Raw genomic sequence first — 43,700 nt, 5'->3', positions numbered from 1 at the left:
TGCGAAGCAGGCAGCGCAACAGACCAACCTATAGGGGGTCAATTTTGGACGCCGATCCCCCGGCTTAGGGGGTCAATATTGCAGGCCGAATGACACTTGTTTTCGACATTTTGTTCGACGGCGCGGCCGCCATCGCCAAAAAAACACGAAGCGAAGCAATCCGGCCGGGCTGGTCGCCGGATTGCTTCGTCGCTTGGGGTCATTCACCGGATAGCGAACGGCCCGTCTGCGGCCCGAGCGATCGCTCCGCTCAGGACGCCAGAACAGTGGTTTCGTTCGACACCTGCTCGGCGGCGACGAGCAGCATATCGTCGGCGGCCGAGATGACCTGGTCGATCAGAACGTTGGTCGCCGAGATGTTGAGCCGGGTCTCGATCCACTGCCAGAGGCCGCGCACTTCCTCGGTCGACTTGCCGCTCGGTGCGAATTCGCTGACGGCGAGGCCTGAGGCGAGCGAGTCCTGGTGATCGTTGCGCATCCCGATCAGCGGGCGTGCGAGCACCTCGGTGAGATCGAGCGCGGCTTCCTCCGCGAGCGTATTGGCCGCGTTGTCGATGCGCTGGCCGCGGATCGGCGTCTGGTTCAGCACGAAGCTGTAGGGCCGCTTCCAGGCGCGCGCGACGCTGAGCGTCGAGACGGTTGCCTCGATGTCGGCGACGCTCGGGCGGGCCGGGATCAGGCAGAGGTCGGAATAGCGGATTGCGGCGGTGGTCACGGCGCTGAGGCCGGCCGCGGTGTCGACGATCGCGAGCTGGAGACCGCTGTCAGCCAGCATCTTCAGCCGCGGCGCGAAATCGGCGGCGTGATAGATCGGCTCGACGACGACATCGTCATTGTTGCGGCGGCGCTGCCAGTTGGACAGGGTGCCCTGCGGGTCGGTCTCGATCAGGCGGACGGTGAAGCCGGCCTGCGTGGCTGCCAGTGCGAGGCCGATGGCGAGCGTGCTCTTGCCACTGCCGCCCTTTTGGGTGGCCAGTACGATCGTGTGCATTGGAAGATGATTCCTTTGGAGTGCCTGGGTCTAGGGGTAACGCCACGCGAACGTGCATCGCTTCTTGATGCTGAGCTCTTCTCGCTCAGGACGTGCCCTGCCCGATCCAAAGGGGACCGCGGATGTCCGAATCAACAGGTACGATGATGGCAGAATCGGGAATGCCAGCTAATCCGTACCATTACTGGACCCGTAATCCTGCGTGTGATGTGCTCGTCGCCGTGAAAAAGAAGGGTGATCGGCATGGGCGGCAACTGGCGCGACCGGACGGCAACGAGCTTTGAATGCCAGAAGATGCCGGCGGTCTCGAGCCGCGGCATGGTGGTCAGCAACCATCCTCTGGCCTCCAGCGCCGGGGCCGAGATGCTGGCGGCCGGCGGCAACGCCATTGACGCTGCGATCGCCACGCTGTTCACGCTGACCGTGGTCGAGCCGATGATGGTCGGCATCATCGGCGGCGGCATGGCGCATATTCGCCTGGCGGATGGAAGTCACCGCTTCATCGACGGTCAGAGCACGGTGCCCGCGGCGGTCCGCGACACCAGCTACATCCCCAAACCAGGCTCGGCGCACGACGTATTCGACACCGTCGGCAACGAGAACCTCAACGGAGCGAAGGCCGTCGCCACGCCGGGCTCGCTGAAAGCCTGGTGCGAGACGCAGCAAAGGTTCGGCACCATGAGCCTCGCCGACGTCATGCAGCCCGCGATCAAGCACGCCGCGCGCGGCTATGCGGCGACGCCCTACCTTCATGAGTGCATCAGCGAGAGTGCCGCCGAGATGCGCAAGGACAAGCCGATCGCGGCGATCTACCTGCCGAACGGCGAGCCGCTCAGGATTGGCGAGCGCATGGTGCAGGCGGAATATGCCGAGACCTTGCGCTACATTGCCGACCACGGCGAGAGGGCCCTCTATGAAGGGCCGCTCGGCGACATCTTCGTCGATTACATGGAGAAGGCCGGCGGCTTCATCCGCCGCAACGATCTCACGGCTTACAAGACCGTCGAGCGGCAGCCGATCCGCGCCGACTATCGCGGCTGGACCATTTTTGGGCCGCCGCCGCCCGCGGCCTCCGGCGTGCACATCGCGCAGATGCTGAACATTCTGGAGGGCTACGATATCGGTGGCCTCGGCTTCGGGACATCAGAGACCATTCATTACCTTGCCGAGGTCCTCAAAATTGCCTTCGCCGATCGCGCCGCGGCGAGCGGCGATCCTGACTATGTCGGCGTGCCTGTCGAGAAGCTGACGTCGAAGGTCTATGCCGAGGAGCGCCGTGGTGCGATCGATCCGGCGCGGGCGCAGGCCTGGGGCGCTGGGGTCACGCAGCTTGAGAGCGCACACACCACGCACATGACCGCGGCGGATGCCTTCGGCAACGTGGTCGCGACCACACAGACCATCAACAACCTCTTTGGCGCCAAGATCATGATCCCGGGTCTCGGCACCATCGCCAACAATTACATGAACCTGTTCGATCCGCGTCCCGGCCATGCGCTGTCGCTGGCGCCCGGCAAGCGCGTGACCACTTCGATGTCGCCGATGATGGCGCTCCGCGACGGCAAGCTGCGTTACGCGCTGGGCTTGCCCGGTGGAAAGCGCATCTTCCCAAGCGCGATGCAGGCGCTGGTCAATCTGATCGACCACGGCATGAGCCTGCAGGAAGCGGTCGAAGCGCCGCGGGTCTGGACCGAAGGCAATGCGCTGGAGGTCGAGCAGGCCGTGCCGGAGGCCGTGCGAACGAAGCTCGCGGCGCTCGGCCACAAGGTTCAGCCGGTCGCAACCGTCGCCGGCGGCATGAACGGCATCGCCTTTCACGACGACGGTACCATGACCGGCGCTGCGTGCTGGCGCGCGGACGGCACGCCGGTGGGGATATCGGGTGGTCTCGCGAAGAGCGGGATCAGGTTCAGGTTGGGTTAGAGCCCCTGGAGGTTTGGCGCGAGCAGCTAGCTGCGGGCTCGCTGCAAGCTTGCGAGAGAGGGAGCGTACCTTCTGCGCGGCCCGGCTTACTTCCGCACGCAGATCACGCGCACGACGGCCGCTTTTGCGTCCGTCGATGTGCCGGTAGCGGTGACGGAGTTCGCCTTCAGGAAATCGCGCACGGTGTCCGCCGAGACCATCACCGCTTGTGACGCCGGCACTGCTGTCGCAGGGCCTGCCACCATCGCCGGCTTCAACAGCGCGACGCCGGCGAACTTGCCGTCGCCGTCGATGGCAGGGCCGCCGGAAAATCCAACAGCCGGCGGCGGTGACAGCGCGGAATCGCTGCCACCGACCAATGCCAGCGCGCTCTTGACGCTCGACACACCGGCGGCGCCGCCCTGGCTTTGGGGATCGGCGATGCCGACGATATCGACGCTCGTCTTCGTTGCGCCGTCTGTGAGGCTGAGCGGCTTCAGGCCGCGCGCGCCATAGATGTGCAGCAGCGCAAGATCGTGCTCCTTGTCCTCGGCGAGGCGGTCGGCATTGCCGTAGCCGCCGATGGTGATCGCAAGACAAGAGTCTGTCACGAGACGGTCCGTGACGATCGCGCCGTCATCGCTGACGACGATGCCGGTGCCGTATTCGACGGTCTTGCGCGGCGGTGGCCCGGCTTGTGGACCCGACGGAAATGCGTTGAATGCGCTCGACATCGCGATCACGACCGGTTCGACCGTGTTCTCGGTCGCCTGGTCGTACAGAATCGTCATGATGCGGACTTCGTCGCCTCTCGACGTGCCGCGCACGTAAAACTTCTTCAGGCCTTGCAAGCCTGACAGCACGAAGAAGTCGGGCTTCACCACGGTGTAGTCGATCTTGCGCCCGGCCGGCTCCTTCTTCTCGGCTTCCGCGAGTTTTGCGGTGGTCGGGTTCGCCTCCTTGCGGCGGCTGAGCAGCACCTGCACGGTTCCGGTCGGCGAGGTCCATTTCGAGCCGTTGGCGTCTGTAGACTGCTGCGGCACCAGCTTTGAGGGAATACCGAGCCGTGCGCCGCTCGTCGTCTCCGTTACGATTTTCCAGCCGACGCCCTCCTGCTTGCGTCGCGCGGTCTCGGCGAGCGCGGCGCGCTCCTGCGGATTGAGCACGCCGGTCGGCTTACCGCCCTTGGCCTTCTGGTACTCCTTGATGGCGTCGACCATGCGTGAGCTGACGTCGCCGGTGATGGCGCCGTTATATTCGCCGACCCAGGCGAGATCGGACTGAAGCGATAGCCGCTCGGCCTGCGCCATCCCATCCGCGGTTTCCGACGGCGTCTGCAGGGCGGGCGGCTTGATCGGAACGGTCTGGATCACTTTCGGCCTGGTGCCGGGGAGCTGCGGCGTCGTCATCTGGGCGCTGGCGCCTGTGGCGGACGCCAACATCAGTGTTGCCGCAAGCATCGATCTCATGACAAATCCAGCCAGCCCATTGAACGCGCTGCCATTGAAGCACATCTCGTTGGTCGCGAACAATGTTGCGGTGGTTCAGGTATTGCCCCTCATCCTGAGGAGCCGCGAAGCGGCGTCTCGAAGGATGAAGGCCAAGGCGCTAGAGGCGGGCCTGCATGGTTCGAGACGGCGCTCCGCGCCTCCTCACCATGAGGGTTGAGAGGAACGACGACGATGCTGAGCCCGGACGAACTCGAACGCTATGCCCGCCATATCGTGCTGCGCGATGTCGGCGGTCCCGGCCAGGCTGCGCTGAAGCGGGCCTCCGCGCTGGCAATCGGCGCCGGCGGGCTCGGCGCGCCGGCTCTGATGTATCTGGCTGCGGCCGGCATTGGCACGCTCGGCGTGGTCGATGACGACGTCGTGTCGCTGTCCAACCTGCAGCGTCAGGTCATCCATACGACACCCGATATCGGCCGGCACAAGGTCGAGAGCGCGGCCGAGCGGATCGCGGCGCTCAATCCGCATGTGCGGTTTGTTGGCCACGCGACCTGGCTCAATGCCGACAATGCGCTGAGCCTGATCGGCGACTACGATCTGGTGCTCGATGGCTCCGACAATTTCTCGACGCGCTATCTGGTCTCCGATGCCTGCTTTTTTGCGAAGAGGCCGCTGATCACTGCGGCGCTCGGCACCTTCGACGGCTCGCTCACCACCATCCGCGCGCACGAGACAAACGAGCAGGGCGTCTTCAACCCGACCTATCGCTGCCTGTTTCCGGAGGCGCCCCCCCCTGGCACCGTGCCGGCCTGCGCGGAGGCCGGCGTCATGGGCGCGCTTGCGGGCGTCATGGGCTCGATGATGGCGTTGGAGGCGATCCGCGAGATCGTCGGTTTTGGCGACGGCCTGGTCGGCCGCCTCCTGATGATCGATGCCCGTGCGATGCGCTTCGAGACATTGCGCTATGCGCGCGATCCGGCCAATCCGCTCAATGGCGACGGGCCTGTGATCACCGATCTCAGCGCCCATCGCACCTGATTGGGTTACTTGCTGGCCGGCTTCTCGCTGTCGAGATGTGCCATCTGCTCCGCCGCATAGCGCGTGCCGGCGGCTATGTTCGGCGGGAAGGCCTTTGCCAGCGCGGCAAGGTGAGCCGGCGTCAGCGTCACCCTGGTCGCGCCGAGCGCCTCGGTGAGACGGTTGCGGGTGCGGGCGCCGATCAGCGGCACGATCTCCTTGCTTTGCGCCGCGACCCAGGCAATCGCGAGTTGCGCCGGTGTCGCGCCGATCTCTTCGGCGACCGCCCGCAGCTGCTCCACCAGCGCCAGATTGGTATCGAGGTTCGATCCCTGGAAGCGCGGGCTCATCAGCCGGTAGTCCCTGCCGACCTTGCCGCTGTCCTTCGACCAATGGCCGCTGATCAGGCCGCGCGCCAGCACGCCATAGGCGGTGATGGCGATGCCGAGTTCACGGCAGGTTTTCAGGATGTCGCGTTCGATGCCGCGTTCGATCAGCGAATATTCGATCTGGAGATCGGCGATCGGATGCACGGCGTGTGCGCGGCGGATGGTGTCGGAGCCGACCTCGGACAGGCCGATGTGCCTGACATAGCCAGCCTTCACGAGATCGGCGAGGCCGCCAATCGTTTCTTCGATCGGTACATTGGGATCGAGACGCGCCGGGCGGTAGACGTCGATATAGTCGGTGCCGAGCCGTTGCAGCGAATAGGCCAGAAAATTCTTGGTCGCGGCCGGTCGTGTGTCTATTCCAACGAATTCACCGGCAGGGCCGCGCAGCGCGCCGAACTTCACGCTGATCTGCACCTTGTCCCGCGGGACATTCGCCAGCGCCTCGCGCACCAGCGTCTCGTTGTGGCCCATGGCGTAGAAATCGCCGGTGTCGAGCAGCGTGATGCCGGCATCGAGCGCGGCGTGAACCGTGGCGATGCTCTCGCCGCGGTCGGCGGGGCCGTAGACCTCGGACATGCCCATGCAACCGAGACCAAGGGCGGACACATTGGGGCCGGTCGAACCAAGTTTGCGTTGTTCCATGATGGCTCTCCTCGAAAAGGCGGCGCACGGCGCCGCGTGACGAGGTCTGATATGCGCTTGCCCGATTGCCGGGATAAGCTGGACAATGCGGAATAGCTTGTTCATCGTACCGAACAATGGCGAACCCCGACCTGCGCGATCTCGACGCCTTCGTGGCGGTCGCCCGCACCCGCAATTTCCGGCGCGCGGCGGTCGAAATTCGCGTGTCCGTTTCGAGCCTTAGCCAGCGGTTGCGGGATCTGGAGGAGCGCCTTGGCGTCCGCCTGATGAACCGCACCACCCGCAGTGTCGCGCTGACCGAGGCGGGCGAGTTGCTGCTGTCGCGGGTGGCTCCGGCGCTGCGGGACGTCGGGGATGCCCTGGATCAGGTCCGGGGCTTGCGCGAGCTCGCCTCTGGCCGCCTGCGCATCAACGCGCCGCCGCCGGCGGTCGATCTCGTGCTGACGCCGATGGTCGGGCCATTTCTCGCGGCCTATCCGCAGATCGACCTCGATGTCGTCTCCGAGAGTGGTTTCGTCGACATCGTCAGCGCAGGCTACGATGCCGGCGTGCGCTATGGCGAGCATCTCGCGCAGGACATGGTCGCGATCCCGCTGACTGGTCCGCAGCACTATGTCGTCGTCGCATCGCCCGACTACGTCGCGCGCCGTGGCCGGCCGAAGCATCCGAAGGATCTGCTGGATCATGATTGCATCCGCGCCCGCTACTCGAGCGGCGTGATGCATGATTGGGAGTTCGAGAAGGCTGGTCAGATCGTGAAGGTCGATCCGCCGGCAAAACTGATCTCGACCAACATGAGTCTTGCGATGCGTGCCGCGCTTGCCGGCGCCGGCATCTGGGCAAGCCTTGATGGCTATGTCGGTGACGCCGTGAAGTCCGGCGCGCTGGTGAGTCTCATGGAAGACTGGTGCGAGCCGTTCCCCGGCCCGTTCCTGTACTATCCCAGCCGGCGCCAGACACCGCCCGCGCTGCGCGCCTTCATCGATTTCGTCGCGGACTGGCGCAAGCGCGAGACGCGCAGACAGTAGACCCTCATGGTGAGGAGCGCGCTCTTGCGCGCGTCTCGAACCATGCAGGCCCGGATCTCGCCCGCGGCTATCCTTCGAGACGCGGGTTCCGCGCTCCTCAGGATGAGGGCGGAGAGCGTATCACGCAGTTGATTGGAACCTCAGAGCATGCTCGGCAGCACGCGATCCGGCGGCTTGTGCGCGTCGAGGAAGGTGCGGATATTGATGATCACCTTCTCGCCCATCTCGACGCGGCCTTCGATCGTGGCTGAGCCCATATGCGGCATCAGCGTCACCTTGCCGGCCTTCGCAAGCCGCACCAGCTTTGGATTGACCGCAGGCTCATGCTCGTAGACGTCGAGGCCGGCGCCGCCGATCTCGCCGCCTTCGATCAGCTTGATCAGCGTGTCTTCGTCGGTGACTCCACCGCGCGCGGTGTTGACGATGTAGGCGTCCTTCCGGATCAGCTTGAGCCGGCGCGCCGACAGCAGATGGTAGGTCGCCGGCGTGTGCGGACAGTTCACCGAGATGATGTCCATCCGCGCCAGCATCTGGTCGAGGCTTTCCCAATAGGTCGCGCCAAGCTCTTCGGCGATCTTCGGCGCCACGGGGCGGCGGTTGTGGTAGTGGATCTGCAGGCCAAACGCGCGGGCGCGTCGCGCGACAGCCTGGCCGATGCGGCCCATGCCGATGATGCCGAGGCGTTTGCCGCCGATGCGGTGGCCAAGCATCCAGGTCGGCGACCAGCCGGCCCAGGGCTTTCCCTCCGTCAGCACGGAGGCGCCTTCGATCATCCGGCGCGGCACCGCCAGGATCAGCGCCATGGTCATGTCGGCCGTGTCTTCAGTCAAAACCTTCGGCGTGTTGGTGACCGTGATGCCGTGGGCATGCGCAGCCTCGACGTCGATATTGTCGACGCCGTTGCCGAAATTGGCGATCAGGCGGAGCTTGCAGTCGGGCTGATTGACGATGTCGGCGCCGATGTGATCGGTGACCGTCGGAACCAGGATGTCGGCGGTGCGCGCGGCTTCGGCGAGCTGCTCGGCCGACATCGGCGTGTCGTCGAGATTGATGCGTGCGTCGAACAGCTCGCGCATCCGGGTCTCGATCGAGTCCGGCAGCTTGCGCGTCACCACGACGAGGGGCTTTTTCTTCACCGACATGTCCTGCCCTCATGAGGCGGTGCGGGCCGCCTCTGTCACCAAAGGCCGGCCGTTGAGGCCTCATTAACCCGGTTGTTCGACACTGCGTTTGCCGTGTCGTCCCCGGCGTTTCCTTCAAGCTTTCCCCCCACTTTCCGGCCGGAAAATCGGGGCAAACTGGTTGTTCAAGCGTCTGTCCTCTCTAGCAGAAGGCCGGGCCAAGACAAGAACCACGGGTTTGGCTTCGGGAACACGCGCGTGGGGCGGGAGAGGGTTTACGCGGCCGGTTTTGGAATTTGGGGTGAGGACCGGGCTTTAGGCCCAGGTCTTCGACAGGAGACGGGTTGATGGCGTTGGGGCGTTTTTGTTCGGTGATGGCGCTCGTTTGCACCTGGTTAAGCGCCTCGGTCAGCCCCGGGCATTCGGCCAAGGACGCCACGCCCCAGACGGCCAGCGGTTTGCCGGTGCCGCGCTATGTCAGCCTCAAATCGGATCACGTCAACGTCCGCGCCGGCCCGACCAAGGACAATGACGTGGCCTGGGTCTACACCCGTTCCGGTCTGCCGGTCGAAATCACCGCCGAGTTCGAGAACTGGCGCCGGGTGCGCGATTCCGAAGGCGCCGAGGGCTGGGTCTATCATTCGCTGCTGTCGGGCCGCCGCACTGCGGTGGTCACCATGAAGCACAAGGACGAGCTCGCGCCGATCTATGACCGCGCCGATCCTGACAGCGCGGTGGCAGCAAAACTTCAGGCTGGCGTTGTCACACAGGTGAAAAAGTGCACGACCAGCTGGTGCCACGTCGCCGGTAACGGTTTTGACGGCTGGATCCAGCAGGAACGCCTCTGGGGCGTCTACGCCGACGAGCAGGTGAACTGACGGCTTGAAACGACAATGGCCGGGACAAAGCCCGGCCATGACAACCGCAATTCGATTTCACGACGATCTCAGCGCTTCTTGCGCAGGCGCACCACCATGTCGATGCGCGCGATCTCGTAGCCCTCCGGCACCTCCGGCATCTTGGACAGCGCCAGATGCGGATCCTCGATATCGACCAGCTCGTGGCTGTTCTCGAGATAGTAGTGGTGATGCGTGGTGACGTTGGTGTCGAAATAGGTCTTGGTGCCGTCGACACTGACCTGACGCAGCAGGCCGGCATCTGTGAGCTGGTTCAGCGTGTTGTAGACGGTCGCGAGTGAGACCGGCACCTTGGCCAGCGTCGCTTCCTCGTAGAGCATTTCGGCCGTGAGATGGCGGGCGCCCTTGCCAAACAACAGCCAGCCGAGAGCCATGCGCTGGCGCGTCGGGCGAAGGCCGGCGGACTGCAGCATTTCGTTGACGTCATGCCAGGGGCAGCCGGTTAGGGCCGGCTGGCGGCCGGACAGAAGGGCCGCATGGGCGTCTTCGTCGTGAAGGATCGCGTTATTTTCGCTCATTTCCAGAATTCGGGCACGCGTGAACACTATCTATCCGTAATATATGGACAGATAGATGCAGATGCAAGTTTCTCGCAACTGGAGTGGTTCTAATCAGCAAAGGAACCGGACCAAGGCCCCGTCATTTTACCTTCATGAGACGGCTTTGCTACCCGAAATGGCCTGTGTTAGAGAGCGCGCGGTTCCGCTTAACCGATTTTGGCGCAGCCGGGCATTGAGGCCGGGTTCGCAAGTCCATCCGGGCTTCTCGACATTCGCGCCTGCTGACGACGGCAAAAGGCGTTGCTTTGCGAACGAAACGGGGCCCATTCTTGCCAGAAACGCCGCTCAATCGGGGTTCAAACTAGAGGCTTCCGCATGCTGAACAGGCGCAACGGTTACGAATACGAAGATTTGCTGGCATGTGCCCGCGGCGAGATGTTCGGCCCCGGCAATGCACAATTGCCGCTGCCGCCGATGCTCATGTTCGATCGCATCACGGAAATTAGCGACAATGGCGGTGAGTACGGCAAGGGTGTGGTACGCGCCGAGCTCGACGTGAAACCCGACCTCTGGTTCTTCGGCTGCCACTTCAAGAATGATCCCGTCATGCCCGGCTGCCTCGGTCTCGATGCGCTGTGGCAAATGGTCGGCTTCTATCTGGGCTGGTCCGGTGGCGAAGGCCGCGGCCGTGCGCTCGGCCTGAGCGAATTGAAGTTCGGCGGCCAGGTGCTGCCGGAGGCCCGCAAGGTTGTGTACAACATCGATATCAAGCGCGTGATGCGTTCAAAGCTGGTGCTCGGCATCGCCGACGGATGGCTTTCGGTCGATGACCAGATTATTTATCGCGCGAAGGATCTGAAGGTCGGTCTGTTCAAGCAGGGCACGAGCCTGAGCTAACGCGCATCACCAAGAAGATAACGATATAGGCGAGGCTGTCATGAGGCGGGTTGTGATCACCGGGATGGGTATCGTCTCGTCGATCGGAAACAACACCCAGGAAGTGCTTGCGAGCCTTCACGAGGCGAAGTCAGGCATTTCGCGGGCTGAGAAATATGCCGAGCTCGGCTTCCGTTCGCAGGTGCAAGGTGCACCGACGCTCGATCCTTCGACGGTTGTCGACCGGCGTGCAATGCGCTTCCTCGGCCAGGGTGCGGCGTGGAACCACGTTGCGATGGAGCAGGCGATCCAGGACTCCGGTCTGTCGCCTGACGAAGTCTCCAACGTCCGCACCGGCATCATCATGGGCTCCGGCGGCCCCTCCGCCCGCACTATCGTCGAATCCGCCGACATCACCCGTACCAAGGGACCGAAGCGCGTCGGTCCGTTTGCCGTGCCGAAGGCGATGTCGTCCACGGCCTCGGCAACGCTCGCGACCTGGTTCAAGATCAAGGGCGTGAACTATTCGATCTCCTCGGCCTGCGCGACGTCGAACCATTGCGTTGGCAACGCCTATGAGACCATCCAGATCGGCAAGCAGGACGTCGTCTTCGCCGGCGGCTGCGAGGAGCTCGAATGGTCGCTGTCGGTGCTGTTCGATGCCATGGGCGCGATGTCGTCGAAGTACAACGACACGCCCGCGACCGCCTCGCGTCCCTACGACATCAACCGCGACGGCTTCGTCATCGCCGGCGGTGCTGGCGTGCTGGTGCTGGAAGAGCTCGAGCATGCCAAGGCGCGCGGCGCCCGCATCTACGGCGAGATCGTCGGCTATGGCGCGACGTCGGACGGCTACGACATGGTCGCACCGTCGGGTGAAGGCGCCGAGCGCTGCATGCGCATGGCGATGTCGACGGTGAAGACCAAGGTCGACTACATCAATCCGCACGCGACCTCGACCCCGGCCGGCGATCCGCCGGAGATCGACGCGTTACGACGCGTGTTCGGCGTTGGCGAGAAGTGCCCGCCGATCTCGGCGACCAAGGCGCTGACCGGCCACTCGCTTGGCGCGACCGGCGTGCAGGAGGCGATCTATTCGCTGCTGATGATGAACAACGGCTTCATCTGCGAGAGCGCGCACATCCAGGAACTCGATCCTGTATTTGCCGACATGCCGATCGTGCGCAAGCGCATCGACAACGTTAAAATCGGCACCGTGCTGTCGAACTCCTTCGGCTTCGGCGGCACCAACGCCACGCTGGTGTTCAGCCGGCTGGATGTGTGACGTCCTTGTTGGCGCACTGTTGATTTTCTCGTCATGGCCGGGCTTGTCCCGGCCATCCACGTCTTGGCCTCATGCTTTGAAGGCCCTTGAAGCCCATGACGAAAGCGGAAGGTGATCGAGCAATGGAAGGTTTGATGAAAGGCAAGCGCGGTCTGATCATGGGCATCGCCAATGATCATTCGATCGCCTGGGGCATGGCGAAGACGCTGCATGCCCATGGCGCCGAGCTTGCTTTCACCTTCCAGGGCGAGGCTTTAGGCAAGCGCGTCAAGCCGCTGGCGGAATCGCTTGGTGTTGATCTGGTGCTGCCTTGCGACGTCGAGGACATTGCCAGCGTCGACGCCACGTTCGACGTCTTGCGCGACAAGTGGGGCAAGCTCGACTTCGTCATCCACGCGATCGGCTTTGCCGACAAGAACGAGCTGAAGGGCCGCTACGCCGACACCAGCCGCGAGAATTTTTCACGCACCATGATGATCTCCTGCTTCTCGTTCACGGAGGTCGCAAAACGCGCGGCCGAGCTGATGACGGAAGGCGGCAGCATGATCACGCTCACCTTCGGCGCTTCGGAGCGTGCGATGCCGAATTACAACGTGATGGGCGTGGCCAAGGCGGCGCTGGAAGCCTCGGTGCGCTATCTCGCCTCCGATTTCGGGCCGCGCGGCATCCGCGTCAACGCGATCTCCGCCGGCCCTATCCGTACGCTCGCAGGCTCCGGCATCGGCGAAGCGCGCGCGATGTTCGCGTTCATGCAAAAGCATTCGCCGCTCCGCCGCGGCGTTACCCTCGATGAGCTCGGCGGCTCGGCGCTGTATCTGCTGTCGGATCTCTCCGGCGGCGTGACCGGCGAAATCCACTATGTCGATTCCGGCTACAACACCGTCCTGATGCCGAGGCCGGACGATTTGAAGGCGGAATAGACGGATCCTGTAGGGTGGGCAAAGGAGCGTCAGCGACGTGCCCACCACCTCTCAATAATCGCGACCAGATGGTGGGCACGCTTCGCTTTGCCCACCCTACGAGAGCTGTTTTACCCCGCCGCAATTGTCTCCGCGCGCTGGAACGCCGGCCGCGCCATGCAGCGCGCGATGTAGGCGTCGAAGGCAGGGCGCGACGGCACCATCTTGAACAGGCGCACCGCGAAATTCAGCCCCGAGCCGATCGTGATGTCGGCGGCGGAAAATTCCTCGCCGAGAATCCATGGGCCTTTGGCGAGCGCCGCTTCCAGTACGTCGAAGACCTGCGTCGCGCTGCCCCAGGCCGCGGTGGAAGTCGGCACCTCGATCTTGGTGAAAATCTGGATGATCGCCGGCTCGATGCAGCCCGGCGAGAAGAACAGCCATTGCAGATAGCGCGCCCGGCGCGGATCTGTCACAGCTGGTGCGAGCTTCGTTTCGGGATAGCGGTCGGCGATATAGGCGCAGATCGCGGCAGCTTCGCCGAGCTCGGCATTGCCATCGGCAAGCGCCGGTACCTTGCCCATCGGATTGACCTTCAAAAAGTCCGGCGCCTTCTGCGCTCCGGTCGAAATGTCGGTCAGCACGCGCTCATAGAGCAGCCCGCTCTCTTCCATCAGCCAAAGCGTCGAGAACGAACGCGAGCGGGGCGACCAATAGAGTTTGATCATGGGAGCGGACCTTTGTTCTTCCACCGGTAGTACTTCATCACGAATCCGTTCGACGGTTCGACCTCTTCCTTCTCGAACACAAAACCTTCGCGCTCATACCAGCGCCAGGCCTTTTCGTTCTCGCGGACACAGCGCAGATACATTTCATCCGGCATGTGTGTGCGCGTGAAGGCGAGCAATTTCCGACCGAGCGATTGCCCTTGATAAGCGGGCCCGACGAAAAGCATATCGAGATAGAGCTTTGGCAGATGCAGCGCCAGCATCGCGGCGATCGTGCCATCGTCGTCGGCGACGAACAGGTTCCAGCCGTTCTCCATCTCGCGCCGGATGCGCGCACGCAGGTTTGCCAGCAGGAACTCGCTCGCCTCGCCGAGCCCGGTCGAGACCCAGCTCTCCATCCAGATCCGGCCGATCTCGTCATATTCGTCGGCGCGCGCGGGGCGGATGATCGGATCTGACATCGAGGCCTCAGGCCGGTTGGCTGCGAACGGCTTGCTTCGGGCGCGCCTTGCCGGCGGATAGGCACACCACTTCGGAGATCTGGAGCAGCTGCCGCGCCAGCGGACTGGTCTTGCGCCAGACCATGCCGATGGTGCGCGAGGGCTCGGGGTCGCGGAAGCGCGACAACGAGACCGAGGCCGATCGTGTCTCCACCGACACCGCCATTTCCGGAATCAGGGTGACGCCGATGCCGGCGCTGACCATCTGGACCAGCGTCGACAGCGAATTCGCATCCAGCATTTCGCGCGGCGGCGCCGATTGCATGTTGCAGAACGACAGCGCCTGGTCGCGGAAACAATGTCCCTCTTCAAGCAGCAACAGCCGCATCTCGCGCATCATCTCGCGCGAGGGCACTGGCGTTCCCGCATCCGTGCCCGGGCGAACCAGCAGGAACTTTTCTTCGAACAATGCGACCTCGGTGAGCGAGGGTTCGGACACCGGCAGCGCGACGATGGCGGTATCGAGCCGGCCCTCGACCAGTTCCTGGATCAGCCGCGGCGTCATCGTCTCGCGAACGCGAATGTCGAGCTCCGGATGCATGCGCGTCAGGTTCTTGGTGATCTTGGGCAAGAGATAAGGCGCGATCGTCGGGATCATGCCGATGCGCAGGCGGCCTGCAAAACGGTCCTGCGAGGCGCGGGCGAAATCGCCGAGCTCATCGACCGAGCGCAAGATGTCGCGGACGCGTTGTGCGAGCTCTTCGCCAAACCGGGTCAGCGTCACCTGCCGGGCACTGCGCTCCAGCAGCAGCCCACCAAGCGCTTCCTCCAGTTCCTTGATCTGCATCGACAGTGCCGGCTGCGAGATGGAACAGGACTCCGCGGCGCGGCCGAAATGACCATGGCGCGCCAACGCGTCGAAATATCGCAGCTGGCGCAGCGTCAAGTTGATCATCAGAAAATCTTATCGTAGCGATCATTAAAGTCAACTTCCCCTGATAGAACGCGAAGCTTAGAGTACTTCTACCTGGTCAAAAGGCGCGAGTTCGACGCCGCCAGAGGAGGTATCCATGGACGACTCTTCGAAGTGCCCGTTTTCGGGCGGAAAACGCGTGCCGGCGAACCGCGATTGGTGGCCGACCCAGCTCAGCATCGAGATGCTGCACAAGAATTCGGCCCTGTCCGACCCAATGGGCAAGGGCTTCGACTACGCCAAGGAATTCAGGACACTCGACCTCAACGCGGTCATCAAGGACCTGACCGCCCTGATGACGGATTCGCAGGAATGGTGGCCCGCCGACTTCGGTCACTATGGCGGCCTCATGATCCGCATGGCGTGGCACAGCGCGGGCACGTACCGCACCACGGATGGCCGCGGCGGCGCCGGCGCCGGTCAGCAGCGTTTCGCTCCGCTCAATAGCTGGCCCGATAACGCCAACCTCGACAAGGCGCGCCGGCTGCTCTGGCCGATCAAGCAGAAATACGGCCGCAAGATTTCCTGGGCCGACCTGATGGTGCTCGCCGGCAACGTCGCGCTGGAGTCGATGGGCTTCAAGACGTTTGGTTTTGCGGGCGGACGCGCCGACGTCTGGGAGCCGGAAGAGCTTTATTGGGGTCCGGAAGGCACGTGGCTCGGCGATGAGCGCTACAGCGGCGAACGCCAGCTGGCTGAGCCGCTCGGCGCCGTGCAGATGGGCCTCATCTACGTCAATCCGGAAGGTCCGAACGGCAAGCCGGATGCGCTCGCCGCGGCAAAGGACATCCGCGAGACGTTCGCCCGCATGGCGATGAACGACGAGGAAACCGTCGCGCTGATCGCTGGCGGCCATTCTTTCGGCAAGACCCATGGCGCGGGCGATCCGTCGCTGGTCGGTCCGGAGCCGGAAGCGGGCGCGCTGGAAGATCAGGGCCTCGGCTGGAAAAGCAAGCACGCGTCCGGTCACTCGGGTGATTCCATCACCAGCGGTCTCGAGGTGACCTGGACGACGACGCCGACGAAGTGGAGCAACAACTTCTTCGAGAACCTGTTCAACTACGAATGGGAGTTGACGAAGAGCCCGGGCGGCGCGAATCAGTGGACGGCCAAGGGTGCCGACGCGATCATTCCCGATCCCTTCGACAAGTCCAAGAAGCATCGGCCGACGATGCTGACGACTGACCTCTCGCTGCGCCTCGATCCGGCCTATGAGAAGATCTCACGTCGCTTCCTCGAAAACCCCGCTCAGTTCGCGGACGCCTTTGCCCGCGCCTGGTTCAAGCTCACCCATCGCGACATGGGCCCGATCCAGCGCTACCTCGGCCCGCTGGTGCCGAAGGAAACGCTGATCTGGCAGGATCCGATTCCGGCCGTGAATCACGAACTGGTCAGCGATCAGGACATCGCTGCGCTGAAGGCCAAGATCCTGGCTTCGGGTCTCTCGGTCTCCGAGTTGGTCTCGACCGCCTGGGCGTCGGCTTCGACGTTCCGCGGTTCGGACAAGCGTGGTGGCGCCAATGGCGCACGCATCCGTCTTGCCCCGCAGAAGGATTGGGAGGTGAACCAGCCGGCTCAGCTCTCGAAGGTTCTCGGCAAGCTCGAAACGATCCAGAAGGACTTCAACGCATCGTCCGGTGCGAAGAAGGTTTCGATCGCCGACCTGATTGTCCTTGGCGGTTCTGCCGCGGTCGAGAAGGCGGCGAAGGATGCCGGCGTCGACGTGAAGGTTGGCTTCACGCCGGGCCGCATGGATGCTTCGCAGGATCAGACCGACGCGGAGTCGTTCGCTCCGCTCGAGCCGCGGGCCGATGGCTTCCGCAACTACATCAGCAAGAAGCATCAGTACCTGCAGCAGGAGGAAGCCCTCGTCGATCGCGCGCAGCTTCTGAAGCTGAGCGGACCCGAACTGGCGGTGCTGGTCGGTGGCCTGCGTGTGCTGGGCGCCAACGCGAACGGTTTGAAGCACGGTGTCCTCACCGCCAAGGTGGGTACGCTGAGCAACGACTTCTTCGCGAACCTGCTCGACATGAGCACGCAGTGGACGCCGGCGGCTGACGGCAGCTACGAGGCCCGCGACCGCAAGACCAACGCGGTGAAATGGACCGGCACGCGCTCCGACCTGATCTTCGGCGCGCACTCGCAGCTCCGCGCCTTCGCCGAGGTCTATGCCTCGTCGGATGCCAAGCAGCAATTCGCTGAGGATTTTGCCAAGGCCTGGACCAAGGTGATGAACCTCGACCGGTACGACATCGCGGCGTGATCGCAAGGTTCAGCAAGCGACAAACAAAAAGGGCGGCCGAGAGGCCGCCCTTCGTGTTTCTGATGTGGCTAAGCGATTACTCGCCGGCCGCTTCGCGCGGGGCCTTCTCGCCGTCGCCGCCCTTGCCCTCGAGGTCTTCGCCGGTCTCCTGGTCGACAACCTTCATCGACAGGCGGGTCTTGCCGCGATCGTCGAAGCCGAGCAGCTTGACCTTGACCTTGTCGCCTTCCTTGACGACGTCGGAGGTCTTCTGCACGCGCGCCGAAGCGAGCTGGCTGATGTGGACGAGACCGTCCTTGGAGCCGAAGAAATTCACGAAGGCGCCGAATTCCATCACCTTGACGACGGTGCCCTCATAGATCTGACCGACTTCCGGATCGGACGCGATCGACTTGATCCACTTGATCGCAGCCTTCATCGCCTCGCCGTCCGAGGAGGCGACCTTGACGGTGCCGTCATCCTCGATGTTGACCTTGGCGCCGGTCTTCTCGACGATCTCGCGGATCACCTTGCCGCCGGTGCCGATCACTTCACGGATCTTGTCGGTGGCAATCTTGAAGGTCTCGATACGCGGCGCGTATTCGCCGAGCTCGGCGCGGGCGTTGGTGAGCGCCTTCGCCATCTCGCCGAGGATGTGGATACGTCCATCCTTGGCCTGGCCGAGTGCGACCTTCATGATCTCCTCGGTGATGCCCTCGATCTTGATGTCCATCTGGAGCGAGGTAATGCCCTGCTCGGTACCGGCGACCTTGAAGTCCATGTCGCCGAGGTGGTCCTCGTCACCGAGGATGTCCGAGAGAACCGCGAAGCGCTTGTCTTCGAGGATCAGGCCCATCGCGATGCCCGCGGTCGGCCGCTTCAACGGCACGCCGGCATCCATCAGCGCGAGCGAGGCGCCGCAGACCGAAGCCATCGACGAGGAGCCGTTGGATTCGGTGATCTCCGAGACCACGCGGATCGTGTACGGGAACTCGTGATGCGGCGGCAGCACCGGGTGGATCGCGCGCCAGGCAAGCTTGCCGTGGCCGATCTCGCGGCGCTTGGTGCCGCCGAGGCGGCCGGTCTCACCGACCGAGTAGGGAGGGAAGTTGTAGTGCAGCAGGAACGTCTCTTTGTACGTTCCCGACAGCGCGTCGATATACTGCTCGTCCTCGCCGGTGCCGAGCGTGGTGACGACCAGGCCCTGGGTCTCACCGCGCGTGAACAGCGCCGAGCCGTGGGCGCGGGGCAGCACGCCGACTTCGGCGATGATGTTGCGCACGGTCTTTGAGTCACGGCCGTCGATGCGCTTGCCGGTGTCGAGGATGTTCCAGCGAACGATCTTTGCCTCGAGCTCCTTGAACACGGCGCTGATGCGCAGCTTGTCGTATTTCGGCTCCTGCCCTTCGGGGAAGTAACGGGCGATCACCTTTTCCTTGACCTTGCCGACCGCGGCGTAGCGGTCCTGCTTGACCGGAATGGCGTAGGCGGCGCGCAGCTCCTGCTCGACGAGGCCGAGCATTTCCTTCTCGAGCGCCGAATTGTCGATGACGGTGACTTCGCGCGGCTCCTTGGCGGCCTTTTCGGCGAGCTCGATGATCGCCTTGATGACCGGCTGGAAGTGGCGGTGACCGAACATCACCGCGCCGAGCATGATGTCTTCGTTCAGTTCCTTGGCTTCCGATTCCACCATCAGCACGGCGTCGGCGGTGCCGGCGACGACCAGGTCGAGATGGGTGTCGACCATCTCGTCGAGCGTCGGGTTGAGGATGAACTCGTCATTGGCGAAGCCGACGCGGGCTGCGCCGATCGGGCCCTTGAAGGGCGCGCCGGACAGGGTCAGCGCAGCCGACGATGCCACCAGTGCGACGATATCGGGATCGTTCTCCATGTCGTGCGACAGCACGGTGACGATCACCTGGGTCTCGTTGCGCCAGCCATCGACGAACAGCGGACGGATCGGACGGTCGATCAGACGGGAGACCAGCGTCTCCTTTTCGGTCGGACGGCCCTCGCGCTTGAAGTAGCCGCCGGGGATGCGGCCAGCTGCGTAGGTCTTTTCCTGGTAGTCGACGGTCAGCGGCAGGAAGTCGACGCCTTCACGCGGCGACTTCGCCGCGACGACGGTGGCGAGCACCACGGTCTCGCCATAGGTGGCGAGGACGGCGCCGTCGGCCTGGCGTGCGATCTTGCCGGTTTCGAGCTTGAGAGGGCGTCCGCCCCAGTCGATCTCGACTGTATGCTTATTGAACATAGAAATTCTTCTTTCATGGGTTCTCGAAAGAAGGGACGGCTCGAAAAACAAAAACCATGTCAAGATTGCGGGACGCTGATCGAAACGGGCGATCAGCGTCCTGCGATCCTGCCATGGTTTTTGGATGTCGGATGGCGTCCATCCTTTCGGGTCATACGGGCGCCTTGCCCGTTGCGCCCAGCCGCCGGATTGCTGCTGGACTGTCAGTCGGCACGCGCGCGAACACCGAACCACGGTCTTCGCTCATCGTGCCCCCGGATGCGAAGCAGCTTTGGCCCGCACCGGACGTACGCGTGAGCCTCGATCAAAAACCTTAAACCAAGCGCTTTCGTTCGAAATCACGCGCAAAAACGCGCGCCGGTGGCGCGCGCAAGAACTCTTAACGACGAATGTTGTGCTTATCGAGCAGCGCCTTGTACCGCGCCTCGTCCCTCTTCTTCACATAGTCGAGGAGCGAACGGCGGGTCGAGACCAGCTTCAAGAGGCCACGACGCGAATGGTTGTCCTTCACGTGGGTCTTGAAATGGGCGGTGAGGTTGGTGATGCGTTCCGACAGGATCGCGACCTGAACCTCGGGCGATCCGGTGTCGCCGACCTTGTTGGCATTCGTCTTGATGACTTCCGCTTTGCGTTCTGCGGCAATCGACATCGTCAATTTCTCTCGTTGCGACCGGTTGAGGCAGTCAAGCCGGTCAGGTTGAACACACGCTTGGGGATGATTTCGCCATTGCCAACTTCAGCAAGCGCCAAAAGACGGCCTGCTACCGTGACATAGACTGTGCCGCTACTAGTGGGCGCATCCCGTCCGCGCAACAAAACGGCTTGGCCCCGATGGAGCCTTGCCGCATCAGCCCGAGTGACGGCCAGTGCCGGGATGTCGTCCAGCGCGGTCTCAACGGGCATCAGCGCGTCGGCGAGGCTTCCCTCACCGGACGCGGCTCTATCGCATAAAGCCTCCAGCTGATCCAGCGGAATCATGTCATTTTCGCCGAATGGGCCGACCAGGGTCCGCCGCAGAGCGCAGATATGGCCGAAAGTGCCGAGAATCCGGCCCATATCGCGGGCGAGGGCCCGGACATAGGTGCCCTTGCCGCACTCGGCCTCGAATACGGCCCGGTCGTTATCCGGTTGATCTACAAGGTTTAAATGGTGAATCTCGATCGGCCGGGGAGCCAGTTCCACGATCTCGCCGTCGCGGGCAAGGTCATAGGCGCGCTCGCCCTGGACCTTGATCGCCGAATAGCGCGGCGGAACCTGCTCAATCACACCGGTGAAACGGGGCAGCAGGGCTTCGATGGCCTCGCGGGTGGGGCGCTGGTCGGAGGTCGCGGTGGCCTGGCCTTCGATGTCGTCGGTGTCGCGTTCCTCGCCCCAGCACACGGTGAAACGGTAGCGCTTGCGGCCGTCCATGACGAAGGGAACCGTCTTGGTGGCTTCGCCAAGCGCGATCGGCAGGCCGCCGGAGGCGAGTGGGTCCAGCGTGCCGGCGTGGCCTGCGCGCTTCGCGTTGAACAGGCGTTTGAGCACGGCAACGGCCTGCGTCGAGGTCATGCCGATCGGCTTGTCGAGCACGACCCAGCCGTGCACGTCGCGCCGGTCGCGGCGCGGCTGATTGCCCTTCTGCTTGCCCGCGCGCGGATCGTTGTTGACGCGACGCGCCTCCTGATGCGGCTGAGCATTGCCGCCGGCATCTGCAAAATTATTTTGCTGCAGGTCGCGCGTATCGGCTTCTTCGCTGCCGATCGTGCCGTGAGCCGGGTCCATCATCATTGTTCTTCTTCCCGATCCGAATCCGGATCCTGTTCCAGGTCCTTCTGCACCGCAGGTGTTCGCAAAAGCTTCTCGATACGTTCCGCTTCGTCGAATCGCTCGTCGACGCGGAAGCGAAGGTCAGGTGCAAATTTCAGGTTAACGCGCCGCGCGACTTCGCCGCGCAGGAACTTCTTGTTACGATCGAGCGCAGCAATGACGAGCTCGGTGTCGCGGCCACCAAGCGGCATCACGTAAACTGTTGCGAGCTTCAGATCGGGCGACATCCGCACCTCCGGCACGGTGATGATGTGACCTTCGAGGTCCGCATCATGCACGCTGCCTTGCGCCAGAATCTCGGCTATCGCGTGGCGAACCTGCTCGCCGACGCGCAACTGACGCTGCGAGCCGCCGGGCGAGGAACTTTTCTTCTGATGGTGGCGGGGCATGGTTCGAAAATCACCTCGTCATGCCCGCGTTTGGGACACGGGCATTGTCGTTTGTCCTGTTGAAACGAATGCGACGCGATGGCCGGAAAAAATCCGGCCATCGCACTTCCGCAATTTCAGCTCAAAAAGATCCGGGCGCTTCGGTAAGATTTGGACTTACAGGGAGCGCTGGATCGTCTCCACGCGATAACACTCGATCACGTCACCGGCACGCATGTCGTGATAGTTCTCGAAGGCCATGCCGCATTCCTGACCGGACTGGACTTCCTTCACTTCGTCCTTGAAGCGCTTCAGCGTCGAGAGCTTGCCTTCGTGCACGACGACGTTGTCGCGGATCAGGCGCACATTGGCGCCGCGTTCCACGGTGCCGTCGGTGACGCGGCAGCCGGCAACCTTGCCGACCTTGGAGATGTTGAAGATCTCCAGGATCGAGGCATTGCCCAGCATGGTCTCGCGCAAGGTCGGCGCGAGCAGGCCGCTCATCGCCTTCTTCACGTCGTCCACGAGATCGTAGATGATGTTGTAGTAACGGATCTCGATGCCGTTGCGCTTGGCGGCCGCAGCGGCCTCCTTGTTGGCACGAACCGAGAAGCCGATAATCGCGGCGTTGAAGCCTTCCGCGAGCGTCACGTCGGATTCCGAGATGCCGCCGACACCGGCATGCAGGATGCGGGCAGCGACTTCGTCGGTGCCGAGCTTTTCCAGCGAGCCGAGGATCGCTTCCAGCGAGCCCTGCACGTCAGCCTTGATGATCAGCGGGAATTCCTTGCGGCCCGCCGTCTTCAACTGCGACATCATCTGCTCGAGCGAGCCGCGCATGCCGGAGATCGAGGCAGCCGCGTTCTCGCGCTTCTGGTGCGCGCGATAGCTGGTGATCTGGCGGGCGCGGGCTTCGTTCTCGACGACCGCGAGACGGTCGCCGGCTTCCGGCGGACCGTTGAAGCCGAGCACCTCGACCGGTACCGACGGACCTGCTTCCTGCACCGTTTCGCCCTGATCGGAGATCAGCGCGCGAACGCGGCCCATTTCGGCGCCGGCGACGATGATGTCACCGACCCGGAGCGTGCCGCGCTGGACCAGCACGGTCGCAACGGGGCCTCGACCGCGATCGAGCTTGGCTTCGATCACGGTGCCTTCGGCCGGCCGCTCCGAATTGGTCTTCAGGTCGAGGATGTCGGCCTGGAGCGCGATCATTTCGAGCAGCTTGTCGAGATTGGTCTTGTTCTTGGCAGACACTTCGACGTCGACGACTTCGCCGCCGAACGATTCCACCTGCACTTCGTGCTGGAGCAACTCGGTGCGGACGCGCTCGGGCTTGGCATCGGGCTTGTCGATCTTGTTGATGGCAACGATGATCGGCACGCGTGCCGCCTTGGCGTGGTTGATGGCTTCGATCGTCTGCGGCATCACGCCGTCATCGGCCGCAACCACCAGCACGACGATGTCGGTCACCTTGGCGCCGCGGGCGCGCATCGCGGTAAACGCGGCGTGGCCGGGCGTGTCGATGAAGGTGATCTTCTTGCCGCTTTCGGGCGACAACACCTGATAGGCGCCGATATGCTGGGTGATGCCGCCGGCTTCACCGGAGACAACGTTGGCGTGGCGGAGCGCGTCGAGCAGCGAGGTCTTGCCGTGGTCGACGTGGCCCATCACGGTCACGACCGGGGAGCGCGTCTCGGTGTCGGCGGAATCGTCGATGGCGTCGAACAATCCTTCTTCGACGTCGGAGGCCGCCACGCGCTTCACGGTGTGGCCGAGTTCCTCGGCAATGAGCTGCGCGGTGTCGGCGTCGATCACATCAGTGATCTTGTGCATCGCGCCCTGCTTCATCAGCATGCGGATGACGTCGACGGCGCGCTCGGCCATGCGGTTGGCGAGTTCCTGGATGGTGATCGCTTCCGGAATGATCACCTCGCGGATCAGCTTTTCCTTCGGCTCGTTCGAGACGTGGCCCTTCAGGCGCTGGGTGCGGCGGCGGAACGACGCGATCGAGCGCTCGCGCACGTCGCCGGCACTGAGTGCGGTGACGAGCGTCAGGCGGCCACGCTCCTTCTGCGGGCCAGGCTTGTGGGTGGGCTTTGGGGCCACCACAGGACGCGCGGCGCCGCCGGGACCGCGACGGATCTGGCGCGGACCATCGTCCTCGTCCGGTCCGGCTGCAACCGCGGGAGCGCGACCCAACGGGCCGCCTGCCGGCCTCGCTGTGGTCGTTCCGGGCCGCGCGGTCGTGGTTCCCGGGCGTGTCGTCGTCGTGGTGGTGCCGGGCCGCGCCACAGGCGCTCCGGTCCGCGGTCCGGGAGCAGCGGCCGGTGCCGCCGTCGCAGCGCGCGCGGCAGATCCCGGCTGCTCGCCTTCGCCAAAACGCTTCTTGGCCTCAGTCTCGGCCTTCCGCTTGGCGTCCTCTTCGTGGCGATGGCGCTCGTCCTCCGCCTTGCGGCGGGCTTCGGCAGCCTCGCGCTCGATGCGCTCTGCGCTCTCGCGGACGGCGCGGCGCTGGGCTTCTTCCTCGGCAACGCGGCGCTCTTCGACTTCGCGAACCTTGGCGTCAGCCAGCGCGCTGGCGCGGGCGGAACGTTCGTCCTCGGTCAGCGTGCGCAATACGACACCGGAGCCGGCGTTGCGCTGCGGTGCCGGACGCGACGGAGTGGGCGCGGGTGCGGCCGGAGCCGGCTTTGCAACAACCACGGGAGCCTGCGGTTCGGGGCTGCCGTCGATGCGGCGCTTGCCGCGCTTCTCGACCACGACCTGCTTGCTGCGGCCATGGCTGAAGCTCTGGCGCACAGTGCCCGTTTCGACGCGCGGCTTGAGCGATAGCGTCTTGCTCGGAACGCTCAGCTTCTTGTCGTCTGGGGTCTTGGTATCAACCATTCAGCAGTCCTAATCCTGATTTATCAGTGTTGTGCGTTGCCGCACCATCCTATTGATCGTCGTTGTCTCTCAGAAATCCTGGCCGGGCTTTTCAGCAATCTTGTCAGCGTCCGCCATCCGGTATCGGACCAGCATCTGGCTACGTGACAGGAATGACTTGCTCGCCGGGCCCGCGAGCAGGGCAGCATGTATCACATTTGACCGGGTAAGTGCCAAATCCAATTCTATTGATTTTAGGGCGGTGACGACAGGAATCGGCGGCCGGGAGCCGCGATTTCCGTCATTTTGCCGCGCCAGCACGTCCAATTTGCGGATTCCGTCCGCGGCCCCGTCGCTGGCATGGATCAGGACCTCGACCGTACCTTCCCGCAGGGCGCTTTCGACCTTGCCGAAACCGGCGACGATCTGCCTCGCCTTGGCGGCAATCCCTAGGGCTTCGGTCACGCTCCGAACCAGCAGCGCCTCGATGTCAGCGGGAAGTGTCGGAAGAATGCGCAGATCGCGCTTGAAGGCTTTGGTAAACTGGTGACGACGGATGGCTTCCGCAACCACCTGGCGCGACGCCGTCACCCACATGCCCCGTCCAGGCAGCCTCCGCTTGAGATCGGGAACTATGTCGCCCTCGGGCGATACGACGAAGCGGATCAGCTCATCGATCGGCCGGACCTCGCGGCTGACCACGCACATGCGCATGGTCGCGGACCTTTCGGTCCGCGGTCCATGGTCGAGTTCGGGGTCAGTGCTGGCAAGCATCCGGGTGACATCCCCTTCGCCCTTAAGCCGGCTGATCTTCAGCCGCCTCAGCCTCTTCGGCCGGCTTGGCGAGATCGGCTTCGGTGATCCAGCCGGCCCTGACGCGGGCCTGCATGATCATGGCTTCGGCATCGTCGCGGGAGACGCCGAGGCCGTCGAGCGCGCCGGCGAATTTGGTCTGCTCGCCGCCTTCCTTGCGCTCGGTCCAGCCGACCAGATCGTCGGTGGCGCAGCCGGCGAGATCGTCGACCGACTTGATGTCGTTCTCGCCGAACTTCACCAGCATCTTCGAGGTCACGCCGGGCACGTCCTTCACGGCGTCCTCGACACCGAGTTCCTTGCGCCGGGCTTCGATCTCGGCTTCCTGCTGATCGAGATATTCGCGGGCGCGATTCTGGAGCTCCTGCGCGGTCTCCTCGTCAAAGCCTTCGATCCCGGCGAGCTCCTTGAGGTCCACCATCGCAAGCTCCTCGACCGAGGTGAAGCCTTCGGACGCCAGCAGCTGGCCGACGACTTCGTCGACATTGAGCGATTCCATGAAGACGCGGGTGGAATTCTCGAAGTCGGCCTGGCGGCGCTCCGATTCCTCCTGCTCGGTCAGGATGTCGATGTCCCAGCCGGTGAGCTGCGAGGCGAGTCGGACGTTCTGGCCGCGGCGACCGATCGCCAGCGAGAGCTGGTTGTTGGTGTCGGGCACCACGACCTCGATGCGCTCCCGGTCTTCGTCGATGACGACCTTGGAGACTTCGGCCGGCGCCAGCGCGTTGACCACGAAGGTCGCGATGTCGGGCGACCACGGAATGATGTCGATCTTCTCGCCCTGCAATTCGTTCACCACCGCCTGCACGCGCGAGCCGCGCATACCGACGCAGGCGCCGACCGGATCGACCGAGGAATCGCGGGAAATCACGCCGATTTTCGCGCGCGAGCCCGGATCGCGGGCGACCGCCTTGATCTCGACGATGCCGTCATAGATTTCCGGCACTTCCTGCGCGAACAGTTTTGCCATGAACTGCGGATGGGTGCGGGACAGGAAGATCTGGGGACCGCGGGTCTCGCGGCGGACGTCGAAGATGTAGGCGCGGACGCGGTCGCCGTTGCGGAACACTTCGCGCGGCAGCATCTCGTCGCGACGGATGATGGCTTCACCGCGGCCGAGATCGACGATCACGCTGCCATATTCGACGCGCTTGACGACGCCGTTGACGATGTCGCCGATGCGATCCTTGAATTCCTGATATTGCCGGTCACGCTCGGCCTCGCGCACCTTCTGCACGATCACCTGCTTGGCCGACTGCGCGGCGATGCGGCCATATTCCAGCGGTGGCAGGGTGTCGGCGATGGTGTCGCCGACCTGGGCGCCGGGATTGGCGCGCTGCGCGTCGACCAGCGAGATCTGGTTGGAGTGGTTTTCGACCGTGTCGACCACCAGCATGTGGCGCGACAGCCGCAGCTCGCCCTTCTTCGGGTCGATCTCGGCGTGAACGTCAGTCTCGCTGCCGTAACGGGCCCGCGCCGCCTTGGCGATGGCATCTTCCATCGCTGCGATGACGATGCCGCGGTCGATCGATTTCTCGCGGGCGACGGCGTCGGCGATCTGGAGCAATTCAAGTCGATTGGCGCTGACTGCCATGGCTAGTCTCCTTCGTCAGGCTCGATCTCGCCGCGCCGCGCGCGTTCGGCGGCAAGGCGATGTTTCTTCGTATTGGTCGGGGCCGGCTTCTTTTGCGGCTTGGTGTTCTTGGTGGTTTTCGCGCTGATCTCGGCGTGCGGCGCCTGCGGCGGCTCGAGGCCGAGATCGCGGCGGACCTGGCGCTCCTCGGCCTTGCCGCGGCGCATGGATTGCGCGATCAGCTCGTCGGTCAGCACCAGCCGTGCTTCGCCGATGTCTTCCATCGTCAGGAGCACGTCGGCATCGTCGGCCGCCTTGGCGTCGTCGCGACGCAGGTGCACGCGGTCGCCCTCGACGGCACCGAGCGTGCCGCGGAACCGCTTGCGGCCTTCGTGGGCGACGGCCATGTCGATCTTAACCAGATACCCGGAATAGCGCTCGAAATCGGAGCGTCGCACCAGCGGACGGTCGATCCCCGGCGAGGAGATTTCCAGCCGGTAGGCGCGCTCGATGGGGTCGGCGACGTCGAGCACGGGCGACAGTGCCCGCGAGATTGCCTCGCAATCCTCGAGCTGCATCGAGCCGTCCGGCCGCTCGGCCATGATCTGCACAGTGCAGCCGGCTTCTCCGGAAATGCGGATCCGCACCAGGCGGTAGCCCATGCCCTCGAGCACTGGAGCGGCGACCGCAGACACCCGTGCCGCCGCGCCCGGCTCGACCACGAGCCTCGGCTCGGCCAGCAACTCGGCATCGGTGGAACCAGTGTTCGGTTCGGTCATATCAGGGGTCAAGGCGCTCGATGGTTAAGGCTTGGTTAAAACGTCAAGCTCGCTTCGGAACTTTCCCGACAACGTCGGGCCGCACCTTCCGCCAAGCCGCGTTCAGGTAATAAAAAAGAGCGGGTCCTTTCGGGCCCACTCTCACTACGCGGATCGTATGAGAAGATGAATTGGCGCTGATATAGCCCTTTCCGCTCGCCCGGACAAGGCCCATCGCAGGCGGATGCGGGCTTTTTGCGCCCAGGCCGGCGGCCCCGGAGCAACGCTTCCTTCATGAAGCGGGCCTAAATTTCCCGATTGTGGGGCGGCTTGAGCCTATGGCGCGCCCACGGCGTGCCCGATTCGAGTTGCGTTTCATGACCGTTGCCACGTCGCTCATTCCCGGACTGGACGATATCGTCAAACGCGGTGATCCCCGGCGGCGCGGCGAGATCGCGAGCGCCATCGCTGCGCTGTTCTTTCAGGACGCCTCAAAACTCCGTCCCGAGCTCGTCGATCTCTTCGACAATCTTCTGATCGATCTCGTCCCGCATGCGGAGCTCGCCTCGCGCGTCGATCTCGCCGAGCGCTTCTCGTGGCTGGACAATGCGCCGCGCCATCTGGTGGGCCAGCTCGCGCGCGAAAACGAAATCCTGGTGGCGGGCCCGGTGCTGCGCCGCTCGTCCGTGCTTGATGAAGCCGCGCTCGTCGAGATCGCGCGGCTGAAGGGCCAGGGCCATCTGCTGGCGATGACGGAACGGCCGACCCTGTCGACCGAGATCACCGACGTGCTGGTCGAGCGCGGCGATCGCGACGTGGTGCGTCGTGCCGCCGGCAATGCCGGTGCGATCTTCTCAGCCGACGGCTATTCGGAGCTGATCAAGCGCGCAAGTCAGGATGGCGTGCTGACGCTCAAGATCGGCCAGCGCGAGGATCTCTCCAGCGAGCACCTCAAGGAACTTCTCGACGGTACGCTCGATGTCATTCGCCGTCGCCTCTCCAGCGTGGTCAATCCGACGCGCCAGGTCCAGATCAAGCGCGCCATGGCTTCGATTGAGGAGGCCGCGCTTCCGCCCGGCCCGCGGCGCGATTTCTCCGCTGCGCAACGTACGGTGCTTGGGCTGCATCGCGGCGGTCATCTCGGCGAAAGCGCGCTGCTCGGTTTTGCCAAGGCGCACAAATTCGAGGAATCGGTCGCCGCGCTCTCGGCGATGGGCGGCGTCAGGCTTCCGATGCTTGATCGCCTGATCTCGGGTGACCGCTACGATCCGATCCTGATCCTCGGCCGTGTCCTGAATCTCGGCTGGCCCACGGTGCGCGCGCTGATCCTGCTGTGGTACGGGCCGCATCGTATGCCGGCCGATGCCGATCTTGAGCAAGCACGCATGAATTTCACCCGCCTGATGCCGGCGACGGCCGAACGCGTCGTGAATTTCTGGCGCAACCGGCGAACAATCTAGTTTCGCCTGAAGCGCAGATACGCCGCCTTGCGTCCCTCGCGCGCGGCCTTCCTGCCATAGCGCGTCATGGTGTAGCCGGCCCAGGGCTGACGAAAATCATCGGCGCGCTCGGCGAGCCATTGGAAGTCCGGCGAGCGTGAAAGATGCGACAGCGTCCAGGCGCAGTAATCGTCGATATCGCAGACGAAGCGGAATTCGCCGCCCGCCTTCAGCACGCGCGCCATCGCGGCGATTGTCCTGTCCTGAACGAAGCGCCGCTTCCAGTGCCGCCGTTTCGGCCAGGGATCGGGGTGGATCAGATCGATCCGCGACAGCGAGGCGTCGGGCAACCAAGCCAGCAGCTCGGCGGCATCGCCGGCGAACAGACGGATGTTGGCGATGTTGGCGGCCTCGATCTGCGCGAGGATCTTTGCCATGCCGTTGACATAGGGCTCGCAGCCGATGAATCCGGTCGTCGTGAAGTTTTGCGCTTCCGCCGCCAGATGCTCGCCGCCACCGAAGCCGATCTCGAGCCGCACATCCTCCGCCGCAAGATCGAAGATCTCAGTCGCGTTTGCAGGCTTCTCCGTCGTGATGTCGAGCGAAAGATGCGGCAGCAGATGATCGACCAGTTCGGCCTGGTGCTGCCTGAGCTTGTGGCCCTTGCGCCGTCCGAAGAAGGCGCGCTCGCTATCGTCGCGACCGGGATCTGACTTGCGCTCGCTCATCGCAGCGTCTGGTACAGGCGATAGAGCAGCCGCGCGCGCGGCTCGAGCGAGGAGACGTAGATCTGCTCATAATGAGTGTGCGCGCCCTTGCCGTCGACGCCGAGCCCGTCGAGCGTGCCGGTATGCGGCGCCGTGAAATTGCCGTCCGAGCCACCGCCGGTGTGAGTGTCGATCAGGTCGAAACCGATCTCGGCGGCAATCGTCTTCGCATGCTCGTACAGCGAGGCGCCCGCATTGCCCTTCTCATAGGGCGGACGGTTGAGCTCGCCGGTGACGGTGACGGTCACACCGTCGGTCTTCGACGTCAGCCCGAGGATCTTGCCGACGAATTCTTCCGCATCGTTGAAACCAGGCACACGCAGATCGACTTCGGCATAGGCCTCTTCCGGCGTGACGTTGGGACGCGTGCCGCCGCGCACCACGCCGACATTGACGGTGACGCCGCGCTTCAGATCGTTCATCCCCTCCAGTGTCTGGATGACGTTGGCGAGCTCGCGTACGGCGCTGCGGCCGTCTTCGGGCCGCGAGCCGGCATGCGCGGGCACGCCCTTGATATAAATCTTGAAGCGCCCGACGCCCTTGCGCCCGGTGACGATCTTGCCGCCGTCGCGTGCCGGCTCCGTCACCAGCACGTATTTGGCCTTGCGCCCTTCCTGTTCGATGATCGCGCGCGAGGTCGGGCTGCCGATCTCCTCGTCGGAGGTGAACATGTGGGTGATGCCGAGCGGCGGACGCTCGGGTGCAGCGCAAAGCTCGCGAAAGGCGTGATAGGCGATGTAGGCGCCGCCCTTCATGTCGTAGATGCCGGGACCGAACGCGCTGTCGCCTTCGATCTTGAAAGGCAGGCGCGCGATGAAGCCCATGGGATGAACGGTATCGAGATGGCTAAGCACCAGGATACCAGGCCGGTCCCGGCCCCAGGTCGAACGCACCACGAGATGATCGCCGCAGCCGTCGACGCCGGCGACGCGTTCGAGCGTGACGGGTAGATCGCGGTAGTGGTCGGCAACCATCGAGGTCAGCTTGTTGACCTGCTCGGGGACTTCGGTCGGCGTCTCGATCTCCACCCAACGGCGGATACCAGCGAGAATAGTTTGGGAATCGAACGAGTTTGAGTTCGCCATGAACGTATCTATGCCTTCGAATCGCATCATTTGAACGGAGGCGGCGCAAAGCGCGTCCGTAAATGACGGCATAGGCCAGATTTGACGCAGTCTCAAATCAGAATGAAGGCGCGCGTCAGCGCTTGTCCGGGCCTTCGCGGGCGGCGATCTGCTCGACGAGATCGACGATCGAGCGGCGCAGCTTCGAATCGGTGATTCGGGTGAACGCCTTGGTCAGCGCGAGCCCTTCCGATGTCGCGAGGAAGTCGGAGACATAGGAGGGCGATGCACCTTCCGCGAAGCCGTCGGGACCTGCCACGCCGCTCGGTCCGCCCTCGAACAGGAACGATACCGGCACCTGGAGAATCTCGGCAATCTGCTGGATACGGCTCGCGCCGACCCGGTTGGTGCCCTTCTCGTATTTCTGAATCTGCTGGAATGTCAGGCCCAAAGCTTCACCGAGCTTTTCCTGGCTCATGCCCAACATGATGCGGCGCATACGCACGCGACTGCCGACATATTTGTCAACAGGGTTGGGCGCTTTCGACATTTCCTCAGCCCTCCAAACACCACCGTCGGCGCAATGAAAGTATTGCCTCCGGTGACAGCGACGTCAAAACTTCACCCTGATTGGGGAAACATTGCGGAGAAATTTAGCAATGCACCGCTGTCTTTGCAGCCGGCGCAGAATGGGGAGCCAGTGTGCAATCTGTCAACCGGTGGACTACGGTTGTCAAAAGTTTCCGGCCGCCTCGCCGGAAACCGCTAGCGACAGCGTGATCAGGGGTGCCGTTTGGCAACACGGCGTCGCACCACTAAAATCACAGCCAGCGCGACGAGCATGGCTGCGGGGATGTCGCCCACTCTCGCATAGATCGTTGGCGGGATTGCGGTGGGCAGATTCGCATCCAGAATGCCTTCGATACCGAGGCCGAGGCTGGCCACCGTACGTCCGACCGGATCGACCACCGCCGAGATGCCGGTATTTGCGGAGCGGACCAGCGGCAGCCCGAGTTCGATGGCGCGCATCCGCGCCTGCTCCAGATGCTGATACGGACCGGTTGAGATGCCGAACCAGCCGTCATTGGTGAGATTCACTATCCAGCCAGGTCGTTTGTCGCGCGTCCCGACCTCGCCGGGGAAGATCGCCTCGTAGCAGATCAGCGGCAGCGCGGGCGGCGCTCCCGGCACCGGCAGCACGTGCCGCACCGTGCCGGGAATGAAGCCGCCGCGGATCCGCGTCAGCTGCTCGAAGCCGAGCTTCTCCATGATGTCCTGGTACGGAAGATACTCTCCGAACGGGACCAGGTGCAGCTTGTCATAGACGGCGAGCACGCTGCCGTCGTGATCGATCATGTAGATCGAATTATAGGCCCGCGTGATCGGCGTGCCCGGCGGCAGATCGGGAGCACGGACCGATCCGGTGATCAGCACCGTGCCCTTGGGCAGCAGTTCGGCGATCTCGGCCATCGCATCGGCTTCGCGGGTCAGGAAGAACGGGAAGGCGGATTCCGGCCAGATCAGGATGGTGGCATCGCGCACGCCGGTCGATTGCGGTCCGGACGCACGGTCCGACAGCGCCAGGTACTTCTTCATCACCTCCGCCTTTGCGGAGTAGTTGAATTTCGCATCCTGCCGAAGGTTTGGCTGCATCAGGCGCAGCTTGGTGCCCGCGACCATCGTGGTCGGATGCAGCGACAGGCGGATCGCGCCGAAGATGCCCATGACGACCAGCAGCGCAACAGACGCCGCCGGCGCGCGCCACGCCAGGCGGCGGTCGCGCGTGCGGTCGATCAACGCCGCGGGGCTCGCGAAGATCGCGACCGTGAGGAACGTCATGCCCCACTGGCCGATCAACGAAGACGTCTGCGCCAGCGCCAGCGGCTCCGACAGCGCATAGCCGAAGGCGTTCCAGGGAAAGCCGGTCAGCACGTGCCCGCGCAACCATTCGCTGACCGTGAGGCTTGCGGCGAGCGCGAGAATGCGGGTGGCATCCTTGGTCCAGAGCAGGCGGGCCAGCCCAAAGCCAATCGCCGTGAAAATCGAAAGATAAGCCGGCAGGCCCAGCACGGCGAAAGGCGTGAGCCAGGCGAACACGTCGGCGTCGACGAAGAAGGCGATACCGATCCAGTAAAGGCCGGGGATGAAATAGCCGAGCCCGAACCAATAGCCGGTCAGCGCCGCGGCGGGGACGCCGCCATATCGTCCGGCGCCTGCGCCGTCGATCAGCCAGACCATCAGCGGGAAGGTAATGAATAACACCGGCCATGCATTGAACGGCGCGAGCGCCAACACGGACAGCGCACCGCACGCCATCGCAAGGACGGCGCGTTTCCACCCCCAGGTGAGGATGGCGGTGAGGGCGATCTGGCGAAGGCGCTGGAACGGGCTCACTGCGAGCTGGTCCCGTCGGCAGGCGGCGGGGTCGGCGTGTCACCGGCCGGCGGCTGACCGCTTTCGGGCGTGGTCTCGCGGCGGCGGCTCTCGCGCTGGGTGCGCGGCGCCGGGCGTTCCTTCCGCGTCGAGATGCGCAGCCGCTTGACGCGGCGCGGATCGGCATCGAGCACCTCGACCTCGTAATGACCGGGGCCCGAGATCACCTCGCCACGCACCGGCAGACGGCCGACATGGCTGACGAGATAGCCTCCCAGCGTCTCCACTTCCTCGCCGGCCTCGCCGGTAACGAAGTCCTCACCGATCACCGTGCGCACGTCGTCGAGGCTGGCGCGGGCGTCGGCGATGAAGGCGTTGTCGGGCAGGCGGACGATCGACGGCGGCTCGTCGCTGTCGTGCTCGTCGTCGATCTCGCCGACGATCTGCTCGACAATGTCTTCGAGCGAGACCAGGCCGTCGCTGCCGCCATACTCGTCGACGACCAGCGCCAGGTGAATGCGGGTAGCCTGCATCTGCGCGAGCAGGTCGATCGCCCGCATCGACGGCGGCACATAGAGCAGCTTGCGGATGATCCGCGCGTCCTCGAGCGGCAGCGCCAGATCGACGGTACGCAGATCCAGCCCGGCCGGCAGCGGCTTCTTGCGCTTGGTCTTGGTGGCCTCCGACACGCGCGCACGTGCGGTCATGAAGGCGAGCAGGTCGCGGATGTGGACGATGCCGACGGGATCGTCGAGCGTCTCGTTGTAGACCACGAGGCGTGAATGGCCTGCGCTCTCGAAACGGTCCATCAATTCGCCGAGCGGGATGTCGCGCTTTACCGCGATGATGTCGGCACGATGCACCATGACGTCGGCGATGCGGCGCTCGTGCAGGCCGAGGATGTTGCGCAGCATGGTGCGCTCGACCGCGGAGAAGCCGGTGTCGTCGGGCGTCGTTGCGTTCAGCACGACCTGGAGATCGTCGCGGACCGAGCCCGCCTTCCAGCCGAACAGCGTGCGGATAGCGCGCAACAGCCAACCGTCGGCCGTCGGCCGCAGGACTTCGCCCGGCGCCACCACGGCCGGCAGATTGGCCGTGTTGCGCGGATTGTCGTGGACAGGGTCTGAATCCGGCATCTCAGTGCGTCCCCGCGCGATCTGCATAGGGGTCGGGGATGCCGAGGTGAGCCAGGATCTCGGTTTCGAGTGCTTCCATCTCTTCCGCGTCGCCGTCGTTCTCATGATCGTAGCCGATCAAATGCAGGAAACCATGCACGGCGAGATGACTCAAATGATGATCGAACGGCTTATGTTCCTCGTCCGCCTCGCGCCGCATGGTCTCGTAGGCGATTGCGATGTCGCCGAGCATGCGCGGCGCATCGCCGGGCTTCCATTCGCCTTCCGGCTGGAGCGCGGGGAACGACAGCACGTTGGTCGGCTTGTCGATGCCGCGCCAGTTGCTGTTGAGCGTGCGGATGCCGGCATCATCGGTCAGCATCACGGCCACTTCCGCCTCGGCGACGTCTTCGTCGACAGATTCGGCGGCAGCGGCAACCGCGCGCTGGATCACGGTTTCGGCGTCGGGCTCGCTCTGCCAGCAATCGGCGACGACGAGGACCTCGGTGGTGGGAATGTTGGGATGTGACATTGTCTTTGTTCGGAACGATAAGGCGCGGCGTCCGCGCCCGCATGGTCCGGTTGTTGTCTCGTCAGGATTTATTGCCGGCGGCCGGCCGCTGCGGCAAGCCTTCGTAGGCAGAAACGATCCGTGCCACGAGCTCGTGGCGGATCACGTCCTCGGCTTTGAAATGAACTTGCGCGATGCCTTCGACGCCGCTCAGCAGACGGGTCGCCTCTGCCAGACCAGAGGTCTGGCCGTTCGGCAAATCGATCTGCGAGGGATCGCCGGTCACGATCATGCGGCTGTTCTCGCCGAGACGGGTCAGGAACATCTTCATTTGCATCGATGTCGTATTCTGCGCCTCGTCCAGGATGATCGCGGCGTTGGTCAGGGTGCGGCCGCGCATGAAGGCGAGCGGCGCGATCTCAATCTCGCCGGTCTGCAGCGCGCGTTCGACGATGCGTGCATCCATCAGGTCGTAGAGCGCGTCGTAGATCGGGCGCAGATAAGGATCGACCTTCTCGCGGAGATCGCCGGGCAGGAAGCCGAGCCGCTCGCCGGCTTCCACCGCCGGGCGAGACAGGATGATCTTGTCGACTTCCTTGCGCTCGAACAATTGTGCGGCATGTGCGACCGCGAGCCAGGTCTTGCCGGTGCCGGCGGGGCCGATGCCGAACACCAGCTCGTGGCGCTTCAGCGCGCGGATGTAGGAATCCTGCGCAGCGGTGCGCGCGCGCACCGGACGCTTGCGCAAGTTAATGCTGTCGAAGGTCGACTTCGCCGACTTGGCATCGAACTCGAACAGCGAGCCCTGGGCGATCACGGCGCGGATCGCGCCCTCGACCTCGCCCTGGTCGACATCCTGTCCCTTCACGGCGTGCGCGTAGAGCGTCTCCAGCACGCGGCGCGCCGCGTCGCAGCCGTCGCGGCTGCCGCCGATGGTGATGTGGTTGCCTTTGGAGTCCACGACGACGCCGAGCCGGCGCTCGATCTGCGCCAGGTTCTGGCCATAGGGCCCGACCAGCGCGGATGCGGCGCGGTTGTCGTCGAAGTCGATGACGACCTGGGTCTCGGGCGGAACTTGCATATCGCGGTCAAATTTGCGGCTGGGAGCGATAGACGACGAATCCGATGCGCTTTTTGGCAAGGGTTCAGGCTCCAGTGGCGATGGATGATAAAGCGGGCTCGCGCACGTTGCGCGGTGTCACGAGCTCACCGAGGAAACTGTAACGCTCGAGGCTGTCGATCCGGACCGGCAGGATCTGTCCGATGATGTCGGGCGAGGCCATCACATGTGCAGGCTGGAGAAAGGCGGTGCGGCCGACAATCTGGCCTTCCTTGCGCGCCGGACGTTCGAACAGCACGTCGACCGTTGAGCCAATCGCAGCCTTGTTGAAGGCCGATTGCTGGCTGTCGATCAGTTCCTGGAGCCGCTCCAATCGCTGGTCCATTTCGGCGGGGGACACCGTCTCCTGCATATCCGCGGCCGGCGTTCCCGGCCGGGCGGAGTATTTGAACGAATACGCCGCAGCGTAACCGATTTGCGTGACAAGTGCGAGAGTGGCGAGAAAATCTTGCTCGCTCTCGCCGGGGAAGCCGACGATGAAATCTGATGAAAAAGCAATATCTTGGCGCGCGGACCGGAACCGGTCGATGACATCACGATAATCATCGGCGGTATGTTTCCGATTCATGGCGGCCAGGATTCGGTCCGAGCCCGACTGTACCGGCAGGTGCACGAACGGCATCAGCGCATCGAGATCGCGATGGGCGGCAATCAAGGTGTCATCGACGTCGCGGGGATGGCTGGTTGAATAGCGCAGCCGAGCGATGCCGGGAATCCCTGCCAGGCGCTCCAGCAATTGGCCGAGCCCCCAGCTTTTTCCATCAGGTCCGTCGCCGTGATAGGCGTTGACGTTCTGTCCGATCAGCGTCAGTTCGCGCACGCCATGATCGGCGAGCCGTTTCACGTCGTCGACGATCTTCGCCACCGGCCGCGACACTTCCGTGCCCCGCGTGTAGGGCACGACGCAGAAGGTGCAGAACTTGTCGCAGCCTTCCTGCACCGTGACGAACGCGGAAATGCCGCGTGCACGGATCGCGTCGGGCTTGGGTTGGGCGAGGAAGCCGAACTTGTCCGCGGCAGGAAAATCGGTCTCGATTGCGCGGCCTTCATTGCCGGCACGCTTCAAAAGCTCGGGCAGATGATGATAGCTCTGCGGGCCGACCACGACGTCGACCGCGGGCGCGCGGCGCACGATCTCTTCGCCCTCGGCCTGCGCGACGCAGCCTGCCACCGCGATCTGCATGGTGCGGCCCCCGCGCGCGGCCTCGTCCTTGGCGAGGCGCAGGCGGCCGAGCTCGGAATAGACCTTTTCAGAGGCCTTCTCGCGGATGTGGCAGGTGTTGAGGATGACGAGGTCGGCGTCCTCGGCGTTGGCCGTCTCCACGAATCCTTCGGGGGCCAGCGTGTCCACCATGCGCTGGGCATCGTAGACGTTCATCTGGCAGCCATATGATTTGATGTGCAGCTTGCGCGGCGGCTTCATGGAACCCGGAATTGAGGTGGAGGACAGTCCTCAAATATAGGCTGGTTAGCCGAAAATCCAGCGATTGGGGTCTGAAAGGGGCGTTACGGGGTGCAACGCAGCCGAGACGCCCAAAATCGAGAGGTTTGGCGTCGGATTCAGCGCGTCTGGGCGCCCGCGGCGGCCTGCCGGACCAGCTCAGGCAATTGATGCATGTCCGAGAAGGTCAGGTCGGCACCTGCCTGGCGCAGGGTCTCGGCATGGCCGGCCCCGCAATGGCTGCCACCGTAAAAGCCAAACACTTTCATCCGGGCCGCCCGCGCACCCGCGATGCCGGCAAGGCTGTCCTCGATCACGACACAGCGCTCGGCCGGGACGCCCATTTCCTTCGCAGCAAACAGGAACAGATCCGGTGCGGGCTTGCCGTTCGTCACTTGCGAGGACGAGAAGATGTTCGGCGCGAGGCGTTCATAGAGCCCCGTGCTTCCGAGACTCACGCGCATGCGCGGATGCGAGCCGCTCGAGGCAACGCAGACACGTTGCGTCACGACGTCGAGCACATCGTGGATGCCGTGGATCGCTTCGAGGTCGGCTTCGAATGCGCGAAACAGTTCGTCCTGCAGATCGCCGTGATAGGCCTCCGGCAGCTTGCGGCCGAGTTCGGTTTCGATCTCGAGATTGGCCTGTTTTGTCGAGCGGCCGAGGAAGCGCTCGGACACCTGCTCCGATGTGATCGGATAGCCATGACGCGTCAGCACATCCGCATGCGTGCGACAGGAGATCGCCTCGCTGTCCACGAGCACGCCGTCGCAATCGAAGATGATGAGGTTGATGGACAAGAGGGTTAAGAGGTCGGTTTGTCGTCGTCGAGCGGAACGCAATAGAGCTCGAGCCGATGATCGACCAGCTTGTAGCCGAGCTTGCGGGCGATCTCCGCCTGAAGCTTCTCGATCTCTTCCGAGGTGAACTCGATCACCTTGCCGTCGCGCAGATTGATGAGGTGGTCGTGATGGCTGTCGCGCATGGTCTCGTAGCGCGCGCGGCCCTCGCGAAAATCGTGGCGTTCGATGATGCCCGCATCCTCGAACAGCTTGACAGTGCGATAGACAGTCGAGATCGAGATCTTGTCGTCGACCGCGACACAGCGCCGGTACAATTCCTCGACATCGGGATGATCGACTGCCTCCGCAAGCACGCGCGCGATGACGCGGCGCTGCTCGGTCATGCGCATGCCTGTGGCGGCGCAGCGCGCCTCGATGCCGGTCGCCTTGGATGCGGGAGAAGGTTTAAGTCCAGTCATAGGATGTCCGCCTGACGGGGCGCTTTCTGCCATCAATGTTACGACAAGTCACGTCGCATCAGAAGTGCGTTCAATTGTTCCCCGTTGGCCTGCTTATAGTAGCGTTCGCGGCGGCCGACCACCACGAATCCGCCTCTGTCATAGAGTCGCCGTGCCGGCTGGTTGTTCTCCTCGACCTCCAGAAATATCGTGCGCACCCCACGCCCTGCGAGATGGCCGAGATGGGTCATCAGCAGCGTGCGCGAGAGGCCGCGGCCGCGATGGGCCTGGTCGACCGCGACCGAGAGGATTTCCGCTTCGTCCGCGCCGATCCGCGACACTGCAAAGCCGATGGTCTTGCGACCGAGCCGCAAGCGGTGGACGAGCGTGTTGCGCTCGCTGAGCATGGTCTCGAACTCGCTTTCGCCCCAGCCGTGCGCGAAAGAGGCGCCGTGAAGCTGCGCCAGCCGCGCCGCGTCGCGCGCAGATGCCGGCTCGACGGCGGCGGTGCCGCCGCGCCACCATTCCGAAAGCCATCTCATCATGAGCTTGCGGCTTGAGCTGCGAGCAGCGGCGGTGCCGCCGGCTTCGCATCGGGCGCCTTCAGATAGAACGGCCGCGCTGGGTTGGTGTCGGGATTGGCCGCTGCGCCGAGCCAGGCGATCCAGCTGATGTCGGGCGCGGGCTGCGTATCGACCGAAACAGGTTGCGGCCCATCCTTCGGCCAGCGATCGGCGAGAATTCTGGCGGCATTGCCGACCAGATGCGGTGCGCCAAATTGCGAGGCTGCGATCGCCTCGTCGATGGGAGCGATGTTCGACCGCACCAGCAAACTTCCGTCGCCGGCGACAATCTGGAAATAGACGTGATCGTGCCGCGCATCGATGGCCGAGATCACCGGCGCGGGTCCGCTTTGGCCGACAATGGCGGCCGCGTAGGCCGACAAGGTGGTGAGGCCGACGGCCGGCCGCCGGGCCGCGAGCGCAAGACCGCGCGCCGCCGATATGCCGACGCGCAAGCCGGTGAAGCTGCCGGGGCCGACCGTGACCGCGATACGGTCGAGCTCGGTGAAAGCGAGATCGGCCGATTGCATGACGCGCGCGATCATCGGCATCAGGGCCTCGGCATGGCCGCGCTTCATGAGCAATTGCTCCTGCGCAAGGAGCTCGCCGGCGTCGGTGTCGAGAACGGCAGTCGCGCACGCTTCCAGCGCGGTATCGATGGCAAGGATCAGCATCGAATCAGCTTAGTCGGTTCCGCGGCGGTCGAACCAGTCCAAGTTTGATTTCTCGACAAGCGCATGATCGGCCCCGTAATTCTACGTGGACGGGAATCCGATGGGATTCTCGCGCCCCTTTTTGAAGCACGTGCATGGATTTGCAACTTCCGATATAGCTAAGCATTTGAAATATTTGAATTTTAAGAGAGCATTAGGGATCAAATGCCAGATTCCGTGCATAGCGGAAAAGCGGGTCAACCGCGACTCGGACGACGCATCAGGGCAGCTCAAGCCTCGCTCGTTCCGGGCATTGGAAGGGTTTCATTAATGTCTTTTTGGCGAAGCGGGTCCGCCGCACGCGAGGCTTTGGCGCAGGTTACTGCGCTCGGCAAGTCGCAGGCGGTCATCGAATTCAATCTCGACGGCACCATCCTCACGGCGAACCGAAACTTCCTCGACGCTTTCGGTTATCGGCTCGAGGAGATCAAGGGCAAGCACCACGGCATGTTCGTCGTGCCGGAAGAGCGCAGCAGCCCTGCGTATCGCGAATTCTGGGCAGGCCTCGGCCGTGGCGAACACTAGTCCGCCGAGTACAAGCGACTCGGCAAGGGCGGGCGCGAGATCTGGATCCAGGCGTCCTACAATCCGGTCATCGACGAGGCCGGCAAGCCGGTGAAGGTCGTCAAGTTCGCGACCGACATCACCGCGCGCAAGATTCGCAGCCTGGAGGATGCCGGAAAGATTTCCGCGATCGGTCGCGCCCAGGCGATGATCGAGTTCAATCTCGACGGCACCATCATCACCGCCAACGAAAACTTCTTAGGCACTGTCGGCTATCGGCTCGACGAGATCCAAGGCCAGCATCACAAGATGTTCGTGGGCGCAGGCGAGCGTGACAACGCGGCCTATCGCGAGTTCTGGGCGAAGCTTGGGCGCGGCGAATTCCAGGCCGGCGAGTACAAGCGCTTCGGCAAGGGTGCCAAGGAGGTCTGGATCCTCGCCTCCTACAATCCGATCCTCGACGATGCCGGCAAGCCGTTCAAGGTGGTGAAGTTCGCCACCGACATCAGCGCGCAGAAGCTGTCGAACGCGAATTTCGCCGGCCAGATCGAGGCGATCGGCAAGTCGCAGGCCGTGATCGAGTTCGACATGGACGGCAAGATCCTGACCGCGAACGAAAACTTCCTCGGCGCGCTCGGCTATGCCCTGTCCGAGATCGTCGGCAAGCATCACAGCATGTTCGTGAACGCCGACCAGCGCGACAGCGACGCCTATCGCGCCTTCTGGGCCAGGCTGAACGCGGGCGAATTCCAGTCGGGTGAATATCAGCGCGTCGGCAAGGGCGGCCGGCAGGTCTGGATCCAGGCTTCCTACAATCCGATCCACGATCTCAACGGCAAGCCGTTCAAGGTGGTGAAATACGCCTCCGACACCACCGCGCAGGTGATCGCGCGCAAGCGCAGCGAGAAGGTGCGCGACATGATGGAATCGGTCGCAGCCGGCGCCGAGGAGCTGAATGCCTCGGTGCGCGAGATTGCGGAAGCGATGACGCGCTCGCGCGAGACCGCATCGACCGCGGTCGATCGGGTCGAGGCGGCGGATCAGCAGGCGCAGCGGCTGACGCAGGCGGCGGAATCGATGAGCATGATCGTGCAGCTGATCGGCAACATCACCGGCCAGATCAATCTGCTGGCACTGAATGCCACCATCGAATCGGCGCGTGCGGGGCGAGGCAGGTCGCGGTTTTGCGGTGGTCGCATCCGAGGTGAAGAACCTCGCCAATCAGGCCAAGCAGGCAGCCGATCGGATCGAGCAGGAGATCGGCAATCTGAACGGCATTTCGGTCGACGTCGTCGGCGCGCTGGAATCGATCAAGAGCGCGATCCAGGGCGTCAGCGAGTACGTCTCGTCAACGGCCGCCGCTGTCGAGGAGCAGAGCACGGTCACCGAGGAAATGTCGGCGAGCATGCGCAAGGCGGCGGAAGCCGCAAGCATTGGACAGGCGGCGTAGAGCAGGTCTCGTAGGGTGGGCAAAGGCGCGTCAGCGCCGTGCCCACCATTGCTAATGGTGGGCACGCTTCGCTTTGCCCACCCTACGGCATCTACGATGCCCCGCTTACATCGGTCGGACTTCAACCACGTCAGGCACAAAATGCTTCAGCAGATTCTGGATGCCGTGCTGAAGCGTCGCGGTCGATGACGGGCAGCCGGAGCAGGCGCCCTTCATGTTGAGATAGACGATACCGTCCTTGAAGCCGCGGAAGGTGATGTCGCCGCCGTCATTGGCGACCGCCGGCCGCACGCGCGTCTCGATCAGATCCTTGATCATGTCGACCGTCTCGGCATCGGCCTCGTCGAAGAACTCGTCCTCGTCATCGAGATCGACATCACTGGTCGCGGCGCCGTCGGCGAGCAGCGGCGCGCCGGACATGTAGTGCTCCATGATCGCGCCGAGGATCGCGGGCTTGAGCTGCTGCCATTCACCGTTTGCCTTGGTGACGGTGATGAAATCCGATCCATAGAACACCCCGGTGACGCCGGGCACCTCGAACAGCTTTTCGGCGAGCGGCGAGCGCGTCGCGGATTCACGGCTCGCAAACTCCATCGGGCTGCCGTCGACCACGACGCGGCCGGGAATGAACTTCAGCGTGGCGGGATTGGGGGTGGCTTCGGTTTGAATGAACATGGCTTTCTCCAGACGTCGCCGGTTCAAGGCCGGCGCGTGCCTATCCACTAGCAGATGGCGACGACGAACGCACGATCAAGGGGCAATACGAGGTTCGTCTAGAGATTTCAGCGGGTTAGGGCGCTCCTTACCCTCTGCTGGAGGGGAATGTAAGCGGTGTTTAGCGCCGGCGGATGAAGCCGACGATGTCCTTGGAGAGGTTCATGGTTTCCTCGGCGATGGCGCGGGCCCGATCGGAACCATCGTTCAGAATGGTGTCGATATGGCCGGGGTCGGCGACCAGGCGCTTCATCTCGCCGGCGATCGGCGCGAGCTTCGTCACGCACAGCTCCGCCAGCGCGTTCTTGAAGCTGGAGAACTGGCCGCCGCCGAATTCGCCGAGCACGCTGGCCTTGGAACGGTCGGAGAGCGCGGCGAAAATGCCGACGAGATTGTCGGCCTCGGGGCGCGCTTCCAGGCCCTTCTCCTCGCTCGGCAGCGGCTCCGGATCGGTCTTGGCCTTGCGGATCTTCTGCGCGATGGTGTCGGCGTCGTCGGTCAGATTGATCCGCGAATTGTCCGATGCATCCGACTTCGACATCTTCTTGGTGCCGTCGCGCAAGCTCATCACGCGCGTCGCCGGGCCCGTGATCAGCGGCTCCGGCAACGGGAAGAACAGGCCGTCATTGGTGCCGTGGCCACGAATCGAATCGCCAAAGTCGTTGTTGAACTTCTGCGCGATATCGCGCGAGAGCTCGAGATGCTGCTTCTGGTCCTCGCCAACCGGAACGTGGGTGGCGCGATAGAGCAGAATGTCTGCGGCCATCAGCACGGGATAATCGAACAGCCCCACCGAGGCGTTCTCGCGGTCCTTGCCGGCCTTCTCCTTGAACTGGGTCATG

The 43,700-nt window shown here is 63.9% G+C and carries 39 protein-coding genes and 1 pseudogene (1 of these 40 cut by a window edge); 10 read left to right on the top strand and 30 right to left on the bottom strand.

Annotated elements, in window-relative coordinates; all coding sequences use genetic code 11:
- Window positions 1–250: 250 nt before the first annotated feature.
- Window positions 251–991: a nucleotide-binding protein gene (locus tag ABIA96_RS07665; protein WP_354136408.1), complete on the bottom strand. Its 741-nt coding sequence runs from the start codon at window positions 989–991 to the stop codon at window positions 251–253.
- Window positions 992–1,234: 243 nt separating this feature from the next.
- On the opposite strand from ABIA96_RS07665, the gene ggt reads away from it, so the two are divergent.
- On the top strand, window positions 1,235–2,914 hold the full coding sequence (ggt, locus tag ABIA96_RS07660; protein ID WP_354136407.1) for a gamma-glutamyltransferase: 1,680 nt from the start codon (window positions 1,235–1,237) through the stop codon (window positions 2,912–2,914).
- Between the two features lie 86 nt (window positions 2,915–3,000).
- On the opposite strand, the gene ABIA96_RS07655 is transcribed toward ggt, so the two are convergent.
- Window positions 3,001–4,362 carry a serine protease gene (locus ABIA96_RS07655; RefSeq protein ID WP_354136406.1) on the bottom strand — a complete coding sequence of 454 codons (1,362 nt, stop codon included), beginning with the start codon at window positions 4,360–4,362 and terminating at the stop codon, window positions 3,001–3,003.
- 213 nt (window positions 4,363–4,575) lie between these two features.
- Between ABIA96_RS07655 and ABIA96_RS07650 the strand changes: the two genes are divergently transcribed.
- Window positions 4,576–5,379: a HesA/MoeB/ThiF family protein gene (locus tag ABIA96_RS07650; RefSeq protein WP_354136405.1), complete on the top strand. Its 804-nt coding sequence runs from the start codon at window positions 4,576–4,578 to the stop codon at window positions 5,377–5,379.
- Window positions 5,380–5,384: 5 nt separating this feature from the next.
- Here the strand turns inward: ABIA96_RS07650 and ABIA96_RS07645 are convergent, their stop codons facing one another.
- Complete coding sequence (locus ABIA96_RS07645) at window positions 5,385–6,392, bottom strand: aldo/keto reductase (protein ID WP_354136404.1); 1,008 nt, start codon at window positions 6,390–6,392, stop codon at window positions 5,385–5,387.
- A gap of 116 nt (window positions 6,393–6,508) precedes the next feature.
- On the opposite strand from ABIA96_RS07645, the gene ABIA96_RS07640 reads away from it, so the two are divergent.
- Complete coding sequence (locus ABIA96_RS07640) at window positions 6,509–7,420, top strand: LysR family transcriptional regulator (RefSeq protein WP_354136403.1); 912 nt, start codon at window positions 6,509–6,511, stop codon at window positions 7,418–7,420.
- Between the two features lie 140 nt (window positions 7,421–7,560).
- Here ABIA96_RS07640 and ABIA96_RS07635 read toward each other — a convergent pair whose 3' ends face one another.
- Entirely contained in the window at window positions 7,561–8,562 is a 1,002-nt protein-coding gene (locus tag ABIA96_RS07635; protein ID WP_354136402.1) for a 2-hydroxyacid dehydrogenase, read from the bottom strand.
- Between the two features lie 326 nt (window positions 8,563–8,888).
- On the opposite strand from ABIA96_RS07635, the gene ABIA96_RS07630 reads away from it, so the two are divergent.
- Window positions 8,889–9,419, top strand: a complete 531-nt coding sequence (locus ABIA96_RS07630; protein ID WP_354136401.1) for an SH3 domain-containing protein — start codon at window positions 8,889–8,891, stop codon at window positions 9,417–9,419.
- 68 nt (window positions 9,420–9,487) lie between these two features.
- Here the strand turns inward: ABIA96_RS07630 and irrA are convergent, their stop codons facing one another.
- Window positions 9,488–9,976 (bottom strand): iron response transcriptional regulator IrrA, encoded by a 489-nt coding sequence (gene irrA, locus ABIA96_RS07625; RefSeq protein ID WP_354136400.1) that lies wholly within the window; start codon window positions 9,974–9,976, stop codon window positions 9,488–9,490.
- Window positions 9,977–10,333: 357 nt separating this feature from the next.
- On the opposite strand from irrA, the gene fabA reads away from it, so the two are divergent.
- From fabA to fabI, 3 genes are all read left to right on the top strand, one after another.
- Window positions 10,334–10,855, top strand: coding sequence for a 3-hydroxyacyl-[acyl-carrier-protein] dehydratase FabA (fabA, locus tag ABIA96_RS07620; protein WP_354136399.1), 522 nt, complete (start codon window positions 10,334–10,336; stop codon window positions 10,853–10,855).
- Between the two features lie 40 nt (window positions 10,856–10,895).
- Window positions 10,896–12,119: a beta-ketoacyl-ACP synthase I gene (gene fabB, locus ABIA96_RS07615; protein WP_354136398.1), complete on the top strand. Its 1,224-nt coding sequence runs from the start codon at window positions 10,896–10,898 to the stop codon at window positions 12,117–12,119.
- Between the two features lie 122 nt (window positions 12,120–12,241).
- The gene (gene fabI / locus ABIA96_RS07610) at window positions 12,242–13,039 is read left to right on the top strand and encodes an enoyl-ACP reductase FabI (protein WP_354136397.1); all 798 of its coding nucleotides are present in this window, start codon (window positions 12,242–12,244) and stop codon (window positions 13,037–13,039) included.
- A 110-nt stretch (window positions 13,040–13,149) separates the two neighbouring features.
- On the opposite strand, the gene ABIA96_RS07605 is transcribed toward fabI, so the two are convergent.
- The 3 genes from ABIA96_RS07605 to ABIA96_RS07595 are packed head-to-tail and all read right to left on the bottom strand — an operon-like array spanning window position 13,150 to window position 15,141.
- Window positions 13,150–13,746 (bottom strand): glutathione S-transferase family protein, encoded by a 597-nt coding sequence (locus ABIA96_RS07605; protein ID WP_354136396.1) that lies wholly within the window; start codon window positions 13,744–13,746, stop codon window positions 13,150–13,152.
- Complete coding sequence (locus ABIA96_RS07600; RefSeq protein WP_354136395.1) at window positions 13,743–14,207, bottom strand: GNAT family N-acetyltransferase; 465 nt, start codon at window positions 14,205–14,207, stop codon at window positions 13,743–13,745. The genes ABIA96_RS07605 and ABIA96_RS07600 overlap by 4 nt, the downstream gene beginning before the upstream one ends.
- A 7-nt stretch (window positions 14,208–14,214) precedes the next feature.
- The gene (locus ABIA96_RS07595) at window positions 14,215–15,141 is read right to left on the bottom strand and encodes a hydrogen peroxide-inducible genes activator (RefSeq protein WP_354136394.1); all 927 of its coding nucleotides are present in this window, start codon (window positions 15,139–15,141) and stop codon (window positions 14,215–14,217) included.
- 115 nt (window positions 15,142–15,256) lie between these two features.
- Here ABIA96_RS07595 and katG point away from each other — a divergent pair, with 115 nt between their 5' ends.
- Window positions 15,257–17,422: a catalase/peroxidase HPI gene (katG, locus tag ABIA96_RS07590; protein ID WP_354136393.1), complete on the top strand. Its 2,166-nt coding sequence runs from the start codon at window positions 15,257–15,259 to the stop codon at window positions 17,420–17,422.
- A gap of 76 nt (window positions 17,423–17,498) precedes the next feature.
- Here the strand turns inward: katG and pnp are convergent, their stop codons facing one another.
- The 8 genes from pnp to rimP all read right to left on the bottom strand — a co-directional run bounded on the left by pnp (window position 17,499) and on the right by rimP (window position 27,865).
- Window positions 17,499–19,655: a polyribonucleotide nucleotidyltransferase gene (gene pnp, locus ABIA96_RS07585; protein WP_354136392.1), complete on the bottom strand. Its 2,157-nt coding sequence runs from the start codon at window positions 19,653–19,655 to the stop codon at window positions 17,499–17,501.
- A gap of 379 nt (window positions 19,656–20,034) precedes the next feature.
- Window positions 20,035–20,304: a 30S ribosomal protein S15 gene (gene rpsO, locus ABIA96_RS07580; RefSeq protein WP_354136391.1), complete on the bottom strand. Its 270-nt coding sequence runs from the start codon at window positions 20,302–20,304 to the stop codon at window positions 20,035–20,037.
- Window positions 20,305–20,306: 2 nt separating this feature from the next.
- Window positions 20,307–21,425, bottom strand: coding sequence for a tRNA pseudouridine(55) synthase TruB (gene truB, locus ABIA96_RS07575; protein WP_354136390.1), 1,119 nt, complete (start codon window positions 21,423–21,425; stop codon window positions 20,307–20,309).
- Entirely contained in the window at window positions 21,422–21,853 is a 432-nt protein-coding gene (gene rbfA / locus ABIA96_RS07570; protein ID WP_354136389.1) for a 30S ribosome-binding factor RbfA, read from the bottom strand. Before rbfA ends, truB begins: the two co-directional genes overlap by 4 nt.
- 156 nt (window positions 21,854–22,009) lie before the next feature.
- Window positions 22,010–24,721 carry a translation initiation factor IF-2 gene (gene infB / locus ABIA96_RS07565; protein ID WP_354136388.1) on the bottom strand — a complete coding sequence of 904 codons (2,712 nt, stop codon included), beginning with the start codon at window positions 24,719–24,721 and terminating at the stop codon, window positions 22,010–22,012.
- Window positions 24,722–24,790: 69 nt separating this feature from the next.
- Complete coding sequence (locus ABIA96_RS07560; RefSeq protein WP_354136387.1) at window positions 24,791–25,474, bottom strand: RNA-binding protein; 684 nt, start codon at window positions 25,472–25,474, stop codon at window positions 24,791–24,793.
- A 22-nt stretch (window positions 25,475–25,496) separates the two neighbouring features.
- Complete coding sequence (gene nusA / locus ABIA96_RS07555) at window positions 25,497–27,107, bottom strand: transcription termination factor NusA (RefSeq protein ID WP_354136386.1); 1,611 nt, start codon at window positions 27,105–27,107, stop codon at window positions 25,497–25,499.
- A gap of 2 nt (window positions 27,108–27,109) precedes the next feature.
- The gene (rimP, locus tag ABIA96_RS07550; protein WP_354136385.1) at window positions 27,110–27,865 is read right to left on the bottom strand and encodes a ribosome maturation factor RimP; all 756 of its coding nucleotides are present in this window, start codon (window positions 27,863–27,865) and stop codon (window positions 27,110–27,112) included.
- Between the two features lie 356 nt (window positions 27,866–28,221).
- Between rimP and ABIA96_RS07545 the strand changes: the two genes are divergently transcribed.
- On the top strand, window positions 28,222–29,304 hold the full coding sequence (locus ABIA96_RS07545) for a DUF2336 domain-containing protein (protein ID WP_354136384.1): 1,083 nt from the start codon (window positions 28,222–28,224) through the stop codon (window positions 29,302–29,304).
- On the opposite strand, the gene trmB is transcribed toward ABIA96_RS07545, so the two are convergent.
- The 12 genes from trmB to tsaB form a co-directional block, all read right to left on the bottom strand.
- Window positions 29,301–30,011 carry a tRNA (guanosine(46)-N7)-methyltransferase TrmB gene (gene trmB, locus ABIA96_RS07540; protein WP_354136383.1) on the bottom strand — a complete coding sequence of 237 codons (711 nt, stop codon included), beginning with the start codon at window positions 30,009–30,011 and terminating at the stop codon, window positions 29,301–29,303. The two genes, ABIA96_RS07545 and trmB, sit on opposite strands and share 4 nt — an antisense overlap.
- Complete coding sequence (locus tag ABIA96_RS07535) at window positions 30,008–31,165, bottom strand: M20 family metallopeptidase (protein WP_354136382.1); 1,158 nt, start codon at window positions 31,163–31,165, stop codon at window positions 30,008–30,010. The genes trmB and ABIA96_RS07535 overlap by 4 nt, the downstream gene beginning before the upstream one ends.
- A gap of 85 nt (window positions 31,166–31,250) precedes the next feature.
- Window positions 31,251–31,664 (bottom strand): helix-turn-helix domain-containing protein, encoded by a 414-nt coding sequence (locus ABIA96_RS07530; RefSeq protein ID WP_057746952.1) that lies wholly within the window; start codon window positions 31,662–31,664, stop codon window positions 31,251–31,253.
- A gap of 230 nt (window positions 31,665–31,894) precedes the next feature.
- On the bottom strand, window positions 31,895–33,508 hold the full coding sequence (lnt, locus tag ABIA96_RS07525) for an apolipoprotein N-acyltransferase (RefSeq protein ID WP_354136381.1): 1,614 nt from the start codon (window positions 33,506–33,508) through the stop codon (window positions 31,895–31,897).
- Window positions 33,505–34,623 carry a hemolysin family protein gene (locus ABIA96_RS07520; RefSeq protein ID WP_354136380.1) on the bottom strand — a complete coding sequence of 373 codons (1,119 nt, stop codon included), beginning with the start codon at window positions 34,621–34,623 and terminating at the stop codon, window positions 33,505–33,507. The genes lnt and ABIA96_RS07520 overlap by 4 nt, the downstream gene beginning before the upstream one ends.
- Window position 34,624: 1 nt before the next feature.
- Entirely contained in the window at window positions 34,625–35,134 is a 510-nt protein-coding gene (gene ybeY / locus ABIA96_RS07515) for an rRNA maturation RNase YbeY (RefSeq protein ID WP_354136379.1), read from the bottom strand.
- Between the two features lie 61 nt (window positions 35,135–35,195).
- Window positions 35,196–36,194: a PhoH family protein gene (locus ABIA96_RS07510; RefSeq protein ID WP_354136378.1), complete on the bottom strand. Its 999-nt coding sequence runs from the start codon at window positions 36,192–36,194 to the stop codon at window positions 35,196–35,198.
- A gap of 64 nt (window positions 36,195–36,258) precedes the next feature.
- A complete protein-coding gene (gene miaB / locus ABIA96_RS07505; protein WP_354136377.1) occupies window positions 36,259–37,656 on the bottom strand; it encodes a tRNA (N6-isopentenyl adenosine(37)-C2)-methylthiotransferase MiaB in 1,398 nt (465 codons plus the stop codon).
- Window positions 37,657–37,793: 137 nt separating this feature from the next.
- Complete coding sequence (locus ABIA96_RS07500; protein ID WP_354136376.1) at window positions 37,794–38,474, bottom strand: HAD family hydrolase; 681 nt, start codon at window positions 38,472–38,474, stop codon at window positions 37,794–37,796.
- 5 nt (window positions 38,475–38,479) lie between these two features.
- Entirely contained in the window at window positions 38,480–38,935 is a 456-nt protein-coding gene (locus tag ABIA96_RS07495) for a Fur family transcriptional regulator (RefSeq protein ID WP_027531539.1), read from the bottom strand.
- 38 nt (window positions 38,936–38,973) lie between these two features.
- Window positions 38,974–39,459: a ribosomal protein S18-alanine N-acetyltransferase gene (rimI, locus tag ABIA96_RS07490; RefSeq protein WP_354136375.1), complete on the bottom strand. Its 486-nt coding sequence runs from the start codon at window positions 39,457–39,459 to the stop codon at window positions 38,974–38,976.
- On the bottom strand, window positions 39,456–40,151 hold the full coding sequence (tsaB, locus tag ABIA96_RS07485) for a tRNA (adenosine(37)-N6)-threonylcarbamoyltransferase complex dimerization subunit type 1 TsaB (RefSeq protein ID WP_354136374.1): 696 nt from the start codon (window positions 40,149–40,151) through the stop codon (window positions 39,456–39,458). Before tsaB ends, rimI begins: the two co-directional genes overlap by 4 nt.
- Before the next feature lie 309 nt (window positions 40,152–40,460).
- Between tsaB and ABIA96_RS07480 the strand changes: the two are divergent.
- Window positions 40,461–42,144 (top strand): annotated as a pseudogene (locus tag ABIA96_RS07480) (methyl-accepting chemotaxis protein).
- A 105-nt stretch (window positions 42,145–42,249) separates the two neighbouring features.
- On the opposite strand, the gene ABIA96_RS07475 reads toward ABIA96_RS07480, so the two are convergent.
- Window positions 42,250–42,819, bottom strand: coding sequence for a NifU family protein (locus ABIA96_RS07475; protein ID WP_354136373.1), 570 nt, complete (start codon window positions 42,817–42,819; stop codon window positions 42,250–42,252).
- Between the two features lie 160 nt (window positions 42,820–42,979).
- Window positions 42,980–43,700, bottom strand: the 3' portion of a protein-coding gene (gene trpS, locus ABIA96_RS07470) for a tryptophan--tRNA ligase (RefSeq protein WP_354136372.1). It continues 332 nt past the right edge of the window; only the last 721 of its 1,053 coding nucleotides appear in the window; its start codon lies beyond the right edge, outside the window; its stop codon occupies window positions 42,980–42,982.

The sequence above is a fragment of the Bradyrhizobium sp. LB11.1 genome, from assembly GCF_040549385.1.
Lineage (GTDB): Bacteria > Pseudomonadota > Alphaproteobacteria > Rhizobiales > Xanthobacteraceae > Bradyrhizobium.
Note: the sequence above shows the minus strand (reverse complement) of the source record. Positions and strands in the feature narration are given on the sequence as shown.

Bases quoted from the DNA above. Each gene is read 5' to 3' on its own strand.
- ABIA96_RS07665 (WP_354136408.1), bottom strand. From the start codon at position 991: ATGCACACGATCGTACTGGCCACCCAAAAGGGCGGCAGTGGCAAGAGC.
- ggt (WP_354136407.1), top strand. From the start codon at position 1,235: ATGGGCGGCAACTGGCGCGACCGGACGGCAACGAGCTTTGAATGCCAG.
- ABIA96_RS07655 (WP_354136406.1), bottom strand. From the start codon at position 4,362: ATGAGATCGATGCTTGCGGCAACACTGATGTTGGCGTCCGCCACAGGC.
- ABIA96_RS07650 (WP_354136405.1), top strand. From the start codon at position 4,576: ATGCTGAGCCCGGACGAACTCGAACGCTATGCCCGCCATATCGTGCTG.
- ABIA96_RS07645 (WP_354136404.1), bottom strand. From the start codon at position 6,392: ATGGAACAACGCAAACTTGGTTCGACCGGCCCCAATGTGTCCGCCCTT.
- ABIA96_RS07640 (WP_354136403.1), top strand. From the start codon at position 6,509: ATGGCGAACCCCGACCTGCGCGATCTCGACGCCTTCGTGGCGGTCGCC.
- ABIA96_RS07635 (WP_354136402.1), bottom strand. From the start codon at position 8,562: ATGTCGGTGAAGAAAAAGCCCCTCGTCGTGGTGACGCGCAAGCTGCCG.
- ABIA96_RS07630 (WP_354136401.1), top strand. From the start codon at position 8,889: ATGGCGTTGGGGCGTTTTTGTTCGGTGATGGCGCTCGTTTGCACCTGG.
- irrA (WP_354136400.1), bottom strand. From the start codon at position 9,976: ATGAGCGAAAATAACGCGATCCTTCACGACGAAGACGCCCATGCGGCC.
- fabA (WP_354136399.1), top strand. From the start codon at position 10,334: ATGCTGAACAGGCGCAACGGTTACGAATACGAAGATTTGCTGGCATGT.
- fabB (WP_354136398.1), top strand. From the start codon at position 10,896: ATGAGGCGGGTTGTGATCACCGGGATGGGTATCGTCTCGTCGATCGGA.
- fabI (WP_354136397.1), top strand. From the start codon at position 12,242: ATGGAAGGTTTGATGAAAGGCAAGCGCGGTCTGATCATGGGCATCGCC.
- ABIA96_RS07605 (WP_354136396.1), bottom strand. From the start codon at position 13,746: ATGATCAAACTCTATTGGTCGCCCCGCTCGCGTTCGTTCTCGACGCTT.
- ABIA96_RS07600 (WP_354136395.1), bottom strand. From the start codon at position 14,207: ATGTCAGATCCGATCATCCGCCCCGCGCGCGCCGACGAATATGACGAG.
- ABIA96_RS07595 (WP_354136394.1), bottom strand. From the start codon at position 15,141: ATGATCAACTTGACGCTGCGCCAGCTGCGATATTTCGACGCGTTGGCG.
- katG (WP_354136393.1), top strand. From the start codon at position 15,257: ATGGACGACTCTTCGAAGTGCCCGTTTTCGGGCGGAAAACGCGTGCCG.
- pnp (WP_354136392.1), bottom strand. From the start codon at position 19,655: ATGTTCAATAAGCATACAGTCGAGATCGACTGGGGCGGACGCCCTCTC.
- rpsO (WP_354136391.1), bottom strand. From the start codon at position 20,304: ATGTCGATTGCCGCAGAACGCAAAGCGGAAGTCATCAAGACGAATGCC.
- truB (WP_354136390.1), bottom strand. From the start codon at position 21,425: ATGATGATGGACCCGGCTCACGGCACGATCGGCAGCGAAGAAGCCGAT.
- rbfA (WP_354136389.1), bottom strand. From the start codon at position 21,853: ATGCCCCGCCACCATCAGAAGAAAAGTTCCTCGCCCGGCGGCTCGCAG.
- infB (WP_354136388.1), bottom strand. From the start codon at position 24,721: ATGGTTGATACCAAGACCCCAGACGACAAGAAGCTGAGCGTTCCGAGC.
- ABIA96_RS07560 (WP_354136387.1), bottom strand. From the start codon at position 25,474: ATGCTTGCCAGCACTGACCCCGAACTCGACCATGGACCGCGGACCGAA.
- nusA (WP_354136386.1), bottom strand. From the start codon at position 27,107: ATGGCAGTCAGCGCCAATCGACTTGAATTGCTCCAGATCGCCGACGCC.
- rimP (WP_354136385.1), bottom strand. From the start codon at position 27,865: ATGACCGAACCGAACACTGGTTCCACCGATGCCGAGTTGCTGGCCGAG.
- ABIA96_RS07545 (WP_354136384.1), top strand. From the start codon at position 28,222: ATGACCGTTGCCACGTCGCTCATTCCCGGACTGGACGATATCGTCAAA.
- trmB (WP_354136383.1), bottom strand. From the start codon at position 30,011: ATGAGCGAGCGCAAGTCAGATCCCGGTCGCGACGATAGCGAGCGCGCC.
- ABIA96_RS07535 (WP_354136382.1), bottom strand. From the start codon at position 31,165: ATGATGCGATTCGAAGGCATAGATACGTTCATGGCGAACTCAAACTCG.
- ABIA96_RS07530 (WP_057746952.1), bottom strand. From the start codon at position 31,664: ATGTCGAAAGCGCCCAACCCTGTTGACAAATATGTCGGCAGTCGCGTG.
- ABIA96_RS07520 (WP_354136380.1), bottom strand. From the start codon at position 34,623: ATGCCGGATTCAGACCCTGTCCACGACAATCCGCGCAACACGGCCAAT.
- ybeY (WP_354136379.1), bottom strand. From the start codon at position 35,134: ATGTCACATCCCAACATTCCCACCACCGAGGTCCTCGTCGTCGCCGAT.
- ABIA96_RS07510 (WP_354136378.1), bottom strand. From the start codon at position 36,194: ATGCAAGTTCCGCCCGAGACCCAGGTCGTCATCGACTTCGACGACAAC.
- miaB (WP_354136377.1), bottom strand. From the start codon at position 37,656: ATGAAGCCGCCGCGCAAGCTGCACATCAAATCATATGGCTGCCAGATG.
- ABIA96_RS07495 (WP_027531539.1), bottom strand. From the start codon at position 38,935: ATGACTGGACTTAAACCTTCTCCCGCATCCAAGGCGACCGGCATCGAG.
- rimI (WP_354136375.1), bottom strand. From the start codon at position 39,459: ATGATGAGATGGCTTTCGGAATGGTGGCGCGGCGGCACCGCCGCCGTC.
- tsaB (WP_354136374.1), bottom strand. From the start codon at position 40,151: ATGCTGATCCTTGCCATCGATACCGCGCTGGAAGCGTGCGCGACTGCC.
- ABIA96_RS07475 (WP_354136373.1), bottom strand. From the start codon at position 42,819: ATGTTCATTCAAACCGAAGCCACCCCCAATCCCGCCACGCTGAAGTTC.